Genomic DNA, 56,783 nt, shown 5'->3' with positions numbered 1-56,783 from the left:
AGTTCTGGCGCCTGTGGGAACATCCGCTGCAACGCGTGACGTTCGCTGGCGAACACACAGACACCTTGTACCCGGGCACGCTGGAAGGCGCACTCCGCACCGGTCAGCGTGCTGCCAGTCAGGTTGAAGATCTGGCGGCGGGCAAGTCGTTTGAGCCGGCGAAGGTGGTACCGGCCGCAGCAGCGGCAGGCGCGGCGGGTGCCGTGGCGGCGAAGAAGGGCAACTTCTTCAGCAACCTGTTTGGTGGTTCGGATGACGAGAAGAAGCCTGAGCCTGTGAAAGCGCCAGAGCCGGCTCCTGCTCCGGTCGCTCCAGCGCCTGCGCCGACCCCGGCACCCGCGCCAGCTCCGGTGGAACCACCGAAACCAGCGACCCCGGTGAAAGCTGAACCGGCGAAGAAAGCAGCGGCCAAGCCAGCGGCGAAGAAGCCTGCAGCTAAAACCGAGGCGAAGAAGGCGCCGGCCAAACCGGCAGCGAAAAAGGCCGAACCGGCGAAGAAGCCAGCAGCCAAGCCTGCTGCAACGACCGAGACCAAGGCGCAGTAAGCCTTTGCTTCAATAAAAAACGCGGCCATACGGGCCGCGTTTTTTTTGCCGGAAGCGCGCGCTGCAATCCTTCCCGGTGCAGTCTCAAGGCTTACCTTTGCGCAGGACACTTCCCACAAAACAATCAGAACGAAACGATAGCGGGTGCCTGATCTCCAACTTTATGCTTGAAGAAATTGGAGGCGCGTGATGAAAAGGCTAACGGCAATACTTCTGTTGATGACACTTTCTGGTTGTGCCAATGGGCGTTTCTTTCCTGGGGGTTATGGCGCTGAGCTTGCCCATCAATGCAAGATAGATCCATATAGCGCGGATTGCTTGCAGCCGCCGGCGGTGTTCACCAACTAATCAATAAAACTAACTAACGCTTGTTAAAAGTCCCATTTGAAGAACTCCGTGCCGTTCGGTAATTTTCGGAGCCATCGTTGCTTGGGTTTTCGAATGCGCCCGGGGACAAAACCGAAGCGGGCCCAACGCAGATTCCCGTTGCGCTGATCGTAGATGACCAGGTTGCCATCGTCCTGGAGCGTCATGTACGTGTTGTACCAGAGCGATTTGTCGAGGCTGTGAGTGCTTTCAGCAATCCATAGGCGCCGTCGGGAAGGGTCGTAGAGAAAACCGTTATTGCTGATGACAAACTGCAGTGGCTCACGCATCTTTTTTGGATGCAAAGTTAAACTGTAAGGCTGATGGTTATCGGCAATCCACACTACCGCTTCACCTTCTTTGATCACCAGATCTCCATCGGTCTGCAATATAAGGCGGAATTGGCCGTTCTCGGATTGCAGATATTGGCCTGGTGTCAAGGTTTGGTTGGGCGGTAACTCGGAAGTGCCACTTGCTTGAAAGGGGGTGTAACGAAGAGCCATGTTGTTCACCGTTTCAAAGAATGATTGAGTCATCATTTGATCAGGTGCAGACGTACAACTAGCGATACATAGTTATCGATTGAGAATTTCTCTGGCGACGACTTTCCTGCGATCGCCATCTGCTCCTGGGAGCGTCGGATCAGCCAGCGAGAATCGAGCAGCATGGCCCGAGCGCTGTGCGGAAAAACCGCCTTTAATCTTTCCTTAACACGTCACTTCCAGACTCTTGATCGTATTTCTCGATATTTCAAAGCGAAATTTTCCGCTTTAATTCGATAGATAACTCGCTAGTCTTGGTTCGCAGTTCTCACAGGATTTGGGCAATGCAGCTACGTAACTCTTCTTCGCGCTATGGTTGGGTCAGCATCTTCATGCACTGGGGCGTGGCGCTGGTGGTCTTCGGGCTGTTCGCGCTGGGTCTGTGGATGGTCGGGCTGGATTACTACAGCAGCTGGCGCAAAGAAGCGCCGGATCTGCACAAGAGTATCGGCCTAGTGTTGCTGGCCGTGATGGTGTTGCGGGTGCTGTGGCGCTTTATCAGCCCACCGCCACCGACGCTGCAAAGCTACAGTCGCATGACCCGTATCGGCGCCAAGTTCGGCCACGGGTTTCTGTATCTGGCGCTGTTCGCTGTGATGCTTGCCGGTTACCTGATTTCCACCGCAGACGGTGTCGGGATCCCGGTGTTTGGCCTGTTTGAAGTTCCTGCACTGGTTTCCGGGCTACCGGATCAGGCAGATACCGCCGGGGTGATTCATCTCTGGCTGGCGTGGGCGCTGGTAATTTTTTCCGGTCTCCATGCGTTGGCAGCATTGAAGCACCACTTTATCGATCGTGATGCGACCCTGACGCGAATGCTCGGTCGCAAAGCCTGAAATTCAACCTCGACTCAAAGGAAAAGAAAGCATGTTGAAAAAGACTCTGGCCGCTCTGGCAATCGGTTCTGCACTGCTCTCGGCTGGTCAGGCCATGGCTGCGGACTACAAAATCGACAAGGAAGGTCAGCACGCCTTCGTTGACTGGAAAATCAGCCACCTGGGTTACAGCTTCATCCACGGTACTTTCAAAGATTTCGACGGTACGTTCTCGTGGGATTCGGCCAAGCCTGAAGCCAGCAAGATCTCGGTTGATGTGAAAACCGCCAGCCTGTGGTCGAACCACGCTGAACGTGACAAGCACATCGCCAGCAAAGACTTCCTCGACGTGGGCAAGTTTGCTGATGCCAAGTTCGTTTCCACCGCCGTTAAATCGACCGGTGAAAAGACTGCTGACGTGACTGGCGACCTGACCCTGCACGGCGTAACCAAGCCTGTGACCTTCAAGGCCACGTTCAACGGTGAAGGCAAGGATCCATGGGGCGGCGAGCGTGCTGGCTTCAATGCCAAGACCACCCTCAACCTGAACGATTTCGGGATCAAGGGTCCAGGTCCTACCTCGCAAACTGCGGATCTGGACATCTCGCTGGAAGGCGTGAAAGTTAAATAACTTTCGTCCGCCACACAAAAACGCCCCCGGTCGAAAGGCCGGGGGCGTTTTTTATTGCCCGTCACATGACTTGAGACCACCGCATATCCACTGTGGGAGCAAGCTCGCTCCCACATGGGGATTATGGTGATGCAGGGATTCGCGGTGGCAAAAAAATGCCCCGGCTCTTGCGAGGCGGGGCATCTTTTATGGCGGCGTTAACTCAGCGATTGCGAGTCAGCAGCGCTGGTTTTTCGCCACGCGGGCGGCTTGGCAGTTGATCAAGTTGCTCAGGCGTCGGGAAGCGGTCGGCTTTCGACTCCTTGTGCATGATCTTCGGGCCGTTGCTGCGCGGGTTCTGCACGGCTGGCTCGCTGCGAGGCTGATCGTCACGGGCTGGACGGCGGTTGCGCGAGGACGAGGCGGAATCGTCGCGACGACCCGACTGACCATCACGCGGTGCGCCGTTGCGCGGGCCGCCGCTGCGTTTGGCTGGCGGGGTGCCGGTGCTCGAGCCGTTGCTGTTGCGCGGACCATTCTGACGACCCTGCGACTGACCGCCGCGTGGTGCGCCCGAACCTGCGCCTGCGCCCTGAGCCGGTGCGCCTGGACGACGGCCACGGCCGCCGGCAGGAGCAGGCTTCGGTACGTAGTCAACGCGGTTACCGAAGTTATCCACATCGTCGTCGAGGAACTCGTCCGGCGCACGATCAGCCGCCGCACGTGGCGGTTGACTCGGGCGCTGTTCGCGGGCCGGGGTGCCTTCGCGCGGCTTCTGCTGACGGGCAGGACGCTCGCCACGTTCACCGGCCGGCTTCTCTTTGCCCTTGTCTTTGCCTTTGTCTTTACGACCGCCGCCACCACCGCCGCCATTCGGCCCGTCGCCGCGAGGGCCACGTGGATTGCGCGGGTTACGCACGTCCGGACGCTCACGCACTTCCGGCTTCTCGGCTTCAATGGTGCTCGAATCGAAGCCCATCAGGTCGCCGTCGGCGATTTTCTGCTTGGTCATGCGTTCGATGCTTTTCAGCAGTTTTTCTTCGTCCGGCGCGACCAGCGAAATCGCCTCGCCCGAACGACCGGCACGGCCCGTACGGCCGATACGGTGAACGTAATCTTCATCGACGTTCGGCAGTTCGAAGTTGACCACGTGTGGCAACTGATCGATGTCCAGACCGCGTGCGGCGATGTCGGTCGCTACCAGGATGCGCACCTGGTTGGCCTTGAAGTCAGCCAGCGCTTTGGTGCGCGCGTTCTGGCTCTTGTTACCGTGGATCGCCACAGCCGGCAGGCCGTGCTTGTCCAGGTACTCGGCCAGGCGGTTGGCGCCGTGCTTGGTGCGGGTGAAGACCAGCACCTGTTCCCACGCGCCGGCGGTGATCAGGTGCGCCAACAGCGCACGCTTGTGGCTGGCCGGCAGACGGAATACGCGTTGTTCGATGCGCTCGACCGTGGTGTTCGGCGGCGTGACTTCGATGCGTTCCGGGTTGTGCAGCAGCTTGCCGGCAAGGTCGGTGATGTCCTTAGAGAACGTCGCCGAAAACAGCAGGTTCTGACGCTTGGACGGCAGGCGCGCGAGAACTTTCTTCACGTCGTGCACGAAACCCATGTCGAGCATGCGGTCGGCTTCGTCGAGGACGAGGATTTCCACGTGGGACAGGTCAACGCTGCCCTGGCCGCAGAGGTCGAGCAAGCGACCCGGGCAGGCGACGAGCACGTCGACACCACGGGACATGGCCTGAACCTGTGGGTTCATGCCGACGCCGCCGAAGATGCAGGCGCTGACGAATTTCAGGTCACGGGCGTAGATTTTGAAGCTCTCGTGAACCTGGGCCGCGAGTTCGCGGGTCGGGGTCAGGACCAGTACGCGCGGTTGGCGCGGGCCATGACGCTGGGATTTGTCCGGGTGACCGTTGGGGAACAACCGCTCCAGGATCGGAAGGGCGAAACCGCCGGTTTTACCGGTACCTGTCTGTGCCGCAACCATCAGGTCGCGACCTTGCAACACGGCGGGAATGGCCCGCTGTTGCACCGGAGTAGGCTCGGTATAGCCCGCATCTTCGATGGCGCGGACTAAAGCCTCGGAGAGACCGAGGGAAGCAAAGGACATGAGTAATCCTGTTTTAGTTAGGGCTTGGCCCAATGGGAGTCTTGCCTGGCGCGAATGGCGTTTAAGAGGACGCAATCCCGTCCGGTCCTGCTGCGGTTCCGAAGGCACGTCTGGAGCGCTCGCGCGGGCTGCAAAGCTGCGCTGTAGCGGGTCGAGAGGCCTGTTACGGTTCCGGGCGTCCGGGCGTGAGCCTGGCGGGAACGCCGGAGTATAACAGAGCAATCACTGCGCGCTGCTTTCCTGCTGCTCAACGGTTTTGCTGTTGGCCGTGGCTGAATTCATTGACGGGCTGCTGGCAGGGGCGGCGCCGTAGCGTGCGCTCAGCTCGGCGTAAGCCGGTTCGCGCTTGAAACGTTTGAGTTCGGCACCGAAACGCTGCACCAGCAAATCCATGCCGGCATTGCGCCGAACCGCGAGAAACTGGCTCTGACGGCTAATAACGGTAGGGTTCTCAGTGATCTGATCGCGAATATTCAATTCATCGAGCAAATGCTGACCGACGCGGCGATCGGTGATCAGCAAGTCGATGCGACCGCGCACCAGTTTGCCGAAGTTGGCTTCGTGGGTCGGTGCCGGTTCACGGCTAAACAACGTTGATTCACTGAAATCGGGGCTGTACAGATAACCCGGCGAGGTGCCGATGGTCAGGCCTTTGAGTTCTTCGAGTTTGCTGAACGGGTGCGGCCGGTCGTTGGCGTAGAACATCACGAACTCGACGTCCGACAGCGGTTCGCTCGGGTAAAGCAGGGTGGCGTCGCGCTCTTCGCTGTGAAAAATGTCCAGCGCGCCATCAGCCTGACCGGTCTCAAGCATCGACAGGCAGCGCTTCCATGGCAGGAATTGCCAATCGACTTCAATGCCCAGCCGTTTGAAGACAATGGCAGTGGTTTCGTAGTCGAGCCCGAGGTTTTTGCCGCCGTCTTCATAAACGTAAGGCGCCCACGGTTCGGTGACAATACGCAGCTTCTCGCCTCGAGCGGCGAAGCTCAGGCAAGCAAAAACCAGCACGGCGAATAACTGCGTGATCAAAGGCATGGCTTGAGATTACGACGAGAAACGCGAAAGAGCCAGAAAGTGCCTGAACAAGCTCTGTTTCGGGCCTTTAAACGTAAAAAATCGCAACCTCAACAACCCCTGTAGGAGCTGCCGAAGGCTGCGATCTCTTGATCTTGCTTGTCACTTTCAGCTTGAAGCTTGCCGTTGCTTCAACGAGGCAACTTCAGGTTATTCCAGATCGCCAGACTCGGTTCAGCCTGGTTCATGGAATAAAAGTGCAGCCCCGGTGCGCCGCCCTGCAACAGACGCTCGCACATCTCGCTGACGACTTGCTCACCAAAACGCTGAATGCTCTGCGTGTCATCGCCGTAGGCTTCCAGTTGCTTGCGGATCCAGCGCGGGATTTCCGCACCGCAGGCATCGGAGAAGCGCGCGAGTTTGCTGTAGTTGGTGATCGGCATGATCCCCGGGACGATCGGCAGATCGACACCCAGCGCCTGCAAACGGTCGACAAAGTAGAAGTAGCTGTCGGCGTTGAAGAAGTACTGGGTGATCGCGCTGTCGGCGCCGGCGCGAGCCTTGCGCACGAAGTTGGCCAGATCGTCTTCGTAGTTGCGTGCTTGCGGATGCATCTCCGGGTAAGCAGCGACTTCGATATGGAAATGGTCACCGGTTTCTTCACGAATGAATTCAACCAGTTCATTGGCGTGACGCAGCTCACCGCTGGTCATGCCCATGCCGGACGGCAGGTCACCACGCAGGGCAACGATGCGCTTGATGCCGGCAGCCTTGTACTCGTTCAGCAGGCCGCGCAGGTCGTCCTTGCTGTCGCCGACGCACGACAGATGCGGTGCGGCCGGTACTTTGACTTCGCTTTCCAGTTGCAGGACGGTATTGAGGGTGCGATCACGAGTCGAACCACCAGCGCCATAGGTGCAGGAAAAGAAGTCGGGGTTGTAAGTGGCCAGCTGACGCGCAGTGGCGAGCAGTTTTTCATGCCCAGCATCGGTCTTGGTCGGAAAGAACTCGAAGCTGTAGCGACGGTCTTGGGACATGGAGGGAACCTCCAGCTACAAGCTGCAAGCTTCAAGCTGCAAGAGCAGCGGAGGTGCGCTGGTCTCTCGTGCCTGAAGCTTGCGGCCTGACACTGTTTTTAATTGGGGGCAGAGCCTCAGGCTTCGCACGGCAAGTCCGGCTTTTGACCTTACTTGCCGCTCGAAGCTTGCGGCTCGCAGCTGCTCTAAACTTAGTAGCGGTAAGCGTGCGGCTTGAACGGGCCTTCGACGGTCACGCCGATGTAGTCAGCCTGTTGCTTGGTCAGTTGCGTGACCACGCCGCCGAAGCCGCGAACCATTTCCAGGGCCACTTCTTCGTCAAGTTTCTTCGGCAGTACTTCAACGGTCAGACGCTCGGCTTTCTGGGCTGGCGACAGGTCGGCGTACTTCTGGCCGAACAGGAAGATCTGCGCCAGAACCTGGTTGGCGAACGAACCGTCCATGATGCGGCTTGGGTGGCCAGTGGCGTTACCCAGGTTTACCAGACGGCCTTCGGCCAGCAGGATCAGGTAGTCGTCGTTCTGTGCGTCGAAAGCGCCCGGGCCGGTACGGTGAATCTTGTGTACCTGTGGCTTCACTTCTTCCCATGCCCAGTTCTTGCGCATGAAAGCGGTGTCGATTTCGTTGTCGAAGTGACCGATGTTGCAGACCACGGCGCGCTTTTTCAGAGCTTTGAGCATGTTCGCGTCGCAAACATTAACGTTACCGGTGGTGGTCACGATCAGGTCGATCTTGCCCAGCAGCGCTTTGTCGATGCTTGCTTCGGTGCCGTTGTTGATACCGTCGATGAACGGCGAAACCAGTTCGAAACCGTCCATGCACGCTTGCATGGCGCAGATCGGGTCAACTTCGGAGACTTTAACGATCATGCCTTCCTGACGCAGGGACTGAGCGGAGCCCTTGCCCACGTCACCGTAACCGATGACCAGCGCTTGCTTGCCGGACAGCAGGTGGTCGGTACCACGCTTGATCGCATCGTTCAGGCTGTGACGGCAGCCGTACTTGTTGTCGTTCTTGGACTTGGTCACCGAGTCGTTGACGTTGATGGCCGGGATTTTCAGCTCGCCCTTGGCCAGCATGTCCAGCAGACGGTGTACGCCAGTGGTGGTTTCTTCGGTCACGCCGTGAACGCGATCCAGTACTTGTGGGTACTTGTCGTGCAGCAGCTGAGTCAGGTCGCCGCCGTCGTCGAGGATCATGTTGGCGTCCCATGGCGCGCCATCCTTCAGGATGGTTTGTTCCAGGCACCACTCGTACTCTTCTTCAGTCTCGCCTTTCCAGGCGAAAACCGGGATGCCGGCAGCAGCGATAGCGGCAGCAGCCTGATCCTGAGTCGAGAAAATGTTGCACGACGACCAGCGTACTTCGGCACCCAGGGCAACCAGGGTTTCGATCAGCACGGCAGTCTGAATGGTCATGTGGATGCAGCCAAGGATCTTGGCGCCTTTCAACGGCTGCTCGCCGGAGTACTTGCGACGCAGACCCATCAGAGCCGGCATTTCCGATTCGGCGATGATGGTTTCGCGACGGCCCCAGGCAGCCAGGGACATGTCGGCAACTTTGTAATCGTTAAAATCTGCAGGCGTGATAACAGCGCTCATGAAGAGCCTCCATTCGTAATGTATGCGAATGGGCGCCGTTGTGCGTTTAGTGTCCGGCCGTGGCCAGTCAACGCCCCATCCGAGCCTGACAGGTTGAACCTGCTGCAGCGCCCCTCGGACAGGTGGCGGGAAAACGGTAGCAAGTGAACGTTACCGTTTTGAAACGGGGGCGATTATAGCCGTCTAGACTGATCTTCCAAAGGGTTTCTGTCGGCCAGATGAAGATCGTTAATGACGACCATAGTCGAAGCCGCATGGAGCCTGACCGCTCAGTCTGCCAAGATACCGTCCATCGTTCGGCAAGACACTCAGGAGTGAAGATGAATTTCCACACCCGCAAATGGGTAAAACCCGAAGACCTCAACCCCAACGGCACCCTGTTCGGTGGCAGCCTGTTGCGCTGGATCGACGAGGAAGCGGCGATTTACGCGATCGTCCAGTTGGGCAATCAGCGCGTGGTGACCAAGTACATTTCCGAAATCAACTTCGTCAGCGCCTCGCGCCAGGGCGACATTATCGAACTGGGTATCACCGCCACCGAGTTCGGCCGCACCTCGATCACCCTCACCTGCGAAGTGCGCAACAAGATCACCCGCAAGAGCATTCTCACCGTTGAGAAGATGGTTTTCGTCAATCTGGGTGAGGACGGCTTGCCGGCACCGCACGGGCGGACCGAGATCAAGTACGTCAAAGACCAGTTTCAGGAAGATGAACTCGTCACCAAGTGACATCGGCGTCACACCCTTCGCGAGCAAGCTCGCTCCCACAGGTATAGCGTGAACCTGTGGGCGCGAGCGTGCTCGCGAAAGCGCTTTCAAAGTCACTGAAGATTGATCTGGCCACTGAACAGCCATGAACCGCCGGGGTCGTAGGTAAACACTACCCCCCACGGTTCTCACGCCATGACCATCCCCACCGACGGCAAGACCCCCGACCTCTCGGCCAAAGAGCAGCACGAAGTCGAGAAAAGCCAGCCGCCTCGCGCGGCCGTCCTGCATGAAATCATCCGCAGCCAAGGCGATCAGGAGCTGGAGCGCAGCATCGCCGCACTCTGGTGGTCGGCACTGGCGGCCGGGTTGACCATGGGTCTGTCGCTGATGGGCATGGGCCTGCTCAACTCGCGCCTGCCCGACGGTGACGAGTTCAAAGTGATCGCCAGTTTCGGTTACTGCGCCGGTTTCCTCGCGGTGATCCTCGCCCGTCAGCAACTGTTCACCGAAAACACCCTGACCGCCGTGCTGCCGGTCATGACCAAACCGACGATTCGCAACTTCGGCCGGCTGATCCGCCTGTGGACAGTAGTGTTGGTCGGCAACCTGTGCGGCACGATTCTGGTCGCGTACGTGATGCTCGAACTGCCGATCTTTGACACCAAGACAGACCACGCCTTCCTCGAAATCGGCCGCAAGGTCATGGAAAACCACGCCAGCCAGATGTTCGCCAAAGGCATCGTTTCCGGCTGGATGATCGCCACCATGGTCTGGATGATCCCGTCCATGGAGAGCGCGAAGATGTGGATCATCATCCTCATCACCTATCTCATGGCGCTCGGCGACTTCACCCACATCGTGGTGGGTTCGGCAGAAGTGTCGTACCTGGTGTTTGCCGGTGAATTGCCGTGGAGTGATTTCTGGATGGTCTTCGCAGGGCCGACGCTGGCGGGGAACATCATTGGTGGCAGCTTTATCTTTGCGCTGATCAGCCATGCGCAGATTCGCAGTGAGAGCGGGGCGCCAAAGACGGATAAACCCGCCTCTGGCGAATCCCGCGAGGATGATTCAGGCAGTAAAAGCCGATAGTTTCAAGCGTTGAACGGCGGGCTGACCGGTGACGCGGCCGGCTCGCTTTCAGGCGCCTTGAGCTGACCTTCCCAACGTGCAATGACCAGCGGCGCCAGCGCGTTGCCCAACACGTTCAGCGCAGTCACCGGCATGTCCATCAACCGGTAAACGCCAGCGATGATCGCCACGCCTTCCACTGGCAATCCGGCGGCGGTCAGCGTTGCCGTCAGAATGATGAACATGAAGCCCGGCACGCCCGCCGCGCCTTTGGATGTCAGCACCATGATCAGCACCAGCATCGCCTGATCTGCCAGACCCAGATCAATGCCATAGGCCTGAGCGATGAACAACGTGCCCAGCCCTGCAAACAGTGATGCGCCGTCCAGGTTGAACGAGTAGCCCAGCGGAATGACCATGCTGGTAATCGGGCGCGGCGCTCCATAGCGCTCCATTTTCTCGATCAGTTGCGGCATCACCGTGGCCGAAGCGGCGCTGCTGTAGGCCAGTAGTAGTTCACTGCGTATTTCCCGAATCAGATGGAAAAAACGGATACCCGCGATTCTTGCGACCAACCCGAGCACGCAGAATGCGAACAGCAGCACGGCTACGTAAGTGATGCCGATCAGCTTGGCCAGCGGCAGCAAGGCACTCAAACCGAAGCTGGCCACGGTCACGCCGATCAGGCCGAAGATGCCGATCGGCGAATAGTGCATGACTAGATGCGTGACCTTGAACATGGTGTCGGAAACCGCTTGCATCACCGCGATCAGCGGCGCCTTCTGTTGCTCGGGCAGCATCGACAAGGCGCAGCCGAACAGGATGGCAAAGAACAACACCGACAGCAGTTTGCCCTGCGACATGGCCAATACGATGTTGTCCGGGACAATGTTGACCAAGGTTCGACCCAGGTTTTGCGTTTCACCCGTAGCGGCCAGGCCGGTGACCGGTGCTTGCAAGGTGCTGCTGAAATCCGCGCCAGCGCCGGGCTGGAATACGTTGCCGATGATCAGCCCGAAGACGATGGCGATGCTGGTGATCGTGAAAAAATACACCAGCGTTTTTATCCCGACCCGTCCCAAGGCCTTGGTACTGCCCGCGCCGGCAATGCCAACGACCATGCAGGCAAAGACCAGCGGTACGACGATCATTTTCATCAGCCTGATAAACAGGTCGCCCGCCGGTTGCAGCAGGTTGTCGATAAACCAGGTCTTGTGTTCGGGAAACTGGTTGAGGAGGATGCCGACGACGACCCCGGCGGCGAGCCCGATCATGATGCGAGTGACCAGGCTGGTGGATGTTTTGCTACTCATGCTGTGCCCCTTTTTATTGTGTTTGTTGGGGTTGGAATCAATGCGCAAACAGACCGTTGAAGTCCTTGAAGCCTTTGACTTCGATCGGGTTGCCGCTGGGGTCAAGGAAGAACATCGTGCGTTGCTCGCCCGCTTCGCCGGCGAAACGAATCACCGGTGGGATTTCAAAGTGAGTGCCCAAGCGGTTCAGGCGCTCGGCCAGTTCCAGCCATTCCTCTAGAGGCAGCACCACGCCGAGGTGTGGCATCAGCACCTTGTGCTCGCCGACCTGCCCGGTGCGGGTTGTCGCGAAGGGTTTGCCCAGGTGCAGCGAGAGTTGATTGCCGAAAAAGTCGAAGTCGACCCACGTCTCTGTACTGCGGCCTTCAGTGCAGCCCAACACATCTCGATAAAAAGTCCGCGTCTGTTCCAGGTCGCAAACATGGTATGCAGCGTGAAAAGGTCTGTTCATGTGATAGCCCTGAGTGAAGGAGCACTCAGGGTAAACAGGCCGTGCGGCGGGGCAAAACGGCTTCGCCTTGTTCTGAGCGAAAGGAAAACTTATGGACGTGCGCTTTCTTCAAAGCCTGATCGCGGTAGTTGAAACCGGTTCGATTGCGGCCGCCGCGCGCCGCGAAAACCGCACGGCGGCGGCGATCAGTCAGCGAGTTCAGGCACTCGAACGGTCACTGGGTTATGCCTTGTTGGTGCGCACCGCGCATGCCGTACGGCCATCGGATCTCTGTCTGCAGGTGCTGCCGCAAATCAGGGCGATCATCGAACAGGCGCAGGCGTTGCAAAACGATCGGGACCACGATGCTCTGACGGGAGAGGTGAAGATTGGCGCGATCTCGACGGCGTTGACGGGGGTTTTGCCGGGGTTGATCGAGCGATTGGCGTTTTCGGCGTCGGCGCTCAAATTGAAGATCACGCCCGGAGATTCAAAAAGCCTTTACGAAAAAGTGCTGACGGGCGAGTTGGACGCGGCAATTCTGGTCAGGCCGCCGTTCCAGCCGCCGAAGGCATTGGTGCTGGCTGTGCTCAAGGTCGAACCGCTGGTTCTGATTGCGCCGGCGGCGCGCGTCGGACAGTCGCTGGAAACACTGCTGCGCGAAGGTCCATTCATTCGTTATGACGCACGCTCATGGGGCGGGCAGATCGCTCAGCGATACCTCGACGAGCAGGCGATCGAGCCGAATGTGCTGTGTGAACTGGATGCGCTGGAAACCATCGTCATGCTCGTGACTCAGGGGATGGGAGTGTCACTGGTGCCGCAATGGGCCGGGATGGCGCTGGACGGAATGTATGTCCTGCCGGTGGAAAAGGAGCAGCGTTATTCGCGGGAACTGGTGGTGATGCACAGCTCGACGCCGCACCGCCCGTTGGCGATGCGACATCTGCTCGAATTACTCTGCGACCCGCCATGAAAGTATTCCACGACTGCGCCGCAGTGATGTGTCAGTGCGCGGTTTCGGTCGCAGCACTCGGCTCGTTGCGCGTCGCGTGCTTGACCAGTTTGCCGATGGTCAGTCCCTGCAACAGGATCGACGACAGCACCACAATGTAAGTGATGCTCAGCAGCAGATCGCGCTCCGGGCCTAGCGGCAGGGCCAGCGCCAGTGCCACCGAGACACCGCCGCGCAAACCGCCCCAGGTCAAAATCCGGATGGTGCCGGCGGGCACTGTCCGCCAGCGGCGCAGCAGCAGAATCGCCGGGGCCACAGTGAGCAGGCGCGAGAGCAGAATGGCCACCGCCAATACACTCGCCGCCGCTACGTGCAGCCAGTTGAACGGCAGCAGCAACAACTCCATGCCGATCAGCGCGAACAGCAGCGCGTTAAGCATGTCATCGAGCAATTCCCAGAAACCGTCCAGATAACGGCGAGTCATGTCGTTCATCGCCAGATTGCGCCCGAGGTTGCCGATGATCAGACCGGCCACCACCATCGCGATTGGCGCGGAAACGTGAATCTCGGTGGCCATCGCCGAACCACCGATGACCAGCGCCAAGGTCAGCATCACTGTGATCTGATGCTGCTCGACGCTTTTGATCATTCGATAGACCAGATAACCGATCAGACCGCCGAACAGCACACCGCCGATGGCTTCATGAACGAACAACATCGCGGTGGCGCTGACGGTCGGGGTTTCGCCGAGTTGGGCGATGCCCAGCAATACAGTGAACACCACAACAGCAGTGCCGTCGTTGAACAGCGACTCACCGACAATGGTGGTCTTCAACGGCTTCGACGCATTGGCGGTACGCAGCACGCCGAGCACCGCGATCGGGTCGGTTGGCGAAATCAGCGCGCCGAACAGCAGGCAATACAAGAAGCTCACGTGCCAGCCGAACAGGGCAAAAATGTAATAGGCGAGGCTGCCGATCACCGCAGTGGCAATCAACACGCCGAAGGTCGCCAGCAGGCCGATGGGCCAGCGGTAGCTGCGCAGATCGTTGAGGTTAACGTGCAAGGCGCCGGCGAACAGCAGGAACGACAGCATCCAGTTCATCAGCAGATCGCCGAAGTCGATCTGGCCGATCAGTTGCTGCACGCGTTCTTCGAGACCGGGGTAGCCGAGCACGCTCAGGCCTTGCAGGATCAGCGAGAACAACAGCGCGGTAACCATCACGCCGATGGTCGGCGGCAGGCCGATGAAGCGGAAGTTGACGAAGGTCAGGAGGGTGGTGAGGCAGATGAAAGCGGCGACAAGCTCAAGCATCCGGGGTCCTTTGGATGAGGGGTGAGTGGAGCGCGCCCGATGCTTGGGCGCAGGGGTTTGATGGGCTGAGGGCGACAGAGGGCACAAGCTTCCCTCACCCCAGCCCTCTCCCGGAGGTAGAGGGAGCCGACCTTATTGTCTTGTGGCATGCATCGACCTGAATAACCGAGTCGATTATGGATTCAGCAAAGCGGGTTCACGTCGGCGTACCTTCCCAATATCCCCCATTCAGTCCCCTCTCCCTCTGGGAGAGGGTTAGGGTGAGGGCGCTGTCTGGCACAACACGATTAACCGGACACATTGACCGCAGCAGCGCCGCGACGTTGCAGATAGATGAAAAACAGCGCCGTCAGCACCGTCAACACACCGACCAGCGCACCGGTCCACGGCAAGTCCGCCAGATCCGCGCCACTGGCAACTACCAGTCCGCCGAGCCACGCACCCGCCGCATTACCGAGGTTGAAAGCGCTCTGATTCAAGGTCGAGCCGAGGTTCGGCGCTTCATGGGCCTGATCGATGATCAGCAATTGCAGAATCGGACACAGCGCAAAAGCGAAAATCCCCCACAGCACCAAGGTGATCGCCGCCGGCACCACCGAACGGCTGGTCTGACTGAACGCCGCCAGAATCACCACCACTGCAAGGGCCACACCGACCAGCGAAGGCAACAAACGGCTATCAGCCAGACGCCCGCCGAGCATGCTGCCGCCGGTCAGGCCGACGCCGAACAACAGCAGCATCACTGTCACGCCGTGCGGGCTGACACCGGTGATGTCCTGCAGGATCGGCGCAATATAAGTGAACACGCTGAACAGGCTGGTCGACGCCAACACGCTCATGCCCAGTGCCAGCAGCACGTTGACCTTGCCCAGCACTTTGAACTCGCTGGCGAGGTTGGCCTTGTCCATCGGGATGTGTTTCGGCAACCACAGCCACTGCGCGAGAGCGGCGATCACACCAATCACCGAGACCGCCCAGAAAGTCGAACGCCAGCCGGCGTATTGCCCGAGCGCCGTGCCCAGCGGTACGCCGAGGACGTTGGCCAAGGTCAGGCCGGTGAACATCAGCGCAATCGCCTGCGCGCGTTTGTTCGGTGCGACCAGCCCGGCGGCAACCACCGAGCCAATGCCGAAGAACGCGCCGTGGCACAGCGCGGTGACTACGCGAGCGGCCATCAGCGTCGCGTAGTTCGGCGCCAGTGCGCAGAGTATGTTGCCGAGGATGAACATCAGCGTCATGCCCAGCAACGTCGCTTTGCGCGGCATGTTCGCGGTGCCGATCGCCAGGATCGGCGCGCCGAACACCACACCCAACGCGTAACCGGTGATCAGCAGGCCCGCGTGGGGAATGCTCACGGCGAGGTCACGGGCGACATCGGGCAGCAGGCCCATGATGACGAATTCAGTGGTGCCGATGCCGAACGCGGCAACAGCGAGGGCAAGCAAGGCGAGTGGCATGCGCAAGGTCTCTGTCGGTAGTCTTGACGCTTTGATCAGGCATACGCAGGCCGACGACCGATCTCGATGGAGGCCGGTGCAGGCAGGAATTATTGGTATTTTTCTGTGCGCAACTGAGTGCGGCGTGGTCGCTTGCAGTATAAACAGCTGCTGACACATCGCGAATCAATAATCTGACTATTCGATGATTCACTGTAGGAGCTGCCGCAGGCTCGGGCCGCGTTCGGACGATCTTTTGATCTTGTTGTTAAAAAATCAGAATCAAAAGATCGCAGCCTGCGGCAGCTCCCACACGGGAACTCATAAAAAAAAGGGGTAAGACGTGCTGGCGACAGCTTTGGTATTGATGGCGGCGTTGTTGCATGCGACGTGGAATACATTAATCAAGTTCAGCGCCGAGCGGTTGCTGGTGGTGGCGTGCATGGACACCGTGGCGCTGCTGGTCGTTGCCATCGCGTTTCCATTCGTGAGCTTGCCGCCCGTGGAAATCTGGCCATGGATTCTCGCTTCGGCAGCCTTCGAACTGCTTTATCGCTATCTGCTGATTCAAGCCTACCGGGTCGGCGATCTCGGACTGGTCTATCCACTGATGCGCGGATTATCGCCTTTGGTGGTGCTCGCGTTGACTCTCATCTTCGCGGGTGAAGTGCTCACCCCGCAGCAAATTTTCGGCATCATGCTGATTCCGTTCGGCATGGCCTGCCTGCTTTGGCAGGGCGGCGGTGGCAAGCATTTGCCATGGTCGATGTTGCCGGTAGTGGCGCTGATTGGCCTGTGTATCGGTTGCTACACCTACATCGATGGCCAGGCGCTGCGGCGCTGGTCGCATCCACTCGATTACCTGGTCTGGGTCACGCTGCTCAGCGCCTGGCCGTTTCCGCTGTTGGCGTGGGTCGCCAAGCGTCCGGCGTTCATGTTGTTCTGGCGTGAGCAATGGAAGCTGGGGTTGGCGGTGGGCTTCTGCGTATTGGCCAGCTACGCTCTGGTGCTGTGGGCGATGCAATTGGGCTCGATTGCGGAGGCCGCGGCATTGCGCGAAATCAGCGTGATTCTGGTGGTGCTGTTCGGCATGCGCTACTTGAAAGAACCTTTCGGCCGTCCACGGCTCTTAGCCTGTGGGCTGGTGCTGATCGGCATGTTGGTGATGAAGTTCTGACCGCTCGCGAATTCTATAACTCGAAAAAAGGACGGCGATATGACGGTGGCTCTGTGGTGTGTGTTGATTGCGATTTTTCTGCCGTACATCTGCACTGGCGTGGCGAAAGCCGTGGGTGGCTACCGGTTGAGTGACAACCACGATCCGCGCGACTTTCTCGAAAGTCTCAACGGTGTGGCCCGTCGGGCGCACGCGGCGCAACTGAACAGCTTTGAAGTGATGCCGGCGTTTGCAGCGGCGGTGATCATTGCGCATCTGGTGGGAACCGCGCAGTTGGTGACGGTCAATGTGCTGGCGGTGATGTTTATTACCAGTCGCCTGCTGTACATCATTTGCTATCTGGCAGACTGGGCGATCCTGCGTTCGCTGGTGTGGTTTGTGGGGATGGGATTGATTGCTTCGTTCTTCTTCGTGTCGGTGTAAAAAGAGCAAGATCAAAAGATCGCAGCCTGCGGCAGCTCCTACAGAGGAATACGTACTCCTGTAGGAGCTGCCGAAGGCTGCGATCTTTTGCTTTTTAAGGTTTGTCGGCCACCTGCGGCACTTGCGGCAACGCCGCGCCTTTTGGCCAGAGCATCCAGATCTGCCCTTGCTGTTTCATGTCTCCGGCCAATTGCCCCGCCGCATCACCCGTGCCCCAGAACAGATCTGCACGGACCTCACCGGCAATCGCGCCGCCGGTGTCCTGCGCCGCCACCGGACGCACCAGTGCCGTACCATCCGGTTTTGTCGTCGACAGCCACAGCAGACTGCCCAAGGGAATCACCTTGCGATCCACCGCTGCGCTGTAACCCGCCGTCAACGGTACGTTCAGCGAACCGCGTGGGCCTTCGTTGCTGTCCGGGTTGCGGGTGAAGAACACATAGCTCGGATTGCTGCCGAGCAGTTCCGGGATCCGCGCCGGGTTGGCTTTTGCCCAGTTGCTGATCGCGTTCATGGTCACGTCTTCTTTCTTCAGCTCACCCTGCTCGACCAGCCAGCGGCCGATCGGCCGGTACGGATGGCCGTTCTGGTCGGCGTAAGCGATGCGCAGCTGTTTGCCGTCCTGGGTCTGAATCCGCCCTGAACCCTGAATTTGCAGGAATTGCAGATTCATCGGATCGGTCAGGTAGGCAACCACGGGGGCTTTGACGCCTTTGGATTCGATGGTGGCTGCGTCGTCGTAAGGCTTGAGCACTCGGCCTTCGAGGCGACCGCGCAGACGCTTGCCTTTCAGTTCCGGGTAAATGCTGTCCAGCGAGACGATGATCATGTCTTCCGGCACGCCGTACACCGGCACATTGGCCGTGTCGGTCGGCGTCAAACTGCCGGGGTAGACCGGTTCGTAGTAACCGGTGATCAAGCCGTTGGGGTTGTCGTTCTCAGCGCGCAGGCCGTAGACGTCGAGGTTTTGTTTGAGGAAGGCGCGAATCTCGCCAGCACTTTGCGGGACGTTGGCCGCGGCGGCGCAGGTGCTGCCCCAGACGGCGTCAGCCTTGAGCCGGGTGCACGCGCTGCGCCACGAACCGAAGCCGGCGACCAGATCGCTATCGGACACTGCCGGCAATGCTTCCCAGGTGGCGCTGGAATAAGTGGCCAGTGCGTGGGTTTTTGGCTTGGCGCTGTCACCGCCGGTGCAGCCGGCGAGGATTGCCAGCAGTGGCAGGGTTGCGATCAGCGGGTAACGCCAGGCCTGGAAGCGGCTGTTCATGGAGTGATTCCTGTGCCGGTTGGCCGAGTGCTCCATGCGCTCGAACAACCCGTATTTTTAATAGGGCTATTGGTGTTTGGCGGGGACGCGAGGATACTGGCCGCCGAATTCCGTGACCTGAAGCCACCATGACTCTTAAAAGCATTTCTGTTGTATTGCTGGCCTGTCTGACCTTGTCCGCCTGTGGCGGTGTCGATCCGAATTCCCCGCTGGGCCAGCGTAAGGCTATCTTCAAGCAAATGCTCAAAACCGGCGAAGACCTGGGCGGCATGTTGCGTGGGCGCATTCCGTTCGACGGGCCGAAGTTCGCCGAAGGCGCGGTCAAGCTCGATGCGTTGTCCCATGAACCGTGGAAGCATTTCCCGCAGGTGCGTGAAGAAGATCACACCAGCGCCAAGGACGATGTCTGGAAGCAGCAGGCGCGTTTTCAGGAAATGGCCCGCAACCTTGAAGCGGCCACCGGTGAATTGGTGATTGCCAGTCAGGTTCAGCCGTACAAGGCCAGCAATCTCGGGCCGGCGGTGCAGAAAGTTGAAGATGCCTGCAGTGCTTGCCATAAACAGTTTCGCGATCATTGATAGTTAAAAGATCGCAGCCTGCGGTAGCTCCTGCATTGATCAGGGTAGGAGCTGCCGCAGGCTGCGATCTTTTGATTTTTACTTATCGATTTCGTCCAGCGCGTCTTGCAGTTCTTTGCGCGACTCAGCCAGCTTGTCTTTGCGCTTGTTGATCTTCTCCGGATCGCCTTTTTTCATGGCTTTGTCGAGATCAGCCTGACGCTTGCTCACTTCGTGCTTGGCTTCGAGCACTTTGTTTTCGCGTTCTTTCTTCAGACCCGCGTCGGTGCAGTTTTTTGTCACTTCATCCAGAGCCGTTTGCAGGCCGGCCTGCTGATCGGCATTGCCGCGCGATTTGGCCTGTTCGATCTGATTCATGATGCCCTGCTTCTTGGCAGCGCAGCCGGTCAGGCCCGGGGCGTCTTCGTCGGCCATCACAGGGGCGGCCATTACGCCGCAAAGGGTCAGCAAGGCGAGCGGTGCGAAAAATTTCATAAAAGCTCCATGTGCAAAGGCAATCGGGTCGGTCAGGCACTGCGCTGTTGGAGCGCCTGGGTGGCCGATGGGTTCCCGGCGCGCCGGGATTGTGTAGTCAGAAACCGTCGATTCCGGCGGCATGTAAGGTTTCGCTCAAGGCCAGTACCTGCGGGTCGCGAAAGAATGCGCTCAATTGCGCTGCGCGTCCCGGGCCGATACCGGCTTCTGCCTGCCATTGTTCCGTGTTGCGTTGTGCCAGCGCCTGCCAGGAGTCAGCAAGTGCTGCCTGTCCGGTTGGCGGTAAGCCCAAGGCTTTGAGCCATTGGGCGAAGGGCCGTTGGCGCGCGCTGTGAAAACTGTTCATCAGGCGTTCGCTGCTGCGCTCGCCGAAGCCGGCAATGTTAGCAAGCTCTGGCGCGTCGAGGGTCAACCAATCCAGCAGGTTATTCACGCGGCGTGTTTCGAGAAGTTTCTCCCAGGTGCCGCGACCGACATGATGCATCGCCAGTCCGTTTTTTCCGCTGAGCCAGGTCAAACGGGCGAGAAACTGGCTTTCACAACCGGGGGTCGGTTGCCAACAGCTCAGGGCGTGGAAGTCATCGGCGTTGGGGATATCGATATCTGTGCGTTCGGTGGAGCGCAGTACAACACTGTCGAGCCGAGGAATGGTCAGGCCGGCGAGGCTGATCGCAACCTGATCGCCGGGGCGAATGTCCAGCTCTTGCCAGCGCTTCAACGAACTGGCGCTGACCCGTTTGATTTCGCGGTCATCGAGTGTGACCGGGATCAACTCGATCACCGGTGTGATGCGGCCGGTGCGCCCGATCTTGAAATTGACCTTGCGGACTTCAGCCAATGCCTGAGCAAACGGGTACTTCCAGGCGACTGCCCAGTAGGGTGAGCGCGCTTGCCAGCGCTCGGCGGGCGGGCGCTGACTCTGGCGCAGCACCACGCCGTCGGTGGCAAATGGTAGAGGCGAGCGATACCAGTGGTCGCGCCATTTTTGTGCCTCTGCGAAATCGCTGGCGGGCTGGCTGTACGGCTCAGTCGAGGCGAAGCCCAGTGCCGCCAACCTGGCTATTCGCTCGGGCAAGTCCGGAGAACCTTGCGGCCAGTCCCAAACGAACAGTCCAATACCGGCGGCTTGTTCTGCATTCAGGGATTTACGGCTCATCAATCCGGCGATGGTGGCGCGGGCGTTGACGCTCCCCGCTCTGGCTTGCACGTGTTCGCTCAAGCGCCAGTAGAGTTCACCTTGCACCAGCAGATCCAATGGTTGTGACAGGCGTTGAGGGATAGCGCCGATCTTCTGTGCTGACGGCGTCCAGTCCTGACCACGAACCCCGTCACCGCGACTGATTGCCTGATGCAAAACGCCCGCGCGGTATATCAGCGTTACCGCGACGCCATCGACTTTGGGTTGTACCCAGACATCCTCGCGGTCGCGCAGCCACGTTTCCACGGCAGCCGCCTCGTGCAGTTTATCCAGGCCTGTATGGGCGATGGGATGTGCGATTGAGCCTGAGGCCGTGCGCAGTGGCACAGGGGGGGATGGCAGATCGAAACAGCGCCTCCAGTCGCTTAAGCGCAGACGTGACTGATCGTAAAGTTCGTCAGCAATCAGCGAGCGTCCTTCGCGGTGATAGGCGTCGTCCCATTGGTCGATCTGTGTTTGCAGGGTGGCGATTTCTTTTTGCGCGGTGGGGACAGGCCAGTCAGGGCAAGCGGCGTAAGCGATCAGGTGGGTGAAGCTCAGCAGAAGAATTGAAAAAAGGCGCAGCGTGGCAAGCATGTTGAGCGTCCTTGCTCAGGGGAATGCTTGAAGATTAGTCAGGATTCAGAGCAGCAACGGGTGGGTGTTTTGCATCGTGTTTCAGTTATGAAAATCAAAAGATCGCAGCCTTCGGCAGCTCCTGCACGAGGCGTGCGTTTCATTTGTAGGAGCTGCCGAAGGCTGCGATCTTTTGCTCTTTTCGAGGCATGAAAAAGCCCCGCACGGCGCGAACCGTGCGGGGCTTTTTGTGCAACCGGGAAAGTCTTACAGACCAGCAGCAGAACGCAGGGCGTCGGCGCGGTCGGTTTTTTCCCAAGTGAAGGTGGTGAAGGTGTCTTCGCCAACAGTCTTGGTCTCTGGCGTGCGACCGAAGTGGCCGTACGCTGCAGTTTCCTGGTACATCGGGTGCAGCAGGTCGAGCATGGTGGTGATTGCGTATGGACGCAGGTCGAACACTTCACGCACCAGTTTGACGATCTTGTCATCGCTGATCTTGCCGGTGCCGAAGGTGTTCAGCGAGATCGAAGTAGGCTGAGCCACACCGATCGCGTAGGAAACCTGAATCTCGCAACGCTCGGCCAGGCCGGCCGCGACGATGTTCTTGGCAACGTAACGGCCAGCGTAGGCGGCCGAACGGTCAACCTTCGATGGATCCTTGCCGGAGAACGCGCCGCCGCCGTGACGGGCCATGCCGCCGTAGCTGTCGACGATGATCTTGCGACCGGTCAGACCGCAGTCACCTACCGGGCCGCCAATGATGAACTGGCCGGTCGGGTTGATGTGGAACTGGGTGTCTTTGCTCAGCAGTTCGGCAGGCAGCACGTGCTTGACGATCAGCTCCATCACGCCTTCGCGCAGGTCTTTGTACGACACTTCAGGGTTGTGCTGGGTCGACAGAACAACGGCGTCGATACCGACAACCTTGCCGCCTTCGTAACGGCAAGTCACTTGCGACTTGGCGTCTGGACGCAGCCAAGGCAGCAGACCCGATTTACGGGCTTCGGCCTGGCGCTGTACCAACTGGTGCGAGAAGGTGATCGGCGCTGGCATCAAAACGTCGGTTTCGTTGCTGGCGTAGCCGAACATCAGGCCCTGGTCGCCGGCGCCCTGATCTTCAGGTTTGGCACGGTCAACACCCTGGTTGATGTCTGGGGACTGCTTGCCGATGATGTTCATCACGCCGCAGGTCGCGCCGTCGAAGCCGACGTCGGAGCTGTTATAGCCGATGTCGAGAATCACGTTACGCACGATCTCTTCCAGATCGACCCAGGCGCTGGTGGTGACTTCACCGGCAACGATGGCCACGCCAGTCTTGACCAGGGTTTCCACGGCAACGCGTGCGTGTTTGTCCTGGGTAATGATGGCGTCCAGCACCGCATCGGAAATCTGGTCGGCTATTTTGTCCGGATGCCCTTCGGACACGGACTCGGAGGTGAAGAGGGAGTATTCGCTCATCTCGATGTTTTCCTGAATTTACCGATGGTGAGTGTCGCCAGCCGGTCGCTGAAAGTGGCGGACCTGGATCTGGAAACCATTACGTAAGCCTACATAGAGGCTTTCCCCGGGAACGAGTCCCGCAGCGGTGGCCCAACGGGCCAAATCGTCCTGTTCAAACCCCAACCAGAGATCACCGCAGGCCTCCCTGGCCCAACTCTGGTTGTGGCTACATAACTCTGTCACGAGCAGGCTACCGCCCGGTTGCAGCAGGTCGGCCATGTGCTTGAGCGCATCGGCCGGCGCGGCGAAATGGTGCAGCACCATGTTCAGTACCACGCAATCGGCCTTGAGGCTTGTGCCATTCAATGCATCGGCCAATTGCAGGCTGACGTTAGCCAGCTGTTCACGTTCACATACCTGACGCGCCAGTTCGAGCATCGCCGGGCTGTTGTCCAGCGCGGTTACGGTGCCGAAACGACGCGCCAGTTCCGGCAGAAAAGCACCATCGCCGGGGCCGACTTCAATGGCCGTGGCAGCACCATCGAAATTCAGTTTGTCGAGCAGGGCCAGCACGCTTTCGCGGTACTGCGGCAAGCCTGCGATCAAATCCTGCTGGGCGCGAAATTTCTCCGCGACCCGGGCGAAAAAGTCCTGACTGGCCGCCGCACGTTGGCCGTGCACCTGTTCAATGCGCGTCTGCACATCGTCAGGCAGCGTCAGGTTGTCGACTTCTTCTAACAATGCTGCGTGCAACTTGCCGCCCAACAGTTCGGTGTGGGGCAGGGCGCGGCGATAGAAAATCGCGTTGCCTTCGCGGCGTGTCGCCACCAGGTCGGCCTGCGCCAACACTTTAAGGTGATGACTCATGCCTGACTGGCCGATGCCGAAAATCTGCGCCAGCTCCAGTACACCGAACGAGTCGTTGGCCAGCGCGCGCAATACATTCAGCCGCAACGGATCGCCGCCGGCCTTGCACAGGGCCGCCAGCTCGTCGCAATCGTCATGGCGAATGGAAGGCACGCGTAAATTCATAGGGCCGCAGTCTAGTGACGGGGGGAATTCATCGCAAGGGCAATATCAAAAAGTTTTGATATTGCTCGATAAATGGCACTTCTCACCAAGCGGTTAACTCTACAAACGAGTAGCGGAAAGGTTTCACCAACAGAAAGCGCCGCTATCCATTGGAAAAACGCCCCCCGATGACTATCTGTCATTGCCCCGAGGCGCTCCGGTGAGGGAAAATGCCCTCCTTTTTTCCGTTTCGACTTACCAGAACCCAGGAGATCAGCGATGCCTAGCCGTCGTGAGCGTGCCAACGCCATTCGTGCCCTCAGCATGGATGCCGTGCAAAAAGCCAACAGCGGCCATCCCGGTGCCCCTATGGGTATGGCAGATATCGCCGAAGTGCTTTGGCGCGACTACCTCAAGCACAACCCGAGCAATCCATCGTTCGCCGACCGTGACCGCTTCGTGCTGTCCAACGGCCACGGCTCGATGTTGATCTACTCGCTGCTGCACCTGACCGGTTACGACCTGTCGATCGACGACCTCAAGCAGTTCCGTCAATTGCACAGCCGCACCCCGGGCCACCCGGAATTCGGTTACACCCCGGGCGTTGAAACCACCACCGGCCCGCTGGGTCAGGGGCTGGCTAACGCCGTCGGTTTCGCTCTGGCAGAAAAAGTTCTGGCAGCGCAGTTCAACCGCCCGAACCACAACATCGTTGACCACCACACCTACGTATTCCTGGGTGATGGCTGCATGATGGAAGGCATTTCCCACGAAGTCGCGTCCCTGGCCGGTACTCTGGGTCTGGGCAAGCTGATTGCGTTCTATGATGACAACGGCATCTCCATCGACGGCGAAGTCGAAGGCTGGTTCACCGATGACACCCCGAAGCGTTTCGAAGCCTACAACTGGCAAGTGATCCGCAACGTTGACGGTCACGACCCGGAAGAGATCAAGACCGCTATCGAAACCGCGCGCAAGAGCCCGCTGCCGACGCTTATCTGCTGCAAGACCACTATCGGTTTCGGCTCGCCGAACAAGCAGGGCAAAGAGGACTGCCACGGCGCTCCACTGGGCGACGCGGAAATCGCTCTGACCCGTCAGGCGCTGAACTGGAACCACGGCCCGTTCGAAATCCCGGCCGACATCTATGCCGAGTGGGATGCCAAGGAAAAAGGTCGCGCGGCCGAAGCCGAGTGGGATCAGCGTTTCGCTGCCTACTCCGCTGCATTCCCGACCGAAGCCAACGAACTGATCCGTCGTCTGAGCGGTGAACTGCCGGCTGACTTCTCCGAAAAAGCCTCGGCCTACATCGCTGAAGTTGCGGCCAAAGGCGAAACCATCGCCAGCCGTAAAGCCAGCCAGAACACTCTGAACGCGTTCGGCCCGCTGTTGCCGGAACTGCTTGGCGGCTCCGCTGACCTGGCCGGTTCCAACCTGACCCTGTGGAAAGGTTGCAAAGGTGTCAGCGCTGAAGATGCCAGCGGCAACTACATGTACTACGGCGTGCGCGAATTCGGCATGACCGCAATCATGAACGGCGTAACCCTGCACGGCGGCCTGGTGCCTTACGGCGCGACCTTCCTGATGTTCATGGAATACGCCCGCAACGCCGTGCGCATGTCGGCGCTGATGAAGAAGCAAGTGATTCACGTCTACACCCACGACTCCATCGGTCTGGGCGAAGACGGCCCGACGCACCAGCCGATCGAGCAACTGACCAGCCTGCGTACCACACCAAACCTCGACACCTGGCGTCCAGCCGATGCCGTTGAATCGGCCGTGGCCTGGAAAAACGCTCTGGAGCGCAAGGACGGCCCATCGGCGCTGATCTTCTCGCGTCAGAACCTGCAACACCAGGAACGCGATGCCGGCCAGATCGCCGACATCAGCCGTGGCGGTTATGTATTGAAGGACTGCGCAGGCGAGCCTGAGCTGATCCTGATTTCGACCGGTTCGGAAGTGGGTCTGGCGGTTCAGGCTTACGACAAACTGACCGAGCAAGGTCGCAAGGTGCGTGTGGTTTCCATGCCTTGCACCAGCGTGTTCGATGCTCAGGACGCTGGCTACAAGCAAGCCGTGCTGCCGTTGCAGGTGAGCGCGCGTATTGCCATCGAAGCGGCTCACGCCGACTTCTGGTTCAAGTACGTGGGTCTGGAAGGTCGCGTGATCGGCATGACCACTTACGGCGAATCGGCTCCGGCTTCGGCACTGTTCGAAGAGTTCGGCTTCACCCTGGAAAACATCCTGGGTCAGGCTGAAGAGCTGCTGGAAGACTAAGCAGTACGAATGCGGTGGCCCCAGCCACCGCATTCCCCTGTAGGAGCTGCCGGAGGCTGCGATCTTTTGATCTTGATCTTAAAAAAAACAGGATCAAAAGATCGCAGCCTTCGGCAGCTCCTACAGGGGGTTGTGTTGTAGCGAATACTATCGAGAACCCCATGCCTCAACCGCGTCCCTACAAAGTTGCACTCAACGGCTACGGCCGGATTGGTCGTTGCGTCTTGCGTGCGTTGTTTGAGCGAGGCGAAAAAGCCGGGTTTGAAATTGTCGCGATCAACGATCTGGCGGACATGGCCAGCATCGAATACCTGACACGCTTCGACTCCACCCACGGCCGCTTTCCGGGCGAAGTGCGAGTAGAAGGCGATTGTCTCTATATTAATGGCGACTGCGTGAAGGTCCTGCGCAGTGCCACCCCCGAAGGCATCGATTGGGCGTCGCTGGGCGTCGATCTGGTGCTTGAGTGTTCCGGTGCCTATAACACCCGTGAAGACGGCCAGCGCTTTCTCGACGCCGGCGCGCCACGCGTGTTGTTCTCGCAGCCGATGGCCAGCGAGGCGGATGTCGACGCCACCATCGTTTACGGCGTCAATCAGGATTGCCTGACCGGCGACGAACTGCTGGTGTCCAACGCCTCCTGCACCACCAACTGCGGCGTGCCGCTGTTGCGCCTGCTCGACAAGGCGATCGGCCTCGATTACGTGTCGATCACCACCATTCACTCGGCGATGAACGATCAACCGGTGATCGACGCTTATCACCACGAAGACCTGCGCCGCACCCGTTCGGCGTTCCAGTCGGTGATCCCGGTGTCCACTGGTCTGGCGCGCGGTATCGAGCGTCTGCTGCCGGAACTTGCCGGGCGAATTCAGGCCAAAGCCGTACGCGTGCCGACGGTCAACGTGTCCTGCCTCGACATCACGATGCAGACCGCCACCGCGACCGACGCCAATGAGGTCAACCGGATTCTGCGCGAGGCCGCCACCCATGGCCCGCTCAAAGGCCTGCTGGCCTATACCGAGTTGCCGCACGCCAGCTGTGATTTCAACCATGACCCACATTCGGCCATCGTCGATGCCAGTCAGACCCGAGTTTCCGGCCCAAGGCTGGTGAACATCCTGGCCTGGTTCGACAACGAATGGGGTTTTGCCAACCGAATGCTGGACGTTGCAGAACACTATCTGCAAACAGCAACTTCAAAAAAACCGTAGGAAGTGCGACCCATGACCGTGTTGAAGATGTCCGACCTCGATCTGCAAGGTAAGCGCGTATTGATCCGCGAAGACCTCAACGTCCCAGTCAAGGACGGTGTTGTCACCAGCGATGCGCGTATCCTGGCTTCGCTGCCGACCATCAAGCTGGCCCTGGAAAAAGGCGCGGCCGTGATGGTCTGCTCGCACCTTGGCCGTCCGACCGAAGGCGAATTCTCCGCCGAGAACAGCCTCAAGCCTGTCGCTGACTACCTGAGCAAAGCATTGGGCCGCGAAGTGCCGCTGGTCGCTGATTACCTGGGCGGCGTTGACGTCAAGGCCGGCGACATCGTGCTGTTCGAAAACGTGCGCTTCAACAAGGGCGAGAAAAAGAACGCTGACGAACTGGCCCAGCAATACGCGGCTTTGTGCGACGTGTTCGTGATGGACGCGTTCGGCACCGCCCACCGCGCCGAGGGTTCGACCCACGGCGTGGCCAAGTTCGCCAAAGTCGCCGCTGCTGGCCCGTTGCTGGCCGCTGAACTGGACGCACTGGGCAAAGCGCTGGGCGCACCGGCTCAGCCGATGGCAGCCATCGTTGCCGGCTCCAAGGTGTCGACCAAACTCGACGTGCTGAACAGCCTGAGCCAGATCTGCAATCAACTGATCGTCGGCGGCGGCATCGCCAACACCTTCCTCGCGGCGGCCGGTCACCCGGTTGGCAAGTCGCTGTACGAACCGGACCTGCTCGACACCGCGCGCGCCATCGCTGCCAAAGTCAGCGTGCCATTGCCGGTTGACGTGGTGGTTGCCAAGGAATTCGCCGAAACTGCTGAAGCGACCGTCAAGCTGATCGCTGACGTCGCGGCTGATGACATGATTCTGGACATCGGCCCGCAAACTGCAGCCAACTTCGCTGAACTGCTGAAATCGTCGAAAACCATTCTGTGGAACGGCCCGGTCGGCGTGTTCGAGTTCGACCAGTTCGGCAACGGCACCAAAGTGCTGGCCCAGGCCATCGCTGAAAGCTCGGCGTTCTCCATCGCTGGCGGTGGCGACACCCTGGCTGCGATCGATAAATATGGCGTGGCTAAGCAAATCTCCTACATTTCCACCGGTGGTGGCGCGTTCCTCGAATTCGTCGAAGGCAAAGTGCTGCCCGCCGTTGAAGTCCTGGAAAGCCGGGCCAAGGCCTGAGGCCGCCCGTTTGGCCAGGCAAAGGAGTGTTTACATGGTCAAGTCGTTAGCGCTGTTGTTGCTGACCGGTACGCTGGCGGCCTGCGGGAGTAACCCGAAGGCCGAGGCCACGCCGGCGCCGAGCGAGTCGCAGAAGGGCTGTTATCAGGCTGACTGGCAGGCTGAAACCAACCCGGTGCTGAACAAGCGTTCGGGGCCGGACGGTCTGGACAAATACGAGACGCAAACCCCGGCCAAGGAACATGGTTGTCCTTGACGGGTCTGACTCTTTAACTCAGGGCTGGCGGCATGCGCCGTCAGTCGAGGAACACGGATGAAAGGCTTGATCGCCATTGCGGCGTTGGCATTGTTGGGCGGTTGCGCGCAGTTGAACCTGTTTCAGTCGTCTGCCCCGGCGGACAACTGGACCACCTGGACCTGCGACAGCCAGGCCAAGGTGCTGTGGCGTTACGCCGATGCCGGTCAGAAGGAAGTCGACGTTCGACTGGGTGGCGGTGATCAGGTCTATCGCCTGAAAGAAGAGCCAGGCGCTTCGGGCACGCTGTACAGCGACGGCATGCTGGCGTTTCACGTCAAGGGAGAGGAAGGCCTGGTGTACTGGGTCGCCACCAATGACCTGATCGGCCGCGGCTGCAAGGCGCAGTAATTGACACACCACAGTTCTAATGTGGGAGCGAGCCTGCTCGCGAAAGCGGTCTGACAGGCACTGCATCAGCGACTGCAAGATTGCTTTCGCGAGCAGGCTCGCTCCCACAGGGGTTCTGTGTAGCTCTCAGGATTTTGCTTTATCGAATCACCAGACCGGGCCTCAACCCCCGATCTGCAATCACTTGAATAGCCGCCGCCGCTCCGGCAGGCTGGCACGATTAACGACCCTCAACCGGGAGAGACACACACAATGGCACTTATCAGCATGCGCCAGATGTTGGACCACGCAGCCGAATTTGGCTACGGCGTTCCAGCCTTCAACGTCAACAACCTTGAGCAGATGCGCGCCATCATGGAAGCCGCTGACAAGACTGACTCCCCGGTGATCGTCCAGGCTTCGGCCGGCGCTCGCAAATACGCCGGCGCGCCATTCCTGCGTCACCTGATCCTCGCCGCGATCGAAGAGTTCCCGCACATCCCGGTGTGCATGCACCAGGACCACGGCACCAGCCCTGACGTCTGCCAGCGCTCGATTCAACTGGGCTTCAGCTCGGTGATGATGGACGGCTCGCTCGGCGAAGACGGCAAGACCCCGACCGACTACGACTACAACGTACGTGTTACTCAACAAACCGTGGCCATGGCGCACGCCTGCGGCGTTTCGGTAGAAGGCGAGCTGGGCTGCCTGGGTTCGCTGGAAACCGGCATGGCCGGTGAAGAAGACGGCATCGGCGCCGAAGGCGTTCTGGATCACAGCCAAATGCTGACCGACCCGGAAGAAGCCGCTGACTTCGTAAAACGCACTCAGGTCGACGCCCTGGCCATCGCCATCGGCACCAGCCACGGCGCTTACAAGTTCACCAAGCCACCAACCGGTGACGTGCTGGCCATCGACCGCATCAAGGAAATCCACAAGCGCATCCCGAACACCCACCTGGTGATGCACGGTTCCTCGTCGGTGCCACAAGAGTGGCTGGCGATCATCAACCAGTACGGCGGCGACATCAAAGAAACCTACGGCGTACCGGTTGAAGAAATCGTCGAAGGCATCAAGCACGGCGTGCGCAAGGTCAACATCGACACCGACCTGCGCCTGGCGTCCACCGGTGCGATGCGTCGCCTGATGGCCACCAACCCGAGCGAATTCGACCCGCGTAAATTCTTCGGCGCCACTGTTACGGCGATGCGTGATGTGTGTATCGCTCGTTATGAAGCGTTCGGTACTGCCGGTAATGCTTCGAAGATCAAACCGATCTCGCTGGAAGCGATGTACCAGCGTTATCTGAAGGGTGAGTTGAACGCCAAGGTTAACTAAGCCTTCGGACTCTCCTGTGTCATAAAAAACCCGCCGTGAGGCGGGTTTTTTGTGCACTGTTGTTACCCTTTTGTGAAGTTCATATTGTAGGTTTTACCCACATTCGGCCCGCCTGATACAACCTTGACAGTACCGTTCAAATTACTGTCGTTGGCGTCGGTCGATTTTAAGCTGATGGTGAGTGAACTGTCGCCATGCCCATATTCATCTCCATCTGAGGCCTTTGCTTTGGCTTGAAGATTAAAGGTCCTTGAGTTCTTCGCGGTGTAGTTTCCGGTGACGGTAAAGTTGAACCCGTAATATTGCATTTTGCCATGGCTTAACTGTCCGTTTTGTTGGCTTGGTTCGTCAAATGTCAGTGTGGCGCAATTGCTTTCGCCTGTATCAGAGACGGTACCTTGATAAGTAGGCATTATATTAACCTTTCGTTCGCGATATTTAAGGCTCGGGCTGCATGCCAGTCCGAAGTGGTTTTTTCGTATCACGTTGATGAGGTTAGGTTGAAGGCGGGCTTCTGTAACCTGATAGAAATGACAGTTTTTTATAGTTATTCGCGATGTTCTGGTCGGGCGATTCACTAAATGGCTATAAGTAATTGCGGGGCAGATCAAAAATCAAAGGACATCAGGATTTATGGCTCTGTCCGTAAGGTTTAATTATTAGAAGCACCCTTGGCGCATCCATGGTTGAGGAGTAGGTATTGAATGTGCTGTTCACTAAGGAGCTGGTAGTTTTGAAATTCTGTCTGTCAAAGGGGGACGGATTTATTAATTAAGATTTTGCTGGAAGCGTTTTTTCCGCGTTATCTGGAGGGGAGTTGAGCGCCAAGGTTAAATAAGCCTGACCGTTAAACTGCTTTAAAAGAAACCCGCCGTTAGGCGGGTTTTAGTGGGCGGTGATTTCTTGCGGTTACGACGCTATCCAAAGGTCAGAGAAAATGGCGCTGCCGCTTGCTCAATGGCGTTGACCACATGAGGCGCTTGTTCACGATATTTAGGATAGCGCTTGAGCACCGCTTCAATCGAGGCAAGCAGATGCTGAATACGCTCTTTGGGTTGGTCGATTTCACAGGTGTGAGCGAATTCCAGGAGCCCTTGTCGTGAGGCGAACATTGACTTGTTGCCCGCCAGATCCAATGCCAAAACATCTTCTGGAATATAGGCCGTGGTGTTGACGATGTCGTAAGCCGGCGCCAGATGCGCATCGCGTTGCGTGGGTTCTGAATAGAGCAATCCGAAATTTTTCAAATGAGCGTCGCCGTTTCCGACGATGCAGCTCAGGGCGACGCTATCGAAGAGTTGATCAAGCGACGTACGCAAGTGTCTCACCGGGCAAAACACTCGGACAGCCTTGGCGATTGCCGCATAACTTTTGCTGTACTTCTGATTAGCCGACAGCCCCATCAGCACGGCCATGTCTTCAAACCCAATGGGGTTGAGCTGGTCGTCGCGGTCAAATCGACGCATGACAAACAGTTTGGCGTTGTCGGAAAGGTAAAACGGTGGAACGGGAATACCCGCCTCTTTCGCCATGGACATGCAAAGGAATTCGTTGATCGCCAGGCCCGGAAATTCGTCTCTGCCACTCTTGATGATCAGATCCGAGGTTTTGGATGTCACTCTCGGCAATTCTATTTCTTGCCGCTCCGGCACCAGCAACTTGGGTTGAACACCTGAAATGCCCGCCCGCAGGATGTAGCGATCAAGCATGTCGGCGAAGATATCTTCCGTACCGTCCCACGTGAGAATCTCTTCGAGTTTTTCTCCCGGAAAATCTTGCGCCTGCAACAATGCATCAACGGTTTCAGAGCGTACATGAACCCTGCCAATCGGCGATGTACTGCCGGAAAGCGCCAGTAGCAGCATCGGGTCGACGTTCACAGTTTTGGCCAAGCGGTTGCGCAACTGCTCCAATACATAGCCTTCTGGCAGGTTCATCTGAAAAACAGGGTGCAGCTCGCGCCGACGAAATTCGTCATGTCGCACAGGCATCGAGAGGCTGATCGCCATTTGTGGCGATGCATCTTCGTGATAACGGAAAGTGAAATCCTCGGCATCGCTGAACAGTCTGCCGCTATTACCCTCAGGGGTACTGACTTGAAGAGAGGACATTTTCATTCGAATAAATCTCCAAGCTCTTCAAGGGTTGGCATCGTTACTGGAACCACCGAGAGTTCGCAGTCCAGCGCAGCTAAAACCCGCGCGTAAGCGATCATGGCGACAGAAAGGGTGCCTTTCTCCACCGCGATGACTTTGTATCGCGTCAGTCCCGCCAGATCGGCAAGCTGCGCCTGCGTCAGGCCACGATTTATACGTTTTTCACGTAATTGAATGCCGAGACGGGTGATCAATAGAGAGTAATCCATGTTGCGCTACCGTAACATTTTGATCTCAATGTAGCGTATGCGGAACATTTAATCCATTTGGCTTAAGAAACCCGCAGTGAAGCGGGTTTTTTTGTGGGCGGCTATTCCTTCAGTTCAACGTGATCCAGCGCCTGATTCACCGCCAGTTCACCGAGCATGACCACCTGCGCGATGCCCAACGCTGTCTTGCGGTGTGAGGTGTCGAGCATGGCGGCGAAGTTGTTGAGCATTTCGCTGGCTGAACCCAGGGTTTCGCTGGCGTTGGCCAGCAGGGATTCGGTGTTGTACTTCGGGTTGGCGAGGTACATGGGTTCGGGTTTATGCGTGCTCGCCATGATGAAGGCGGAGGGTTTGAGGTAATGGTCGAGGGCGCGCTCGGCGGCGTCGTTGAGTTTTTTGGAATCGAGGGATTCGTAGGGGGATGCGGGATCTGTTTCTGGCGGGTGCGGCGTTGATTTGATCATTAGCTGAATACTCCTGATGGAGCCGCTTCATCTTCTCTACTAAAAGAAGGGTGGCAGCTGTGCGCAGGTTAGTAGACCGGGGAGTATTCAGCATTAACCGGCGCGCCGAAGCGCCCTGCACACAGCCACCATCAAGTCGGACAGCAATGACCGACGAACGCGCTTTGCACATAACTGAAAAACACCACGGGCTACTAAACCCGATCACTGGAAATCAGTGACGCGAATCAAGTTACCGATGGCCCGCCAGGCGCACAAGCCGGCGGATTCTGGCGTAGTGGTAGGCAACGACGCAAGCTGTTGTAGGCATCCGGAAGTAACTGCGGACAGATCTAAACAGCGCTGTTTAAAGGCTGGAACTAAAACGGCTCAACCAATCATCCAGCGCTTCAACTGAACGAGTAACCCACCGTAAAGCGGTGTCTGCGTACTTGAATGAGCGCAGTGAATTGACTGGGGAGCAGGCCTTTCTTTCAAGTGATAACCGGTCAAGGCGTGGCGACCTTCTCCCGTCGCATGAGCGCGGATGGCGCTGAGTGTCGGGTAACCTCTCAAGCAGTCTATTTCTCCTTGCCAGCTGTCTTTTGCATCGGCGTTGTCGGTCATGAACCAAACGTCGGTGTAGGTGCTGTCTCGGTGGTAATAAGACCCTGCAATCGGGTAGCTCAGAGCATTGTCTTTCAGCGTGCCCCACAACTGCCCGTTGTTTGCGTTTGCATGGGTAATGTCTATGCAGAAGCTGTTGTCGTCGTTGCAGAAGTTTCCGAGTGGACCTGGCATGGCGTGGCTTCTTGGCGGATTGACGTGTCAGCCAACGTTATCGGGGTTGATTACCAGGGCCAACTGTCAGGTCTGACAGGTTTTTATACTTTTTTTGGATTTCACTATGTTTTTTAAGTCCGTTTGATCGCAGCGGGAGTGGGTGCTGAAACCTGCAGGAGCTGCCGAATGCTGCGATCTTCTGATTTGTCTTTCAAGAATCAAAAACAAGATCAAAAGATCGCAGCCTCCGGCAGCTTCTGCCGGGAGAATGCGTTGGGCGGGCGGGTTATTTGTCGTGATCGATGTCGAGTTTGGAGAAGGTTACCTGGCCACCTTCGCTGGTGTACCCGGTGTTGTCCTGCACATAAACCCCAGCCTTGAAATACAACGGCTTGTTGCGCCATGTCGCACTGATCTGTGAGTCCCACTGATAACCCGCCGCGCTGATGCCGAGTGCGCCGCCGGGGCTTAAGTGGATGAGGTAGTTGAATTCGCGATCCAGCTTGATCCCGGTAGCCAGGGTAATGACGCGGCTCTCATCCTCGTCCGGGTGCATGCGAACTTTGATCACCAGGTTGCCGGTTTCGGTTTTGGTCTTGTACTGGTATTCAAGTTTGACCATCGGCTTCTGGCTTTCATACGCGTGGATCTGGCCGATGACGATCTTGCCGGAGCTCGGCACCTTGTTCACCGTCACGGTCGCACGCAATGAGTTGTCGGCATCCGGGTAGTACCAGTTGCGCAGGGTGCCGTTGCTGTAGGTTTCGCGCAATTCGGTGCGTGGGTAGATGGCGTTTTCGGTTTTTGACCCGGTAACCGGTGACCAGAAGAACAAGGTGCCGGTGTCGGAATGGAAGTACTGATCTTTGAAGCCGTTCACCAGTTTGGAGGTTTCGACGGTGTATGGCGGGCTGCCAACGGGAACGCTGAGGTTCCAGGTTGCGAGATCGATCATGTCGGTTCTTCCACCAAGTTTCACTGCACGTACGTGCCAGAAGCTCTAGCCCGCACGTTTTGGGGCGGCCTTTATAAGCGTAGAGGGAAAATTTGTTAACGCCCGTTTGGCAGATGATTGACGTCAACATCCTGTCGAAATGCCATCTGTGCCGGTTTCCGGGGGCTTGAGCGGTGACCGTTAGTCGGCAAATTCACGCTTTGGTTAAATGATGGCCTGATGACAGCTTCTGCTTTCTTGGATCCAGTACTAGAGTGAAGGCTCAGTATGTGTGCGGTTTTTACCGGCAACCGACCAAAAGTCCCGACAAGAGAAGCAGCATGGAATGCGCGCAACCCCCGCCAGGTGAAGGCAGCTCTGTCCTTTTGATCGTTGATGATTACCCTGAAAATCTGATCAGCATGCGCGCGTTGCTGCAGCGCCAGGATTGGCACGTCCTCACCGCAGCCTCCGGATTCGAAGCGCTCAATATTCTGCTCTCGCACGACGTCGACCTGGTGCTGCTGGATGTGCAGATGCCGGGCATGGACGGCTTTGAAGTGGCGCGCCTGATGCGTGGCAGCCAGCGCACGCGCCTGACGCCGATCATCTTTCTGACCGCCAACGAGCAATCCCAGGACGCCGTGATCAAGGGCTACGCCAGTGGCGCGGTGGATTACCTGTTCAAACCGTTCGACCCACAGATCCTCAAGCCCAAAGTGCAGGCGTTGCTGGAACACCAGCGCAATCGCCGCGCGTTACAGCGCCTGAGTCATGACCTGGAAGTGGCGCGCGCCTTCAATGCCTCGGTGCTGGATAACGCTGCCGAGGGAATATTGGTGGTGGGCGAGGACGGCTTGATTCGCTTTGCCAACCCGGCGATTTCGCGGTTGCTGAATGCACCGGTGAAGGAGCTGGAAGGTAAGGAGTTTCTCGATTTTCTACAGAAGCCGCACATTCCGCTGTGGGCTGATTCCGAATTTTATGCCAGCTACAAGCGTGGCGAGACGTTGAGGCTGCACGACGCCTTGCTGCGCACGGCGCCCGGCCAGCAAGTGCCGGTGGCGCTGTCCTGTGCGGCGTTGCCCGCCGAGCAACACGCGATGGTGGTGACTGTGCTGGACATGTCGGTGGTGCGTCACCTGCACCAGCAGCTCGAATTTCAAGCAGTGACCGATCCACTGACCGGTTTGCTCAACCGTCGCGGCTTTTACCAGACCGTTGAAAATCTGCTGTTGCGTGGTGAGCGCAGTGATAGCAGTTGGGTCTTGCTGTATCTGGATCTTGATGGCTTCAAACGGGTCAACGATTCACTCGGTCACGATGCCGGCGATCGGGTGTTGCGCTGGGTCTCCGAGCAATTGAAGGCCTGTCTGCGACCGTTCGACATTCTCGCGCGCATGGGCGGTGATGAATTTACTGCGTTGCTCGATCTGGAGTTTCCCGAGCAAGCGGCGAAGATTGCCGAAAAGCTCATCGAGCGGGTGTCGATCTGTCAGCAGATCGAAGGGTTGGACATCGCCCTCGGCGCCAGCATCGGCATTGCCACTTATCCGGACTGCGGCTCGAATCTCGACGGATTGCTGCGCGCATCGGACATCGCCATGTACGAAGCCAAGCGCGCCGGGCGTCAGCAATATCGTTTCTATGATCATGAAATGAACGGTCGGGCGCGTTCGCGGCTGATGCTTGAGGAGAGCGTGCGCGCGGCCATCGAGAACCGCGATTTCAATCTGGTCTATCAACCGCAAGTGGCCATCGACACGGGCCAGATTCGCGGTTTTGAAGCCTTGCTGCGCTGGCAGCATCCAAGTGTCGGCGATGTGCCGCCAGGGCTGTTTTTGCCGTTGCTGGAGGAGGCGCGATTAATCAGTCGCCTCGGCAGCTGGATTTATCATCGTGGTGCCGGTCAGCGCAAAGCCTGGGAAACCCTGTTTGCCGAAGATCTGGTGCTGGGCGTGAGTTTGAGCAACACCCAGTTCAGCCTGCCGAATCTGGTCACCGAGTTACGCCAGGTCATGGAGCGGCACGCCTTGCAGCCTCGGCAACTGGAGGTCGAAGTTACAGAAGAAGCCTTGATGCAAAACCCCGACGAAACCCGTAAGCAGTTGCGCTTGCTGCGCAATCTCGGCGTGCGCGTGGCGCTGGATGATTTTGGCTCCGGGCCGTGTTCGCTGGCGCATCTGCGCGATCTGGAGCTGGATACGCTCAAGCTTGATCGCCATCTCATTGCGCGCTTGCCGGACTCGAAACGCGACGCCTCACTGGTCAGCACGGTGATCAGTCTGTGCAAGCAATACGGTTTGCTGGTGATCGCCGAAGGGGTGGAAACCATCGAGCAATACCAATGGCTGCAAGCCCATGGCTGCGAGTACGTGCAAGGCTTCCTCGTGGCGCGGCCACTGATCGCCGAGGACGCTGCGAGCTTCGCCGAGCCGTTTGACTGGAGCGCGCTGCCCGGTTGAATTCGCTACACTGGCGCACCTTTTCGAACCGTGTCGCTTGTCCATGACTGTGTTGAAGTACCTCCAGGCCTATCCCGCGCAATTACAGGATCAGGTGCGCCAACTGATCGCCGAAGGGCGTCTGGGTGAATACCTGAATCAACGCTATTCGGGGCGACACGATGTGCAAAGCGACAAGGCCTTGTACAACTACGCGCTGGACCTGAAGCAGGAATACCTGCGCAACGCCCCGGCCATCGACAAGGTGCTGTTCGACAACCGCCTCGACCTGACGCACCGTGCACTGGGTCTGCACACCACGGTTTCACGGGTGCAGGGCGGCAAGCTCAAGGCCAAGAAAGAGATTCGTATCGCCTCGTTGTTCAAGGATGCCGCGCCGGACTTTCTGAAAATGATCGTCGTGCATGAACTGGCGCACTTCAAGGAGTCGGATCACAACAAGGCGTTCTATAAATTGTGCGAGCACATGCTGCCGGGGTATCACCAGGTCGAGTTCGATCTGCGTGTGTACCTGACTTGGCGGGACATGCAGGCTTAATCGTACGCAACCAGGAAGGTGGGGATGGACGTCAGCAAGACCAAAAGCAGTTTCTACCGCCGCTTGTATGTGGCGTACCTGATCGATAGCGGTCTGGCCCCGAGTGTGCCGACGCTGACCGAAGTGACCGGCATGCCCCGGCGCACGGCGCAGGACACGATTGCGGCGTTGGCGGATCTGGATATCGTGTGTGAATTCGAGCAGGAAGAGGGCGCGCGCAACCATGCCGGGCGCTATCGGATTCGCGAGTGGGGAGCGATTGATCGTGGGTGGATCGAACGTAATTTGCGGCAGATCAAGGCTGTTCTGGAGTATCCCTGAAGAGCCCCTCACCCCAGCCCTCCCGAAACGTCGGACCGCCCATAGGGAGAGGGGGCCGATTGGGGGATATTTGAGAGTTACGCCGACGTGAACGAGCGCCGTTGAATCCATAATCGACACTGTTTTTCAGGTCGGCGGATAGTGCGGCACAACTCGGTCAGTCCCCTCTCCCTATGGGCGGTCCGACGTTTCGGGAGGGCTAGGGTGAGGGCTGTTCAAGCGCGACGCATGCCGATATGCGGAATGTCATCCTCCAGATACTCTTCACCCGCTACAACAAACCCGTACTTGCCGTAATACCCCTGCAAATGCGCCTGCGCTGACAGATAAATCGGCACCTGCGGCCAATGCTTCTCCGCCTGTTTCAGCGCCTGCTCCATCATTTCGTGCCCCAACCCTTTGCCGCGGCCCTGCGGTGCAGTAATCACCCGGCCGATCACCACGTCGCCACCCTGGGATTCCGGATCCAGCAGGCGCAGGTACGCCATCAACTGATCATCTTCCCAACCCATCAGGTGATAGGTATCGCCTTCCAGATCCTGGCCGTCGAGGTCCGGATAAGCGCATTTCTGTTCAACCACGAACACGTCCGAGCGCAGCTTCAACAGCGCGTACAGCTGTTCCTTGCCCAGATCACTGTGATGTTTGCAGACCCATTCGATTGTCATGTGCCGATTCCTTGAACGTGTCGCCCGATACTAAGCGCCTGCGGCAAAGATGTCTTTATGGCGTAAGAGTCTGTGACAAAGGTCAAAATGCCATCATTCCTTTCTCGCAGCCTCGGCGACTTTGTGTAATCTGCTGGAGAGCCCTGTGCACTGGCTGCAATGAGCTAATGTTAGGGCCTGGGTTTTGCCGGTAAGGGGCCTTGGGGTTTTGGCTGAAAACATGCCGGGCAACCTGCCCGCTAAGGATTTCAAGCATGCCGCGTTTGCATCGAGCCTTTGCTTTGATCGGACTGCTCTTGCTGAGTCAGAGCGCTGCAGCGGATAAGCTGCGGCTGGTGTTTGATATCTGGCCACCCTTTACCGACGACACGCTGGTCAACGGCGGTCTGGCCACCGACATCGTCAGCACGGCGCTGGCCCGGGCCGGTTATGCCAGCGGTTATGAGCAGGTGCCTTGGGCGCGGGCGCTGCTGGGGGTTGGCGAGGGCCGTTACGACGTGCTGGTCAACGCTTGGTACAACGACGAGCGAACCAGGCTCGGCCAGTTTTCCGGGGAATACCTGCTCAACCGCATCCGCTTTCTCAAGCGCAAAGACACGCCACTCGATTATTCCAACCTGCAACAACTGCACACCTATCCGATTGCGGTGGTGCGCGGCTACGCCTATTCGCCGCCGTTCGATGCCGACACGGCGTTGCAGAAAGTCCCTGTGCATAACTTCGCCATGGCCGTGCGCATGCTCGCGGCGGATCGGGTCAAGCTGACGCTGGAAGATGAGTATGTGGCGAAGTATTACCTGGCGCGGGAATCCGCCAAGGTGCGCAATTCGGTGGAGTTTTTGCCCAAGCCGTTGAGTGAGAACAGCCTGCATATATTGGTCAGTCTGAAGAATCCGCAGCATGAGCAGATTGTTGCGGGGTTTGATAAGGCGATTGCGGCGATGAAGGAGGATGGCAGTTATGACAAGTTGTTGAGGCAGCATGGGATGTGAAGGCTGATCCAGAATTCTCTGTGTGGCTGATGGCCTCTTCGCGAGCAAGCTCGCTCCCACATTGGATTCGTGAACGACACAGAACAAATGTGGGAGCGAGCTTGCTCGCGAAGGCGTCCTGTCAGCCAGCGCTGACCTCACTGGTGTCCTTGATCAGATGAGCCGCCAGGGTACGTAACGGTCCGAGTTGCCGGCAGATCAACGCCAACTGCGTCTGCACCAACCGCTGCCCTTCATCGATCTCATCGGCCATCTGCTCCAGCTCATTGGCCAGCGCTTCTTCCTCGTCACTCTGAATCGCCACCGGCTGCTTGTTCGCCAGCCCTTGGGCAATTTCGTCGATGCTCGTCGCCAGTTTCACCCCGGCGCCATCAATCAAATGCTCGCGCACATCCGCTGGCAACTGAGTCTCGCGATGCGCACCCAACCCTGACAGATAACTCAGCAAGGTGTGCGACAGCACCAGAAAGCGGAAACCGACATCCGCTTCTTTGCGGAAATGCCCCGGCTCCATGAGCATGTTCGCCAACGTCGTCGACAACGCTGCATCAGCGTTGTGCGCATTGCGGCGGGCCAGCCGATAGGCGAGGTCGTCGCTCTTGCCGGCGGCGTATTGCTGCATGATCTGGCGCAGGTAAATGCTGTTGCAGGTCAGGGTGTTGGCCAGCACTTTGTTCAGGCGCCGACCCTGCCAGTCCGGCAGGAACAGGAACACCGTCAGACCGGCAATCAGGCTACCCAGCAAGGTATCGAACAACCGTGGCAGGAACAGCCCGTAACCGTCACCGACCTGGTTAAAGCAGAACAACACCATGATGGTGATCGCCGCCGTCGCCAGGGTGTAGCGGGTGGTGCGGTTGGTAAAGAACACCACGCCGGCGGCGATGGCGAAGCACGACTGCACCAACGGGCTTGGGAACAGATCGAACAGTGCCCAAGCCACGGTCAGGCCGATGGCGGTGCCGAAAATTCGCTGACCGAGTTTGCGCCGCGTCGCGCCGTAGTTTGGCTGGCAGACGAACAGGGTGGTGAGGATGATCCAGTAACCCTGTGACGGGTGAATCAAGTGCACCATGCCGTAGCCGATACTCAGCGCCAATGGCAGGCGCAGGGCGTGGCGGAACAGCAAAGACGTCGGCGTCAGTTGCGTGCGCAGGCGAATCCAGACGTCCTTGAGGTTGCGCGGCGAGCGGTCGAGCAGGCTGCTGTCGGTCGCATCGGCCAAGGCATCGGGATTACTCGCGTCGCTGAGCAAGCGGTCGAGGGTGCCGAGGTTGGCCGCTAGTGCGCGCAGCGAACGTAACAGTCCGCGCCACGCCGGGTTGCTCTGGATGCGCAAATGTTCGAGGGAGGCGTCGAGGTCGCTCAGGGCTTCGGCGAAACTCGCGTCGTAAATGAACGGCTGGCGCATCTGGATCGATTCGGCCAAGGCGCGGCAGGCTTTGCCTTGCTGGCGCAACAGGCGTTGGCAGCGGAACAGCACGTCGCTGTGGAAGAACGCTTCGGCCAGCGCGTTGTACGGATAGTGCGAAGAGCTGGCACGTTCGTGGATGTCTTGAGCGAGGAAGTACAGCTTCAGGTAACGGCTGACTTTCGAACCGGGGCGGCCATTGCCGACGCGGTGCAGGATGATTTCCTTGGCACTGTTCAGCGCCGCCACCACGCGACCGTTTTGCTGGGCAAGTTCCAGGCGCCGGGCTTCGACGTCCATCTGCCGGATCGGCTCGAACAGCGACGATTTCAGCTTCAGGTAAAAACCCAATTCGCGGAACAACCGCGCCAGACTTTGCTGCACCGGTTGATTGGAAAACATCGCCTGCCACAACACCGAGAGCAAGCCGTACCACGCGGCGCCCGCGACCAACAGCATCGGCTCGTGCCAGAAATCGGTGACCGCGCCGCCGCGCTGATCAACGCCGATCATCGTGTACACCGACAGAATCAGCGTCGCCGAGGCAATCGCGCCATAACGCTCGCCGAGCGCCCCGAGCATGGTCAGGCCGAAACTGGCCAGCGCCAAAGCAATGGCAAACACGATGGGGTAGGGGAAGAGCAATTCCACCGACAGCGCGGCGATGCTGAAACACACCAGCGTTACGGCGAGGGCGTTGAGGCGGCCCTGCCAACTGTCGTCGGTTTCGGCCAGGGCGCTGGCGATAATCCCCAGGAACAACGGGATCAGCAGGCCCATTTCATCCTGATACCAACACAGCGCCATGCTGCCGGTCAGGGCGATGAACACCCGCACGCTGTAGCTGAATTTATCCAGCGCCCACAGGCGCCGCAAAGACTGACGAAACGAGGTCGAGGACATGAAGTGCGAAGGCCTTCCGAGGCGATGCCGCTAAATTGAGCCAGTAATGACGCCGACGCAATGGCGCCGATCACATCTGACAGCAAAAAGTGTTCCTTACTGCATCACACATAACAACTGTAGGAGTGAGCCTGCTCGCGATAGCGTTGTGTCTGTCACCGAATTTATTGGCTGACAGGCCGCTATCGCGAGCAGGCTCACTCCTACAGGGTTTTGTATTTGGCTCTGAGTTAGGCGTATTGCGCAGCAGCGTAGCCGGAGGCCCAGGCCCACTGGAAGTTGAAGCCGCCCAGGTGGCCGGTGACGTCGAGCACTTCGCCGATGAAGTACAGACCCGGGCTTTTCAGCGATTCCATGGTTTTCGACGACACTTCGCGGGTATCTACGCCACCGAGAGTCACTTCGGCCGTGCGATAACCTTCAGTCCCCGCCGGCACGACTTTCCAGCTGCCCAGCTTCTCGGCAATTTCCGCCAGTTCCGCATGGGTGTACTGCTTCATCGGCTTGGACGCAAACCAGTTGTCCGCCAGCAGATTGGCCATCTTCTTGGTGAAAATCTCACCCAGCAGGGTTTTCAATTCACTGTTCGGACGCTCGGCCACTTGCTGCTGCAGCCAGCTCGCGGCGTCGTGATCCGGCAGCAGGTTGATCTCCACGGTGTCGCCGGATTCCCAAAACGAGGAAATCTGCAAAATCGCCGGGCCACTGAGGCCACGGTGAGTGAACAGGATGTTCTCGCGAAAGCTCTGATCGTTGCAGCTGACCAGACAATCCACCGACGTTCCGGACAGCTCGGTGCACAGTTCCTTGAGCTGATCGGTGATGGTGAACGGCACCAGCCCGGCGCGGGTCGGCAGCAACTCGTGGCCGAACTGTTTGGCGACCTGATAACCGAAACCGGTGGCACCCAGCGTCGGGATCGACAAGCCGCCCGTGGCGATCACCAGCGACTGGCATTGAACCTGACCGAGGGTGGTGTCGAGCAGGTAACCGCTTTCGAGCTTCTCGATCGTTTGAATCGACGTGTCCAGATGCAGCTCGACGCCGGCCTGATCGCACTCGGTGAGGAGCATTTCGAGAATGTCGCTGGATTTGTTATCACAGAACAACTGGCCGAGTTTCTTCTCGTGGTACGGCACGGCGTGTTTGCCGACCATGCCGATGAAATCCCACTGGGTGTAACGCGCCAGCGCGGATTTGCAGAAATGCGGATTCTGCGAGAGGAAATTGCTCGGCTCGGTGTACATGTTGGTGAAATTGCAGCGGCCACCGCCCGACATCAGGATTTTCTTGCCGGCCTTGTTCGCGTGGTCGAGCAGCAATACCTGACGCCCACGCCCGGCGGCGGTCAGTGCACACATCAACCCAGCGGCGCCAGCGCCAATGATCACGACTTCGGTAGAGCGCAAAACGGTGTCCTCACACAATGATCGTTCCCACGCTCTGCGTGGGAATGCCGCCATGGACGCTCTGCGTCCGTTGTTATGTGACGCGGAACGTCACGGGATGCATTCCCACCCAGAGCGTGGGAACGATCAGGTCAGAGGATGCGTACGCGCAGCGAACGGCCCTTGATCTTGCCGTCGTTCAAACGCTGCAAGGCCTGCATGGCTACGGTGCGATCCACGGCTACGTAAGCCTGGAAATCGAAGATCGCGATCTTGCCAACCTGCGCACCCGGAATGCCAGCATCGCCAGTCAATGCACCCAGAATGTCGCCCGGACGCACTTTGTCTTTACGGCCCGCGCCGATGCACAGCGTGGTCATCGGCGGCTGCAATGGGGCGAGGCCCTGGGACTTGAGGTTATCGACCTGATCCCAGTTCAGCGGCGATTTCTGCAATTGCTCGATGGCTTGGGCGCGATGCGCTTCGCCCGGAGCAACCAGGCTGATCGCGATGCCTTTCTCGCCAGCGCGACCGGTACGGCCAACGCGGTGAATGTGGATTTCCGAATCACGCGCCAGTTCGACGTTGATCACCATGTCCAGCGCATCGATGTCCAGACCACGAGCGGCGACGTCGGTGGCAACCAGTACCGAAGTACTGCGGTTGGCGAACATCGCCAGCACCTGATCGCGGTCACGCTGTTCCAGATCGCCGTGCAGGCCGACGGCGGAAATGCCTTTGGCGGTCAGGTGATCGACGGTTTCCTGCACTTGCTGCTTGGTGAAGCAGAACGCCACGCAGGACGCCGGACGGAAGTGGTGCAGGACTTTGGTCACTGCGCTCATGCGATCTTCCGGGGAAATCTCGTAGAAACGCTGCTCGATCTGCGTGTCATCGTGGAACGCTTCGGCTTTCACCGTTTGCGGATCGCGCATGAATTTCGACGCCAGTTGCTTGATGCCCAGCGGGTAGGTGGCGGAGAACAGCAGGGTCTGACGACGCTCTGGAGTCTTGACGATGATGTCTTCGATGGCGTCGTAGAAACCCATGTCGAGCATGCGGTCGGCTTCGTCGAGGATCAGCGTGTTCAGGCCATCGAGGACCAGCGAACCCTTGCGCAGGTGCTGCTGAATGCGCCCCGGGGTGCCGACGATGATGTGCGCGCCGTGTTCCAGCGAAGCAATCTGCGGGCCGAACGACACGCCGCCGCACAGGGTCAGGACCTTGATGTTGTCTTCGGCACGGGCCAGACGACGAATTTCCTTGGCGACCTGGTCGGCCAGCTCACGCGTCGGGCAGATCACCAGCGCTTGGCAACCGAAGTAGCGCGGGTTGATCGGATTGAGCAGGCCGATGCCGAACGCAGCGGTCTTGCCGCTGCCGGTCTTGGCCTGGGCGATCAGGTCCATCCCCTTGAGGATCACCGGCAAGCTCTGCGCCTGGATCGGCGTCATCTGGGCATAACCGAGGGATTCGAGGTTAGCCAGCATGGCGGCGGACAGCGGCAGAGTATTAAAAGCGGTGGCGATGGTGGTCACGGGACTGGCCTGCAAAACAAAATGTCGCGCAGTGTAGCAGCCCCGTGCCACTTTCTTCGAAAGTTCTGGACGAACAGCGGTTAATGTTCGATGTGCTCTTGCGGGCGTTTGGCGCGGCGGCCGTCTTCTTTCGACAGTTGCGAGAAGATTGTCGCAGCGAGCATCGCCATGATGCCGACGGTGACGAAGGTCAGCTGGAACGCACCGAGTACGGTTTCCACGCCATCGTTACCAATCTCTGCGGTAAAGCCGCCGAGCAACGCACCGGCGCAGGCAACCCCAAGACTCAGCGACAACTGCGCGACTACCGAGAGCAAGCTGTTGCCGCTGCTGGCGCTTGCATCGTCCAGATCAATCAGGGTCACCGTATTCATCGCCGTGAATTGCAGCGAGTTGATCGCGCCGAGAATCGCCAGCAGGCACAACAGCAGCCAGTACGGCGTCTGCTCGCTGACCAGGCCCATGCTCGCCAGCATGATCCCCAGCGCCAGCGTGTTGCCGGTGAGGACGATGCGATAGCCAAGGCGTTCGATCAGCGGCCGCGCCACCCACTTGGCGATCATTGCCGCTGCGGCCAGCGGCAGCATGCTCATCCCCGCTTGCGACGGTGAATAACCCAGCGCTACTTGCAGCAGCAACGGCACCAGAAACGGCAGAGCACCGCTGCCCAAACGCGCGAAGAGGTTGCCGAGAATACCGACGGCAAACGTGCGGGTCTTGAACAGCGACGGTGCGAACAGCGGGTTTTCGATGTGCCCGGCGCGCAACCAGTACGCCGCCAGACAGGCCATGCCACCGAACAGCAGCAACATCACCCGCAGGTGCGGCAGGTGCAATTCGCCGAGGCCTTCCATGGCGATGGTGATCAAAATCATCGCCGCGCCGAACAGCAGGAAACCCAGGCTATCGAACCGCGTGCGCTCGGTGCCGCGCAGGTCAGGAATAAATTTCCATACCGCGTAGCAACCGATCACGCCCACCGGCAGGTTGATCAGGAAGATCCAATGCCACGTCAGGTATTCGACCATCCAGCCGCCCATGGTCGGGCCGATCAACGGGCCGAGCAGACCGGGGATGGTGATGAAACCCATGATCCGCACTAGTTCGGATCGCGGGTAGGCGCGCAGCACCACCAGTCGCCCGACCGGTAGCATCAATGCGCCGCCCAGACCCTGAATCACCCGTGCGCCGATCAGCATGCTCAGGCTGCTCGACAGCGCGCAGAGCAGTGAGCCGAAACTGAACAGCAGAATCGCGCCGAAGAAGATTTTCTTGGTGCCGAAGCGGTCGGCGATCCAGCCTGAGGCCGGGATCAGCAAGGCCACGGTGAGCATGTAGGCGATGATCACGCCCTGCATGCGCAAGGGGTCTTCGGCCAGATCGCGAGCCATGGCGGGCAGGGCGGTGTTGAGGATGGTGCCGTCGAGGGACTGCATGAAGAAAGCGATAGCGACGACCCACGGCAACCAGCGGGCGGTGATGGCGTCGAGAGGCGGGCGGTTGGGCATGGAACCTCTTGTTGTCTGTTTGATGATCGTTCCCACGCTCTGCGTGGGAATGCCTCAACGGACGCTCCGCGTCCGCTTTTGGCTGGGACGCAGAGCGTCCCGGGCTGCATTCCCACGCAGAGCGTGGGAACGATCGCTGTCAGAGGGTTAGCGTGAGTCGGCTGACCAGCGCCCCCGGCAGCAATGCCGACGAGGTATTGCGCTGGCTGTAGGTACTCGCCGACAGCAGCAACTCACGCTCGGTGGTCAGCGCTTCGAGCTGCGAACCGAGCAGGCTGTAAGCGCTGTCGTCGAAGCGCATGGTGCTGACCGGCGCCTGGATCTCGCCGTTTTCGACCCAGAAGGTCGCAAACCGGGTCATGCCGGTCATGCGCGCGGCCGGTTGATCCGAGTAGTTCAGGTACCACAGGTTGCTGATGTACAGCCCTGTGCCCAACTGCTTGAGGATCTCTGCTTGCGGCAGATCCCCCGCCGCCATGTTCAATGCGCTTGGCATTTCACCGCCACCGGCGCCATTGGCGGCCAAGCCATATTCCGCCGCACTGCGCGAGCCGACCAGTTGATCACCGGCCTTGCCTTCGACGATCAAACGCAGATCGCTGCGCGGATAACCCTCACCGGAAAACGCCGGGCTCAGCGATTCGCTGACTTTCTCGTCCAGCGACACCAGCGGACTGAAGGCCTGATCGCCGACGTACAGCTTCTGCAACGGGCTGCTCTTGCTGGCAATCGACTGCGCCGAGAAACCGCCCCAGCTCAACATGCCCATGATTTCTTCCAGCGCTGCCGGAGCCAGATACGCGCGGTACTGCCCCGGCGCCAACGTGCGCAACGGGCGGCCGAGAAATTCCAGTTGCTCGCGTGCCTGGCCAAAGCGCTTGGCGAAACCTTCGCTGCTCCAGTCATGCCCGGCGTAGCTGGCTTTCACCGCTTCGCCGTTCTCGTGGAACAAGCTGAAATCGAAGTTGAAGCTGTTGGCCTGATGCCAGCCAAACGCCCCCGAAGAACTGGCGAAACCACGGCTGATCGGCCCGGCAGCATAGAAGCCCACCAGATCCAGACCTTCAGCGGCGGCGCAGATTTCATCGACCACCTGTTCTGTGTCCGGCAACGGATGTTCCTGCACATTCTGGCTCTGCCAGCCGTTGTGGTTGAGCAGCAGATACGGATCCTGCGGCAGCAACGGCAAGGTTTCGCGCAGTTGTTGCAGGCCTTCGGCAAGGCGTTGCAGATCGCCTTCCTGATCACCCGAGAGGGTGACTTGCAGGTCTGCATGACGCCCGTCGTTGATCAGTTTCAGAACGATGTTGGCCTGCTGCACTTGCCCGGCCTGACGCACCTTGGCGTGATTAAAACGCACAAACGCCGAGGATTCGGCGGCAAAGCTGAGGGTGAACTGTTCCGGCTCGCGCACGCTGTCGCGCAGCCAATTGACCATGACCTTGAAGGCGTCGGACTGACTCTTCGAAATGCTCATCAGGCGTCTCCCCCAAACACATCAACGTTGCTGAATACGCAGGCCGGCGAAGCGTGGCCGACGCGGATCACCTGGTTCGGTTCGCCCTTGCCGCAGTTTGGCGTGCCCAGCACCTTGACGGTGTTGGCGTCGCCGACCGCGCGCAGGCTTTTCCAGAAGTGCGCGGAAATCGCCCGGTAGTTCGGGTTTTTTACCACGCCTTTGAGTTCACCGTTTTCGATCAACTGGCCCCATTCGCAGCCGAACTGGAATTTGTTGCGCGCATCGTCGATCGACCAGGAGCGGTTGGTGCTCATCAGGATGCCGTTCTCGATGCCCTCGATCAGTGTGTTCAGCGGCTGATCGCCCGGTTCGATATTGAGGTTGGCCATGCGGTCGATCGGCGGACGGTTCCAGCCGCAGGCGCGGCTGTTGGCGACGCCATCGAGACCGGCGCGGAACTGCGACAGCGCACCGCCCAACGGACGCAACAACAGGCCATCGCGGATCAGGAATTGTTTGCTCGCTTTGCTGCCGTCGTCATCGTGGCCATAGCTGGCGAGTTCTTCGGGAATGCCCGGATCGAAGGTCACGTTGAGCAGCTTCGAGCCGTATTGCAGGCTGCCGAAGTCGCTGGCTTTGACGAAGCTGGTGCCGGCGTAATTGCGTTCGTCGCCGAGGATGCGGTCGAGTTCCAGCGGGTGGCCGATGGATTCGTGGATCTGCAGCATCATTTGGTCGGGCATCAACAGCAGGTCGCGCGGGCCTTGCGGGGTGTTCGGCGCGAGCAGCAGTTGCAGGGCCTGATCGGCGACTTGCGGGCCGGCGCCGATCAAACCGCAGCGACTGATCACGTCAGCGCCGCCCTGTTGGCCGAAGTTCTCGCGGCCGAGGCTGCGGGTCTGGCTGTCGTTGCCGTCGTAGGCAGTGACGTCGAGGCCCGGATAGACGAAGCGCTGGGCCTGGCGCAATTCAGCCCCGGCGCTGCTCAGGTAGATCTGCTCGACGTGAGTGATGCCGATGCTCACTTGCCAGTTCACCAGGCGCTCATCCTTTGGCACCGAGGCGGATTCCGCGCCGAGCAGCTCGAAGCATTCGCTCAGGGACGGGAAGGCTTGTTCGAGATTGGGTGAAAAGTAATCAGCGCGATCGCTGGACACCGGCTGATCACGCAGGTCGAGCAAGGCGTGCGGCTTGAGCCGGCGGGCTTGCAGCTCGGCGCGTTCAAGCGCGGCTTGCAGGCCTTGTTGCGAGAGGTCGTTGGTCGCCGCGTAGGCCTCAACGCCATTGACACGAACGGTGAGCATCGCGCCTTCGTCGCGGCTCAGGCTCGGCGGCTCGGCAACATTCTTGCGCACCGACAGGTACTGGCCGGATTCGCGAACATACCGCAGGGAAAAGAACTCAGCGCCCGTGCGCAAGGCAGCGAAGCGCTGCTTGAGCTGGGGGTGGAAATCGAACATTCGGGAACCTCCTTGTCAGGGGGAAGCGGTAGAGCAGCGGCGGGGAGGGGGTGAAACGGTTGCGCGAGGTCTAGAGTAGGCCTGCGTGGGGGTAGGATCAAGTGAAGAGGGGGTGTAGGAAGATTTACTGTGCGAGGCAGGAGATCGTTCCCACGCTCTGCGTGGGAACGCCGCCATGGACGCTCTGCGTCCGCTGTATGACGCAGAGCGTCACGGGATGCATTCCCACGCGGAGCGTGGGAACGATCACTTCAACTTACTGAGCAGCCGGGGTGATATCACGCATCGGCTTGCCTTTGACCGGCGCATCGCCTGCAACGTAGTACGGCGCGGTGCTACGCGGCAGCGGCTGGCGACCACGGATCTTGTCGGCGATTTTCTCGGCGATCATGATCGTCGGCGCGTTCAGGTTGCCGGTGGTGATGATCGGCATGATCGAGGCATCGACCACACGCAGGCTCTGCATGCCGTGCACGCGACCTTCGCCATCCACTACAGCCATCTCGTCGGTGCCCATCTTGCACGAGCAGGACGGGTGGAACGCGGTTTCGGCGTGCTCGCGGATGAACTTGTCCAGCTGCTCATCGGTTTGCACTTCAATACCCGGGCTGATTTCGCGGCCACGGTATTGATCGAGTGCCGGCTGCTGCATGATTTCACGGGTCAGGCGGATGCCGTCGCGGAATTCCTGCCAGTCTTGCTCGGTGGCCATGTAGTTGAACAGGATGCTCGGGTGCTGGCGCGGGTCTTTCGACTTGGCCTGGATGCGACCACGGCTTGGCGAGCGCATGGAACCCATGTGCGCCTGGAAACCGTGCTCTTTCACACCGTTGCTGCCGTTGTAGTTAATCGCCACCGGCAGGAAGTGGTACTGAATGTTCGGCCATTCGAATTCCGGACGCGAACGGATGAAACCGCCGGCTTCAAACTGGTTGCTGGCGCCGATGCCGGTGCCGTTGAACAGCCACTCGGCACCGATGGCTGGCTGGTTGTACCAGAGCAGCGACGGGTACAGCGAAACCGGTTGGGTGCAAGCGTATTGCAGGTACAGCTCAAGGTGATCCTGCAGGTTTTCACCGACGCCCGGCAGATCGTGAACGACCGGAATGTCGAGCGACTTCAGCAGTTCGGCCGGGCCGACACCGGAGCGCTGCAGAATCTGCGGCGAAGCGATGGCGCCGGAGCACAGCAGGACTTCTTTGCGCGCTTTGACTTCAACACGCTCTTCAGCGTCGCCAACCAGGTAACGTACGCCAACAGCACGTTTGCCTTCAAACAGAATCTTGTCGGTCAGGGCGTGAGTGACGATGGTCAGGGTCGAACGCTTTTTCGCGGTGTCGAGGTAGCCACGGGCGGTGGAAGCACGACGGCCGTTCGGCGTCACGGTGCGGTCCATCGGGCCGAAGCCTTCCTGCTGGTAACCGTTCAAGTCTTCGGTGCGCGGGTAACCGGCCTGTACGCCAGCTTCAACCATGGCGTGGAACAGCGGGTTGTTGCCCGCCTTCGGCGTAGTCACGCTGACCGGGCCTTCGCCACCGTGGTAATCGTTCGGGCCGATGTCACGGGTTTCGGCTTTGCGGAAGTACGGCAGGCAGTCGAGGTACGACCAGTTTTCCAGGCCCGGCAGTTTCGCCCAGCCGTCGTAGTCCATCGCGTTACCGCGGATGTAGCACATGCCGTTGATCAGCGAGGAACCGCCGAGGCCTTTGCCGCGACCGCATTCCATCCGGCGACCGTCCATGTGTGGCTCGGCGTCGGTTTCGTAAGCCCAGTTGTAGCGACGACCTTGCAGCGGGAAGGCCAGGGCGGCCGGCATTTGCGTGCGGAAGTCGAAACGGTAGTCCGGGCCGCCTGCTTCGAGCAGAAGAACGGTGACGCCGGCGTCTTCAGTCAGACGGGTCGCAAGTGTGTTACCTGCAGAACCTGCCCCTATGATGATGTAGTCGTATTCTTGAGTCATAAGTTCTCCTGAGGGAGCTGCAAGCCACAAGCTTCAAGCTGCAAGAAAAAGCAGCGAGCGGTGGCTTCGAAATCGGGGAGGGCGGCAACCCCCAAACTGCTTTTACTTGCAGCTTGAAACTTGCCGCTTGGAGCTGATCAGCTCATCAGAAAACTGAAACGTACTCACCCAGTTCGACTTGCACGGACTTGATGCGCGTGAAGTTGTTGAGAGAGCTGATCCCGTTTTCACGGCCAACACCCGACTGCTTGTAACCGCCAACCGGCATTTTTGCGTCGGACTCGCCCCAGGCGTTGATCCAGCAGATACCGGCTTCCAGTTGATGAATCACGCGGTGTGCGCGGTTCAGGTCTTTGGTGACGATACCGGCGGCCAGGCCGAAGTCGGTGTCGTTGGCACGGCGGATCACTTCTTCTTCGGTTTCGTAGGAGAGGATCGCCATCACTGGGCCAAAGATTTCTTCACGGACGATTGTCATGTCGTCGGTGCAATCGGTGAACACTGTTGGAGCCACGAATGCGCCTTTGGCGAATTCGCCGTCGGTCAGACGGTCGCCGCCGCACAGGACGCGGGCGCCTTGCTCTTTACCCTTGGCGATGTAGCCCAGCACGCTTTCCATGTGCGCGAAGCTGACCAGCGGGCCGAAGTTGGTGTTTTCGTCTTCCGGGTTGCCAACGCGGATGCGTGCAACGCGTTCAACGATCTTGGCTTCGAAAGCGGCTTTCAGGTGCGCCGGAACGAACACGCGAGTGCCGTTGGTGCAGACCTGACCGGAGCTGTAGAAGTTGGCCATCATCGCGGTGTCGGCAGCGCGATCGAGATCGGCGTCGTCGCAGATGATCAGCGGGGACTTGCCGCCCAGTTCCATGGTCACGTCTTTCAGCGACGAAGCCGAAGCGCTGGCCATCACCTTCTTGCCGGTGTCGGTGCCGCCGGTGAAGGAGATTTTTTCGATGCGCGGGTGCTCGGTCAGCCAGGTGCCGACTTCACGGCCGCTGCCGGTCAGTACGTTGAACACACCGTTTGGAACGCCGGCTTCGGTATAGATTTCAGCCAGTTTCAGGGTGGTCAGCGAGGTGACTTCGCTTGGCTTGAAGATCATCGCGTTACCGGCCGCCAGGGCTGGCGCGGATTTCCACAGCGCGATCTGGATCGGGTAGTTCCACGCGCCGATACCGGCGACAACGCCCAGCGGCTCGCGACGGGTGTAAACGAACGAAGTGTCACGCAGAGGAATCTGCTCGCCTTCGATGGCCGGCACCAGGCCTGCGTAGTATTCCAGCACGTCAGCGCCGGTGACGATGTCGACGTACTTGGTTTCGGAGAAGGATTTACCGGTGTCCAGGGTTTCCAGCGCGGCCAGTTCATCGTTGCGCTCGCGCAGGATGTCGACGGCACGACGCAGGATGCGCGAACGCTCCATGGCGGTCATCGCGGCCCAGATTTTCTGGCCCTTTTCAGCACTGACCACGGCGCGCTCGACGTCTTCCTTGGTCGCACGTTGCACCAGTGCGAGGACTTCACCGTTAGCCGGGTTGATGGCTTCGAAGGTGGCATCGCTGCCGGCGTCGGAGTACGCGCCATCGATGTAAAGTTTTTGCAGTTCGAAACGGGCCATAGTGTCCTCGCAAGTGCATTGGTGGTTGGCGTTGACCACCGCGGTGAGGCTGCGGTGGCGTTCAGGGGCCGAGCGTTTTCTGTGTGCTCTAGCTCACCTTCTTGGCCAATTGGAAATCCATGTATTCGTAAGCGATCTGTTGCGCCTGCGCCGTGTCGAAGGCGTCTCCCGACAAAGCGCCGCGCAACCACAAGCCGTCAATCAACGCTGCCAGGCCACGCGCTGCGCTGCGCGCATCTTCGAGCGGCAACACACGGCGGAACTCGCAGCACAGGTTGGAATACAGACGGTGATCGTTGATCCGCTGCAACCTGTGCAAAGACGGCTGGTGCATGCTGGTGGCCCAGAAGGCCAGCCAGGTTTTCATTGCCGGGCCATTGACCTGGCTGGCGTCGAAGTTGCCTTCGATGATCACCTGCAGATGCGCCCGTGGGCTGTCATCTGCCAGCGCCTGACGGCGCGCGGTGACGCTCTCGCTGAGGGCTGTCATCAGATACCGCATCGTGGCGGCAATCAGGCCGTTCTTGTCCTGAAAATAATGACTGATGATGCCATTCGAGACACCGGCCAAACGGGCGATCAGCGCAATGCTGGCGTCCCCCATTCCGACCTGATCGACCGCCTGCAAAGTGGCTTCGATCAGTTGTTGGCGGCGGATGGGTTGCATACCGACCTTGGGCATCTTGCACATCTCCTTAGGCCTTCCGAGCGGCGAATGACGCCTATCGGATTGACGGCCAGTCTATTTTGTTTTGATTGAACGTTCAATCAACAAAGAATAAGATCTGCGACAAATCGTCGCTGCCTACAGATTTTTCCTACGTGTAAGTGGCGATAAAACCGACATCCAAAAATGCTCGAAACCTGTATGGGGCATGGCGCGGTTCGCGATTCGATGGACGTGTTGAAAGGGCAAGACGCTCAGGGCCAGGTTTCGGATGAACGTCCGTCCACCTTCGGCCACGAAAGCGATTCGCAGCGCCATTTCGGCAGGTTCGGGCTTTTTTCGGGGTGTCTTTATATCACCCGCCGGTCGGCTGCCAACTAACCGATTGGTCGGGTTCCGTGTTGCCTTGTGTTCTTCTCTCGCACTGCCTGGAGCATTTGTGCCATGAGTTCTGCCTCGCTTATAAAGACCCCGCCCGAGAAGGTGACGGTCAACGGTTGGGTGTTTTACACCTCTACCGCGCTGATTCTGTTGTTGACCGCCATTCTGATTATCGCCCCGCAAGAGGCCGGCAGACTGTTGGGTATCGCTCAGGCCTGGTTGTCGCGCAGCTTCGGCTGGTACTACATGGTGGTCATCGCCGCCTACCTGGTGTTTGTGGTGGGCCTGGCGTTTTCCTCGTACGGCAAACTTAAACTGGGCAGCAAGGACGACACCCCGGATTTCAGTTACGGCGCCTGGGCGGGGATGCTGTTCTCGTCGGGTATCGGTATTTCGCTGCTGTACTTCGGCGCATCCGAGCCACTGGATCACTACTTCAATCCGCCGGAAGGCGCATCGGCCACCAACATGGCCGCGCGTCAGGCTGTACAGCTGACGTTCCTGCACTGGGGCCTGCACGGCTGGGCAATCTACGCACTGGTCGGTCTGGCCGTGGCGTACTTTGCTTACCGTCATAACCAGCCGCTGGCACTGCGTTCGGCGCTGTATCCGCTGGTCGGCGAGCGTTGGGTCAAGGGCGCGGCCGGTCACGCGGTGGACGGCTTCGGCATGTTCGTGACCCTGCTGGGTCTGGTGACCAACCTGGGGATTGGCTCGCTGCAAGTGTCCTCGGGCCTGGAAAACCTGTTCGGCATGGAGCACAGCAACACTAACCTGTTGATCGTGATCATCGTGATGAGCACCGTGGCGACCATCGCTGCCGTGTCCGGCGTGGAAAACGGCATCCGTCGTCTGTCCAACCTGAACATCGTGCTGTTCAGCGGTCTGCTGATTTTCGTCCTGCTGTTTGGCCCGACCCTGCACCTGCTCAATGGCTTCGTGCAGAACATTGGTGACTACCTCAATGGCATCGTGCTGAAAACCTTCGACCTTTATGTGTACGAAGGCGACAACGCCAAATCCGAGCGCTGGATGGGCCTGTGGACCCTGTTCTACTGGGCGTGGTGGATTTCCTGGGCGCCATTCGTAGGCATGTTCATCGCGCGTATCTCCCGTGGTCGTACCGTGCGTGAACTGGTGGCTGGCGTGCTGCTGATTCCGCTGGGCTTCACCTTGGCCTGGCTGTCGATCTTCGGTAACTCGGCGCTGGACCTGGTGATGAACCATGGGGCGGTGGAGCTCGGCAAGACGGCGCTGGAACAGCCGTCGATGGCGATCTATCAATTGCTTGAACATTACCCGGCGTCGAAAGTCGTCATCGGTGTGTCGATCTTCGTTGGCTTTGTACTGTTCCTGACCCCGGCCGACTCCGGCGCGGTGATGATGGCGAATCTGTCCTGCAAGGGCGGCAACGTCGATGAAGATGCGCCGCACTGGCTGCGGATCTTCTGGTCGGTGGTGATCACGCTGGTGACCATCGGTCTGCTGTTTGCCGGTAACTTCGAAGCCATGCAAACCATGGTGGTGCTGGCCGGTCTGCCGTTCTCGGTGGTGCTGGTGTTCTTCATGTTTGGCTTGCACAAGGCGATGCGCCAAGACGTGCAGATCGAACAGGAGCAAGCGCAACTGGCAGAACGCGGTCGTCGTGGTTTCAGCGAGCGCCTGACGCAACTGGATCTGCAACCGAGCCAATCGGTGGTGCAGCGCTTTATGGACAAGCAGGTCAGCCCGGCGCTGGAAGATGCCACCGCGCAGATGCGTGCGCAGGGTCTGACAGTGCAGACGCTGTTGGGTAAATCCAAGCGCTGCATGGGCGTGCGAGTCGAGATGGAAGAGGGCAACCCTTTCGTCTACGAAGTCAGCCTGGATGGCTATCTGGCGACCCCGACCGAATCGGCCCAGTCCGATGAAGCACGCCAGCGTTACTACCGCGCCGAGGTTTATCTGCACAACGGCAGCCAGGATTACGACCTGATGGGCTTCACGCAGGATCAGATCACGCGCGATGTGCTCGATCAGTTTGAAAGCCATCGGCAGCTCCTTGGCCGGGTGTATAGCTAAAGTCAAAAGCCCCCTCACCCCAGCCCTCTCCCTAAGGGAGAGGGGGAAAGGGAGCAGATCGGGGGCTTTTCAAAGCCTGAGTTCGACTCGATATTTCAATGCCAGTCAAAAGCCCCCTCACCCCAACCCTCTCCCCAAGGGAGAGGGAGCTGACCGAGGTGTCTGGCGTTGTACATCGACCTGAAAGATCGAGTCGATTATGGATTCGGTGAAGCAAGATCAGGTCGGTGTAGATCTGCAGCATCCCCCGGTCAGTCCCCTCTCCCTCTGGGAGAGGGCTAGGGTGGGTAAAGACCGGGT

General features: G+C 59.0%; 50 protein-coding genes and 1 riboswitch (1 of these 51 running past the window's edge). Of the genes, 20 read left to right on the top strand and 30 right to left on the bottom strand.

What is annotated here, in order from left to right:
• Positions 1-545, top strand: partial view of a flavin monoamine oxidase family protein gene (locus tag FGA82_RS04900; protein ID WP_141126224.1) — the final stretch only. 1,225 nt of this gene lie to the left of the window's left edge; only the last 545 of its 1,770 coding nucleotides appear in the window; its start codon lies beyond the left edge, outside the window; it ends in the stop codon at positions 543-545.
• A gap of 371 nt (positions 546-916) precedes the next feature.
• On the opposite strand, the gene FGA82_RS04895 is transcribed toward FGA82_RS04900, so the two are convergent.
• Positions 917-1,414 (bottom strand): hypothetical protein, encoded by a 498-nt coding sequence (locus FGA82_RS04895; RefSeq protein ID WP_141126223.1) that lies wholly within the window; start codon positions 1,412-1,414, stop codon positions 917-919.
• Positions 1,415-1,737: 323 nt separating this feature from the next.
• On the opposite strand from FGA82_RS04895, the gene FGA82_RS04890 reads away from it, so the two are divergent.
• Together FGA82_RS04890 and FGA82_RS04885 are read left to right on the top strand one after the other, a co-directional pair.
• Entirely contained in the window at positions 1,738-2,289 is a 552-nt protein-coding gene (locus FGA82_RS04890) for a cytochrome b (RefSeq protein ID WP_007913713.1), read from the top strand.
• Positions 2,290-2,320: 31 nt separating this feature from the next.
• Positions 2,321-2,899: a YceI family protein gene (locus tag FGA82_RS04885; protein ID WP_038358767.1), complete on the top strand. Its 579-nt coding sequence runs from the start codon at positions 2,321-2,323 to the stop codon at positions 2,897-2,899.
• A 202-nt stretch (positions 2,900-3,101) separates the two neighbouring features.
• Here FGA82_RS04885 and FGA82_RS04880 read toward each other — a convergent pair whose 3' ends face one another.
• From FGA82_RS04880 to ahcY, 4 genes are all read right to left on the bottom strand, one after another.
• The gene (locus FGA82_RS04880; RefSeq protein ID WP_034153634.1) at positions 3,102-4,988 is read right to left on the bottom strand and encodes a DEAD/DEAH box helicase; all 1,887 of its coding nucleotides are present in this window, start codon (positions 4,986-4,988) and stop codon (positions 3,102-3,104) included.
• A gap of 222 nt (positions 4,989-5,210) precedes the next feature.
• Positions 5,211-6,023 carry a substrate-binding periplasmic protein gene (locus FGA82_RS04875; RefSeq protein WP_141126222.1) on the bottom strand — a complete coding sequence of 271 codons (813 nt, stop codon included), beginning with the start codon at positions 6,021-6,023 and terminating at the stop codon, positions 5,211-5,213.
• Positions 6,024-6,193: 170 nt separating this feature from the next.
• Positions 6,194-7,039 carry a methylenetetrahydrofolate reductase [NAD(P)H] gene (gene metF, locus FGA82_RS04870; protein ID WP_141126221.1) on the bottom strand — a complete coding sequence of 282 codons (846 nt, stop codon included), beginning with the start codon at positions 7,037-7,039 and terminating at the stop codon, positions 6,194-6,196.
• 191 nt (positions 7,040-7,230) lie between these two features.
• Entirely contained in the window at positions 7,231-8,640 is a 1,410-nt protein-coding gene (gene ahcY, locus FGA82_RS04865; RefSeq protein ID WP_123532525.1) for an adenosylhomocysteinase, read from the bottom strand.
• Between the two features lie 23 nt (positions 8,641-8,663).
• A riboswitch (S-adenosyl-L-homocysteine riboswitch) is annotated at positions 8,664-8,762 on the bottom strand.
• Between the two features lie 198 nt (positions 8,763-8,960).
• Here ahcY and FGA82_RS04860 point away from each other — a divergent pair.
• Together FGA82_RS04860 and FGA82_RS04855 are read left to right on the top strand one after the other, a co-directional pair.
• Positions 8,961-9,368, top strand: coding sequence for an acyl-CoA thioesterase (locus tag FGA82_RS04860; RefSeq protein WP_016984776.1), 408 nt, complete (start codon positions 8,961-8,963; stop codon positions 9,366-9,368).
• 174 nt (positions 9,369-9,542) lie between these two features.
• Positions 9,543-10,439 (top strand): formate/nitrite transporter family protein, encoded by an 897-nt coding sequence (locus tag FGA82_RS04855; protein WP_141126220.1) that lies wholly within the window; start codon positions 9,543-9,545, stop codon positions 10,437-10,439.
• A gap of 2 nt (positions 10,440-10,441) precedes the next feature.
• Here the strand turns inward: FGA82_RS04855 and FGA82_RS04850 are convergent, their stop codons facing one another.
• Both FGA82_RS04850 and FGA82_RS04845 read right to left on the bottom strand, forming a co-directional pair.
• Complete coding sequence (locus tag FGA82_RS04850; RefSeq protein WP_141126300.1) at positions 10,442-11,692, bottom strand: cation:dicarboxylate symporter family transporter; 1,251 nt, start codon at positions 11,690-11,692, stop codon at positions 10,442-10,444.
• 76 nt (positions 11,693-11,768) lie between these two features.
• Entirely contained in the window at positions 11,769-12,182 is a 414-nt protein-coding gene (locus tag FGA82_RS04845) for a VOC family protein (protein WP_095112778.1), read from the bottom strand.
• 91 nt (positions 12,183-12,273) lie between these two features.
• Between FGA82_RS04845 and FGA82_RS04840 the strand changes: the two genes are divergently transcribed.
• Positions 12,274-13,137, top strand: coding sequence for a LysR family transcriptional regulator (locus tag FGA82_RS04840; RefSeq protein ID WP_141126219.1), 864 nt, complete (start codon positions 12,274-12,276; stop codon positions 13,135-13,137).
• Positions 13,138-13,168: 31 nt separating this feature from the next.
• Here FGA82_RS04840 and FGA82_RS04835 read toward each other — a convergent pair whose 3' ends face one another.
• Positions 13,169-14,431 (bottom strand): cation:proton antiporter, encoded by a 1,263-nt coding sequence (locus tag FGA82_RS04835; RefSeq protein ID WP_141126218.1) that lies wholly within the window; start codon positions 14,429-14,431, stop codon positions 13,169-13,171.
• A gap of 287 nt (positions 14,432-14,718) precedes the next feature.
• The gene (locus FGA82_RS04830; RefSeq protein WP_141126217.1) at positions 14,719-15,888 is read right to left on the bottom strand and encodes an MFS transporter; all 1,170 of its coding nucleotides are present in this window, start codon (positions 15,886-15,888) and stop codon (positions 14,719-14,721) included.
• A gap of 322 nt (positions 15,889-16,210) precedes the next feature.
• Between FGA82_RS04830 and FGA82_RS04825 the strand changes: the two genes are divergently transcribed.
• Positions 16,211-17,044: an EamA family transporter gene (locus FGA82_RS04825; protein WP_141126216.1), complete on the top strand. Its 834-nt coding sequence runs from the start codon at positions 16,211-16,213 to the stop codon at positions 17,042-17,044.
• 39 nt (positions 17,045-17,083) lie between these two features.
• Positions 17,084-17,467: an MAPEG family protein gene (locus FGA82_RS04820; protein WP_141126215.1), complete on the top strand. Its 384-nt coding sequence runs from the start codon at positions 17,084-17,086 to the stop codon at positions 17,465-17,467.
• A 94-nt stretch (positions 17,468-17,561) separates the two neighbouring features.
• On the opposite strand, the gene mltA is transcribed toward FGA82_RS04820, so the two are convergent.
• Positions 17,562-18,734, bottom strand: coding sequence for a murein transglycosylase A (gene mltA / locus FGA82_RS04815; protein ID WP_141126214.1), 1,173 nt, complete (start codon positions 18,732-18,734; stop codon positions 17,562-17,564).
• 128 nt (positions 18,735-18,862) lie between these two features.
• Here mltA and FGA82_RS04810 point away from each other — a divergent pair, with 128 nt between their 5' ends.
• Positions 18,863-19,312, top strand: coding sequence for a c-type cytochrome (locus FGA82_RS04810; protein WP_093429862.1), 450 nt, complete (start codon positions 18,863-18,865; stop codon positions 19,310-19,312).
• Positions 19,313-19,390: 78 nt separating this feature from the next.
• On the opposite strand, the gene FGA82_RS04805 is transcribed toward FGA82_RS04810, so the two are convergent.
• The 4 genes from FGA82_RS04805 to FGA82_RS04790 form a co-directional block, all read right to left on the bottom strand.
• Positions 19,391-19,786 carry a DUF1090 domain-containing protein gene (locus tag FGA82_RS04805; protein ID WP_141126213.1) on the bottom strand — a complete coding sequence of 132 codons (396 nt, stop codon included), beginning with the start codon at positions 19,784-19,786 and terminating at the stop codon, positions 19,391-19,393.
• A 97-nt stretch (positions 19,787-19,883) separates the two neighbouring features.
• The gene (ligB, locus tag FGA82_RS04800; RefSeq protein ID WP_141126212.1) at positions 19,884-21,560 is read right to left on the bottom strand and encodes an NAD-dependent DNA ligase LigB; all 1,677 of its coding nucleotides are present in this window, start codon (positions 21,558-21,560) and stop codon (positions 19,884-19,886) included.
• A 246-nt stretch (positions 21,561-21,806) separates the two neighbouring features.
• Positions 21,807-22,997: a methionine adenosyltransferase gene (gene metK / locus FGA82_RS04795; RefSeq protein ID WP_016987231.1), complete on the bottom strand. Its 1,191-nt coding sequence runs from the start codon at positions 22,995-22,997 to the stop codon at positions 21,807-21,809.
• Between the two features lie 18 nt (positions 22,998-23,015).
• Entirely contained in the window at positions 23,016-24,011 is a 996-nt protein-coding gene (locus tag FGA82_RS04790) for an ArsR/SmtB family transcription factor (protein WP_141126211.1), read from the bottom strand.
• A gap of 258 nt (positions 24,012-24,269) precedes the next feature.
• On the opposite strand from FGA82_RS04790, the gene tkt reads away from it, so the two are divergent.
• The 6 genes from tkt to fba all read left to right on the top strand — a co-directional run bounded on the left by tkt (position 24,270) and on the right by fba (position 30,620).
• Positions 24,270-26,267 (top strand): transketolase, encoded by a 1,998-nt coding sequence (tkt, locus tag FGA82_RS04785; RefSeq protein ID WP_141126210.1) that lies wholly within the window; start codon positions 24,270-24,272, stop codon positions 26,265-26,267.
• 161 nt (positions 26,268-26,428) lie between these two features.
• Positions 26,429-27,481, top strand: a complete 1,053-nt coding sequence (gene epd, locus FGA82_RS04780; protein WP_141126209.1) for an erythrose-4-phosphate dehydrogenase — start codon at positions 26,429-26,431, stop codon at positions 27,479-27,481.
• A gap of 12 nt (positions 27,482-27,493) precedes the next feature.
• Entirely contained in the window at positions 27,494-28,657 is a 1,164-nt protein-coding gene (locus FGA82_RS04775; RefSeq protein ID WP_141126208.1) for a phosphoglycerate kinase, read from the top strand.
• A 34-nt stretch (positions 28,658-28,691) separates the two neighbouring features.
• Positions 28,692-28,913 carry a hypothetical protein gene (locus tag FGA82_RS04770; protein ID WP_007913756.1) on the top strand — a complete coding sequence of 74 codons (222 nt, stop codon included), beginning with the start codon at positions 28,692-28,694 and terminating at the stop codon, positions 28,911-28,913.
• Between the two features lie 57 nt (positions 28,914-28,970).
• Positions 28,971-29,303: an MliC family protein gene (locus tag FGA82_RS04765; RefSeq protein ID WP_016987235.1), complete on the top strand. Its 333-nt coding sequence runs from the start codon at positions 28,971-28,973 to the stop codon at positions 29,301-29,303.
• Between the two features lie 252 nt (positions 29,304-29,555).
• Positions 29,556-30,620, top strand: coding sequence for a class II fructose-bisphosphate aldolase (gene fba / locus FGA82_RS04760; protein ID WP_008081027.1), 1,065 nt, complete (start codon positions 29,556-29,558; stop codon positions 30,618-30,620).
• A gap of 62 nt (positions 30,621-30,682) precedes the next feature.
• On the opposite strand, the gene FGA82_RS04755 is transcribed toward fba, so the two are convergent.
• The 6 genes from FGA82_RS04755 to FGA82_RS04730 form a co-directional block, all read right to left on the bottom strand.
• Positions 30,683-31,033, bottom strand: a complete 351-nt coding sequence (locus FGA82_RS04755; protein WP_141126207.1) for a hypothetical protein — start codon at positions 31,031-31,033, stop codon at positions 30,683-30,685.
• Between the two features lie 504 nt (positions 31,034-31,537).
• Positions 31,538-32,737: a type II toxin-antitoxin system HipA family toxin gene (locus FGA82_RS04750; protein ID WP_141126206.1), complete on the bottom strand. Its 1,200-nt coding sequence runs from the start codon at positions 32,735-32,737 to the stop codon at positions 31,538-31,540.
• Positions 32,734-32,985 (bottom strand): helix-turn-helix domain-containing protein, encoded by a 252-nt coding sequence (locus FGA82_RS04745; RefSeq protein ID WP_141126205.1) that lies wholly within the window; start codon positions 32,983-32,985, stop codon positions 32,734-32,736. Before FGA82_RS04745 ends, FGA82_RS04750 begins: the two co-directional genes overlap by 4 nt.
• A 101-nt stretch (positions 32,986-33,086) precedes the next feature.
• Positions 33,087-33,449: a DUF6124 family protein gene (locus FGA82_RS04740; RefSeq protein ID WP_034153614.1), complete on the bottom strand. Its 363-nt coding sequence runs from the start codon at positions 33,447-33,449 to the stop codon at positions 33,087-33,089.
• Between the two features lie 369 nt (positions 33,450-33,818).
• Entirely contained in the window at positions 33,819-34,229 is a 411-nt protein-coding gene (locus tag FGA82_RS04735) for a hypothetical protein (RefSeq protein WP_141126204.1), read from the bottom strand.
• 268 nt (positions 34,230-34,497) lie between these two features.
• A complete protein-coding gene (locus FGA82_RS04730) occupies positions 34,498-35,166 on the bottom strand; it encodes a polysaccharide lyase family 7 protein (protein WP_141126203.1) in 669 nt (222 codons plus the stop codon).
• Between the two features lie 320 nt (positions 35,167-35,486).
• Between FGA82_RS04730 and FGA82_RS04725 the strand changes: the two genes are divergently transcribed.
• The 3 genes from FGA82_RS04725 to FGA82_RS04715 are packed head-to-tail and all read left to right on the top strand — an operon-like array spanning position 35,487 to position 38,469.
• Positions 35,487-37,610: a putative bifunctional diguanylate cyclase/phosphodiesterase gene (locus FGA82_RS04725; protein ID WP_016987240.1), complete on the top strand. Its 2,124-nt coding sequence runs from the start codon at positions 35,487-35,489 to the stop codon at positions 37,608-37,610.
• A gap of 43 nt (positions 37,611-37,653) precedes the next feature.
• Positions 37,654-38,148, top strand: a complete 495-nt coding sequence (locus tag FGA82_RS04720) for a M48 metallopeptidase family protein (protein ID WP_141126202.1) — start codon at positions 37,654-37,656, stop codon at positions 38,146-38,148.
• Positions 38,149-38,172: 24 nt separating this feature from the next.
• Positions 38,173-38,469 carry a winged helix-turn-helix domain-containing protein gene (locus tag FGA82_RS04715; RefSeq protein WP_007913779.1) on the top strand — a complete coding sequence of 99 codons (297 nt, stop codon included), beginning with the start codon at positions 38,173-38,175 and terminating at the stop codon, positions 38,467-38,469.
• A gap of 215 nt (positions 38,470-38,684) precedes the next feature.
• Here the strand turns inward: FGA82_RS04715 and FGA82_RS04710 are convergent, their stop codons facing one another.
• Positions 38,685-39,137: a GNAT family N-acetyltransferase gene (locus tag FGA82_RS04710; RefSeq protein ID WP_038358715.1), complete on the bottom strand. Its 453-nt coding sequence runs from the start codon at positions 39,135-39,137 to the stop codon at positions 38,685-38,687.
• A 254-nt stretch (positions 39,138-39,391) separates the two neighbouring features.
• Between FGA82_RS04710 and FGA82_RS04705 the strand changes: the two genes are divergently transcribed.
• A complete protein-coding gene (locus FGA82_RS04705; protein WP_141126201.1) occupies positions 39,392-40,129 on the top strand; it encodes a substrate-binding periplasmic protein in 738 nt (245 codons plus the stop codon).
• A 121-nt stretch (positions 40,130-40,250) separates the two neighbouring features.
• On the opposite strand, the gene yccS is transcribed toward FGA82_RS04705, so the two are convergent.
• The 9 genes from yccS to betI all read right to left on the bottom strand — a co-directional run bounded on the left by yccS (position 40,251) and on the right by betI (position 54,056).
• The gene (gene yccS / locus FGA82_RS04700; protein ID WP_141126200.1) at positions 40,251-42,443 is read right to left on the bottom strand and encodes a YccS family putative transporter; all 2,193 of its coding nucleotides are present in this window, start codon (positions 42,441-42,443) and stop codon (positions 40,251-40,253) included.
• Between the two features lie 230 nt (positions 42,444-42,673).
• Positions 42,674-43,852: an NAD(P)/FAD-dependent oxidoreductase gene (locus FGA82_RS04695; protein WP_141126199.1), complete on the bottom strand. Its 1,179-nt coding sequence runs from the start codon at positions 43,850-43,852 to the stop codon at positions 42,674-42,676.
• A 131-nt stretch (positions 43,853-43,983) separates the two neighbouring features.
• Complete coding sequence (gene dbpA / locus FGA82_RS04690) at positions 43,984-45,321, bottom strand: ATP-dependent RNA helicase DbpA (RefSeq protein ID WP_249384218.1); 1,338 nt, start codon at positions 45,319-45,321, stop codon at positions 43,984-43,986.
• Positions 45,322-45,449: 128 nt separating this feature from the next.
• A complete protein-coding gene (gene mdtD, locus FGA82_RS04685; RefSeq protein WP_141126197.1) occupies positions 45,450-46,877 on the bottom strand; it encodes a multidrug transporter subunit MdtD in 1,428 nt (475 codons plus the stop codon).
• Between the two features lie 139 nt (positions 46,878-47,016).
• A complete protein-coding gene (locus tag FGA82_RS04680; protein WP_141126196.1) occupies positions 47,017-48,354 on the bottom strand; it encodes a TldD/PmbA family protein in 1,338 nt (445 codons plus the stop codon).
• A complete protein-coding gene (locus FGA82_RS04675) occupies positions 48,354-49,796 on the bottom strand; it encodes a TldD/PmbA family protein (RefSeq protein ID WP_141126195.1) in 1,443 nt (480 codons plus the stop codon). Before FGA82_RS04675 ends, FGA82_RS04680 begins: the two co-directional genes overlap by 1 nt.
• A gap of 256 nt (positions 49,797-50,052) precedes the next feature.
• On the bottom strand, positions 50,053-51,756 hold the full coding sequence (betA, locus tag FGA82_RS04670; protein WP_141126194.1) for a choline dehydrogenase: 1,704 nt from the start codon (positions 51,754-51,756) through the stop codon (positions 50,053-50,055).
• A 145-nt stretch (positions 51,757-51,901) separates the two neighbouring features.
• Positions 51,902-53,374, bottom strand: coding sequence for a betaine-aldehyde dehydrogenase (gene betB, locus FGA82_RS04665; protein ID WP_034153603.1), 1,473 nt, complete (start codon positions 53,372-53,374; stop codon positions 51,902-51,904).
• A gap of 88 nt (positions 53,375-53,462) precedes the next feature.
• Entirely contained in the window at positions 53,463-54,056 is a 594-nt protein-coding gene (betI, locus tag FGA82_RS04660; protein WP_038363121.1) for a transcriptional regulator BetI, read from the bottom strand.
• Between the two features lie 429 nt (positions 54,057-54,485).
• Here betI and betT point away from each other — a divergent pair, with 429 nt between their 5' ends.
• On the top strand, positions 54,486-56,483 hold the full coding sequence (betT, locus tag FGA82_RS04655; RefSeq protein WP_141126193.1) for a choline BCCT transporter BetT: 1,998 nt from the start codon (positions 54,486-54,488) through the stop codon (positions 56,481-56,483).
• Positions 56,484-56,783: the final 300 nt, after the last annotated feature.

The organism is Pseudomonas fluorescens, from assembly GCF_005938625.1.
GTDB lineage: Bacteria > Pseudomonadota > Gammaproteobacteria > Pseudomonadales > Pseudomonadaceae > Aquipseudomonas > Aquipseudomonas fluorescens_BD.
The sequence above is the reverse complement of the archived record's forward strand: the minus strand, read 5'-3'. Positions and strand labels throughout refer to the sequence as shown.

Excerpts from the sequence above, each read along its gene's own strand:
- FGA82_RS04775 (WP_141126208.1), top strand. The coding sequence starts at position 27,494 with ATGACCGTGTTGAAGATGTCCGACCTCGATCTGCAAGGTAAGCGCGTA.
- mltA (WP_141126214.1), bottom strand. The coding sequence starts at position 18,734 with ATGAACAGCCGCTTCCAGGCCTGGCGTTACCCGCTGATCGCAACCCTG.
- FGA82_RS04710 (WP_038358715.1), bottom strand. The coding sequence starts at position 39,137 with ATGACAATCGAATGGGTCTGCAAACATCACAGTGATCTGGGCAAGGAA.
- FGA82_RS04705 (WP_141126201.1), top strand. The coding sequence starts at position 39,392 with ATGCCGCGTTTGCATCGAGCCTTTGCTTTGATCGGACTGCTCTTGCTG.
- FGA82_RS04890 (WP_007913713.1), top strand. The coding sequence starts at position 1,738 with ATGCAGCTACGTAACTCTTCTTCGCGCTATGGTTGGGTCAGCATCTTC.
- FGA82_RS04840 (WP_141126219.1), top strand. The coding sequence starts at position 12,274 with ATGGACGTGCGCTTTCTTCAAAGCCTGATCGCGGTAGTTGAAACCGGT.
- FGA82_RS04790 (WP_141126211.1), bottom strand. The coding sequence starts at position 24,011 with ATGAATTTACGCGTGCCTTCCATTCGCCATGACGATTGCGACGAGCTG.
- FGA82_RS04730 (WP_141126203.1), bottom strand. The coding sequence starts at position 35,166 with ATGATCGATCTCGCAACCTGGAACCTCAGCGTTCCCGTTGGCAGCCCG.
- FGA82_RS04720 (WP_141126202.1), top strand. The coding sequence starts at position 37,654 with ATGACTGTGTTGAAGTACCTCCAGGCCTATCCCGCGCAATTACAGGAT.
- FGA82_RS04830 (WP_141126217.1), bottom strand. The coding sequence starts at position 15,888 with ATGCCACTCGCCTTGCTTGCCCTCGCTGTTGCCGCGTTCGGCATCGGC.
- metK (WP_016987231.1), bottom strand. The coding sequence starts at position 22,997 with ATGAGCGAATACTCCCTCTTCACCTCCGAGTCCGTGTCCGAAGGGCAT.
- betB (WP_034153603.1), bottom strand. The coding sequence starts at position 53,374 with ATGGCCCGTTTCGAACTGCAAAAACTTTACATCGATGGCGCGTACTCC.
- metF (WP_141126221.1), bottom strand. The coding sequence starts at position 7,039 with ATGTCCCAAGACCGTCGCTACAGCTTCGAGTTCTTTCCGACCAAGACC.
- FGA82_RS04845 (WP_095112778.1), bottom strand. The coding sequence starts at position 12,182 with ATGAACAGACCTTTTCACGCTGCATACCATGTTTGCGACCTGGAACAG.
- FGA82_RS04725 (WP_016987240.1), top strand. The coding sequence starts at position 35,487 with ATGGAATGCGCGCAACCCCCGCCAGGTGAAGGCAGCTCTGTCCTTTTG.
- fba (WP_008081027.1), top strand. The coding sequence starts at position 29,556 with ATGGCACTTATCAGCATGCGCCAGATGTTGGACCACGCAGCCGAATTT.
- FGA82_RS04740 (WP_034153614.1), bottom strand. The coding sequence starts at position 33,449 with ATGATCAAATCAACGCCGCACCCGCCAGAAACAGATCCCGCATCCCCC.
- betA (WP_141126194.1), bottom strand. The coding sequence starts at position 51,756 with ATGACTCAAGAATACGACTACATCATCATAGGGGCAGGTTCTGCAGGT.
- FGA82_RS04810 (WP_093429862.1), top strand. The coding sequence starts at position 18,863 with ATGACTCTTAAAAGCATTTCTGTTGTATTGCTGGCCTGTCTGACCTTG.
- dbpA (WP_249384218.1), bottom strand. The coding sequence starts at position 45,321 with ATGCTGGCTAACCTCGAATCCCTCGGTTATGCCCAGATGACGCCGATC.
- FGA82_RS04875 (WP_141126222.1), bottom strand. The coding sequence starts at position 6,023 with ATGCCTTTGATCACGCAGTTATTCGCCGTGCTGGTTTTTGCTTGCCTG.
- FGA82_RS04745 (WP_141126205.1), bottom strand. The coding sequence starts at position 32,985 with ATGGATTACTCTCTATTGATCACCCGTCTCGGCATTCAATTACGTGAA.
- FGA82_RS04850 (WP_141126300.1), bottom strand. The coding sequence starts at position 11,692 with ATGATCGGGCTCGCCGCCGGGGTCGTCGTCGGCATCCTCCTCAACCAG.
- tkt (WP_141126210.1), top strand. The coding sequence starts at position 24,270 with ATGCCTAGCCGTCGTGAGCGTGCCAACGCCATTCGTGCCCTCAGCATG.
- FGA82_RS04860 (WP_016984776.1), top strand. The coding sequence starts at position 8,961 with ATGAATTTCCACACCCGCAAATGGGTAAAACCCGAAGACCTCAACCCC.
- FGA82_RS04895 (WP_141126223.1), bottom strand. The coding sequence starts at position 1,414 with ATGGCTCTTCGTTACACCCCCTTTCAAGCAAGTGGCACTTCCGAGTTA.
- FGA82_RS04750 (WP_141126206.1), bottom strand. The coding sequence starts at position 32,737 with ATGAAAATGTCCTCTCTTCAAGTCAGTACCCCTGAGGGTAATAGCGGC.
- FGA82_RS04765 (WP_016987235.1), top strand. The coding sequence starts at position 28,971 with ATGAAAGGCTTGATCGCCATTGCGGCGTTGGCATTGTTGGGCGGTTGC.
- FGA82_RS04880 (WP_034153634.1), bottom strand. The coding sequence starts at position 4,988 with ATGTCCTTTGCTTCCCTCGGTCTCTCCGAGGCTTTAGTCCGCGCCATC.
- FGA82_RS04885 (WP_038358767.1), top strand. The coding sequence starts at position 2,321 with ATGTTGAAAAAGACTCTGGCCGCTCTGGCAATCGGTTCTGCACTGCTC.
- ligB (WP_141126212.1), bottom strand. The coding sequence starts at position 21,560 with ATGCTTGCCACGCTGCGCCTTTTTTCAATTCTTCTGCTGAGCTTCACC.
- epd (WP_141126209.1), top strand. The coding sequence starts at position 26,429 with ATGCCTCAACCGCGTCCCTACAAAGTTGCACTCAACGGCTACGGCCGG.
- FGA82_RS04770 (WP_007913756.1), top strand. The coding sequence starts at position 28,692 with ATGGTCAAGTCGTTAGCGCTGTTGTTGCTGACCGGTACGCTGGCGGCC.
- mdtD (WP_141126197.1), bottom strand. The coding sequence starts at position 46,877 with ATGCCCAACCGCCCGCCTCTCGACGCCATCACCGCCCGCTGGTTGCCG.
- ahcY (WP_123532525.1), bottom strand. The coding sequence starts at position 8,640 with ATGAGCGCTGTTATCACGCCTGCAGATTTTAACGATTACAAAGTTGCC.
- FGA82_RS04755 (WP_141126207.1), bottom strand. The coding sequence starts at position 31,033 with ATGCCTACTTATCAAGGTACCGTCTCTGATACAGGCGAAAGCAATTGC.
- FGA82_RS04715 (WP_007913779.1), top strand. The coding sequence starts at position 38,173 with ATGGACGTCAGCAAGACCAAAAGCAGTTTCTACCGCCGCTTGTATGTG.
- betT (WP_141126193.1), top strand. The coding sequence starts at position 54,486 with ATGAGTTCTGCCTCGCTTATAAAGACCCCGCCCGAGAAGGTGACGGTC.
- yccS (WP_141126200.1), bottom strand. The coding sequence starts at position 42,443 with ATGTCCTCGACCTCGTTTCGTCAGTCTTTGCGGCGCCTGTGGGCGCTG.
- FGA82_RS04835 (WP_141126218.1), bottom strand. The coding sequence starts at position 14,431 with ATGCTTGAGCTTGTCGCCGCTTTCATCTGCCTCACCACCCTCCTGACC.
- betI (WP_038363121.1), bottom strand. The coding sequence starts at position 54,056 with ATGCCCAAGGTCGGTATGCAACCCATCCGCCGCCAACAACTGATCGAA.
- FGA82_RS04735 (WP_141126204.1), bottom strand. The coding sequence starts at position 34,229 with ATGCCAGGTCCACTCGGAAACTTCTGCAACGACGACAACAGCTTCTGC.
- FGA82_RS04820 (WP_141126215.1), top strand. The coding sequence starts at position 17,084 with ATGACGGTGGCTCTGTGGTGTGTGTTGATTGCGATTTTTCTGCCGTAC.
- FGA82_RS04675 (WP_141126195.1), bottom strand. The coding sequence starts at position 49,796 with ATGTTCGATTTCCACCCCCAGCTCAAGCAGCGCTTCGCTGCCTTGCGC.
- FGA82_RS04855 (WP_141126220.1), top strand. The coding sequence starts at position 9,543 with ATGACCATCCCCACCGACGGCAAGACCCCCGACCTCTCGGCCAAAGAG.
- FGA82_RS04805 (WP_141126213.1), bottom strand. The coding sequence starts at position 19,786 with ATGAAATTTTTCGCACCGCTCGCCTTGCTGACCCTTTGCGGCGTAATG.
- FGA82_RS04680 (WP_141126196.1), bottom strand. The coding sequence starts at position 48,354 with ATGAGCATTTCGAAGAGTCAGTCCGACGCCTTCAAGGTCATGGTCAAT.